Source organism: Pseudomonas sp. 2, assembly GCF_056627435.1.
The window spans coordinates 506,987-564,426 of the sequence record NZ_JBWXNG010000002.1 but is presented as its reverse complement, the minus strand read 5'-3'; the positions used below and the strand labels follow the sequence as shown (position 1 = coordinate 564,426).

Below are 57,440 nucleotides of genomic sequence, written 5' to 3'. Positions count from 1 at the left end.
ATTCTGGAAGAAGGCCCAGCCAAGACTCTGGCCATGGCGGTTGGAAGTGAAGGTTTGCAGATCAGTCGCTCCAATTTGCTCAGCCATCACAGGCATTTTGCGCTTGAGCGTGGGCACGCCGAGCACCTGCTTGAAGAGGTCGCAAGCTGGGAGGAGGAACTGAAGGACTACTACGGCCAGTGGCTCCAAGGTGAAGACCTGAAAATGGTGCGTGAAGCCACCAGCTCGGAGCGAATGCTCAAATAGACAGTGCAGTACCGAGATTTGATCGACGAGACCTCTATACAAACCGGCATCACAAAATCCCGACCTGCCTATATCCTCCAGCTATCACCGTATTTCCAGTTTTGATTAGACGGTTATCGCTCTCGCCTCGATAGTGGCTGCCAAGACCGGCGCGCTCAGCGATGCGCGTCGACAATAAGAACAACAAATCGAGGTACGCACCCATGGCTCGCAGCAGCGCCGATGTGCCCTTGTCCGCAACGGGCGAATCCTTTGCTCCCCCTGTTTCCAGCGTCGCCAGCATGGCCCGGGCCAGTACCGTGCGCTGGCGCATCTTCGCCATCATCTTCGTGCTGACCATGGTCAACCTGATCGACCGTGTTTCGCTGTCCATCGCCATGCCGACCATCGCCAAGGAATTCACCCTCTCGCCAGCCATGCAGGGCCTGATCCTCAGCAGCTTTTTCTGGGCCTATGCGCTGTTGCAGATTCCGGGCGGCTGGATGATCGATCGTTTCGGGCCGCGGCGGGTGATCACCTGGTCCACGGGCTTGTGGGGCACGTTTCAGGTGCTGGCCGGGTTTGCCACGGGCGGTGCTTCGTTGCTGTTCGCGCGGATGTTCCTGGGCGCCGCCGAAGCGCCGTTGTTTCCTTCGGGCGGCAAGCTGATTTCCCTGTGGCTGGCGCCGAGCGAGCGCAGCCGTGGCGCGGTGATGATGGACAGCGGCAGCCCACTGGGTGTGGCGCTGGGCGGGTTGATCATCGCTTATCTGATCGTGTCGCTGGACTCCTGGCGCATGGCGTTCGTGATCGCCGGTGTCGCGACCCTGCTGCTGGGCTGGGTGTCGTGGCGCTATCTGCGGGACGATCCTTCGGTGCACCCGCAGGTCAACGAGGCCGAGCTTGAGAAGATCAACGCCGGCCGCGAAACGCCGGCCGCAGAAGCGGCGCGGGCCAAGGTCAAGGGCCTGGGCATCGCTGCCCGTTCGCTGGTCGGCTTGCTGGTGGGGCGTTCGACTTGGGCGATGGTGTATTTCGGCCTGCTGACCTGGGGCCCGAGCTATCTGGCCCAGGCCCGGGGCTTCGACATCAAGGGCATCGGCTTTGCCACGTTCGTCATCTTTATCTGCGGTTCGCTGGGGTCGCTGACTGGCGGCTTCCTGTGCGACGGCCTGATTCGCAAGGGTGTGCGTCGTGGCCTGGCGGTCAAGGGGTTGCTGACCTTCTCCGGCGTCATCGCACTGGGCGCGCTGTTGCTGCTGCCGACCATGAACGATCCGATCGCCGCCGTCGCGCTGCTGGCCATGACCGCGTTCTTCCTGATGTGGGGCAGCCTGTACTGGAGCTTCCCGGCATTGCTGGCGGCACCTGCGCGGGTGGGCCTGATTGGTGGCGTGATGAACCTGGCGGGCAGCATCGGCGGCATCTTCGTGCCGATTCTGGTGGGGGTGATCCTGCAGTTCTTCGGTGGTTTCGGTGCCGTGCTGGGGTTCTTCGCCATCTGCGCCGCGCTGTTCGTGCTTGCCACGTTGCTGATCAGCCTGGACGGCAAGCGTGAGGTGAATCATGGCTGAGGCCCTGTACGACGGCCCGATTGTCGATGCCCATCATCACTTCTGGGACCCACAGGCCAATTACCATCCTTGGCTCGCCGAGGGCGCGAACATCCCGTTTCGCTACGGCGATTACTCGGCAATCAAGCGTCGCTACCTGCCACCGGAGTACTTCGCCGATGCCGGCAGGCACAACGTGGTGCAGACCGTTTACGTCGAGACCGAATGGGACCCGCGCGATCCGATCGGCGAAACCCGCTTCATCGAGCAGATCGCCGCGCGCTATGGCGTACCCAATGCCGTAGTGGCCCAGGCCTGGCTGGATCATCCTGACGCAGTGGCGTTGCTGGCCGAGCAGGCGAGGTTTCCCAGCGTGCGCAGTGTGCGGCACAAGCCCGGTGGCCCTGAATCGCCCGCGCAGGTGGGCGAGCAGCGCACCTTGATGAGCGATGAAAACTGGCGACGCAGCTATGCGGCGTTGCGCGATCTTGGGCTGCGCTTCGACCTGCAGACGCCCTGGTGGAACCTGCCTGAGGCCGAACTGCTGGCGCGGGACTTTCCGCAGACCACGCTGATTCTCAACCATGCAGGCCTGCCCTCGGATCGTAGCGTCGAAGGCCTGAGCGCTTGGCATCGCGCCATGGGAAGGCTCGCCGAGCAGCCCAATGTGATGGTGAAGATCTCCGGCCTTGGCCTGCGCGGCAAACGCTGGAATGCCGAGGACAACGCCTGGATCGTGCGCGAGATCATCGCCATGTTCGGCAGTGAGCGCGCGATGTTCGCCAGCAACTTCCCGGTCGACAGCCTGTGCGGCTCGTTCGACGACATCTACAACGGTTTCAAACACATCGTTCGTGATCTGCCGTCGGCAGAGCAGGAGCGTCTTTTCTACAGCAATGCGCAGCGCATCTACCGTTGCACGCCGCCTGCCGCGGCGCGCCCGCGTCAGGAACAGTTGAGGAGTCAGGCATGAACAAAACCCGAATCGCGATGGTGCTCGGTGACCCCGCCGGCATCGGCCCGGAACTGATCGCGCGGTTGCTCAGTGACGAGAAAGTGCGCAGCCAGGCCCAGGTGCTGCTGATCGCCGACGAAAGCGAAATGCGCCGCGGCATGGACATCGCCGGGAGGGCGTTCCCGTATCGGCAGATCGATTCGCTGGACGCTCTGGATTTCAGCGATGACACGCCGCTGTTCTACAACTTCCGCGGCGATGCCGTGGGCGAGTTCCCACGCAGCGAAGCCAGTGCCATTGGCGGGCGCTACAGCCTGGACACGCTGAAAGTCGCCCTGGAACTGACCGCCGCGAAAACCACCAACGCCGTGCTATTCGGGCCGCTCAACAAGACTTCGCTGCACATGGCCGGCATGGCCCACAACGACGAGCTGCACTGGTTTGCCGAGCTGCTGGGGTTCGATGGGCCGTTCTGTGAATTCAACGTGCTGGATCAGTTGTGGACCTCGCGCGTGACTTCCCATGTGGCGCTGTCGCAGGTGCCCGGCATGCTGAGCCAGGAACGGGTGATCGAGGCGATCCGCCTGATCGACACCGCGCTCAAGCGCAACGGCCTGAAATCGCCGCGCATCGGTGTGTGCGGATTGAACCCGCACAACGGCGACAACGGCTCGTTCGGCCGCGAGGAGCTGGACATCATCGGCCCTGCGGTCAAGGCCGCGCAGGCTCAGGGCATCAACGCCGACGGGCCGTATCCCGGCGACACCATTTTCCTGAAAGTGCAGGGCGATGCCAGCGCGTTCGACGCGGTGGTGACGATGTACCACGACCAGGGCCAGATCGCGATCAAGCTGATGGGCTTCTCCCGTGGCGTGACGGTGCAGGGCGGCCTGCCGATCCCGATCACCACACCGGCCCACGGCACCGCGTTCGACATCGCAGGGCAGGGCAAGGCCAACGTCGGCGCGATCCGCCAGGCGTTCGAGATTGCCTGCCGTATGGGGCAGAGCAACGTCTGAGGTATTAACCCGCTCATTGAAACAAGCCACGTTTGCCGCAAGCCGCTTTCGAGCGCCTTGCGGCTTTTTTGTGCCTGCACGTTTTTGATTCTGCCCGAAGGGCGTAGGAGCGCAGCTTGCTGGCGATCTGGCGCGCAGCGGCAGTAAAACCATCCATTTTGGCCGTGTCAGGCACACCGCGTGTACAGGATTTACTGACGCTTCGCGCCAGATCGCCAGCAAGCTGGGCTCCTACGGGCTTCGCCCAGAATCAAAAGCAATCCTGATTCGTCTCCTATAACTCCACGCGCAAATCTGCATTCCAAGCGATCACCTGTAGCTATCACTGGATACGCATAAGTGATTAGCCGACCCCCATCCGCGCTGGCTACATTCTCCCCATCGAAACGCGCCCCAGAGCCCCGGCTCGAACGTTGACGTTGCGAATAACAACTACAAAAAAACAGCCAGCCCGCCACCGGTGGTCACTGGCACGAGGATCCCTCAGATGACAGCTCCTGTTTCTGCTCAGGCTCTCGATCGGGCCATTTCCAAAAGCCGGCTTCGCCTGCTGCCTTTCCTGATTCTCATGTACATCCTGGCCTTCATCGATCGCTCCAACGTGGGCTTCGCCAAGGCGGCGCTGGCGGCCGACACGGGCCTGGGCGATGCTGCGTTCGCCTTCGGTGCGAGCATCTTCTTCATCGGTTATGCCTTCTTCGAAGTACCAAGCAACTACATGCTGCACAAGCTCGGCGCCAAGGTCTGGCTGTGCCGGATCATGGTCACCTGGGGGCTGGTGTCGGCGGCGATGATGTTCGCCCACAACGCCCAGACCTTCTACGTGCTGCGCTTCTTGCTGGGCGTGGCCGAGGCCGGTTTCTTCCCCGGCATCATTCTCTACCTCACCTACTGGTTCCCGTCGAAAAGCCGCGGCCAGGCGCTGGGCCTGTTCTACTTCGGCCTGCCGCTGGCGCTGGTGCTGGGCAGCCCGCTGTCGGGCTGGTTGCTGGACTTCCACGGCGTGTTCGGCCTGACCAACTGGCAATGGCTGTTCGTGGTCGAAGGGCTGATGGCGTCGGCGGTGGGGATCGTGGCGTACTTCTACCTGGTCAATCGTCCGGCCCAGGCGGGGTTTCTCAGCGATGAAGAAAAGCACGCCCTGACCACCGCCCTTGAGCAGGAAGACTCGAAAAAACAGGCCAGCCCGCACGGTTTTCTGAGTGCCCTGCGCAACGGCCGCGTGCTCAAGTTCTGCGTGGCGTATTTCACCATTCAGATGAGTGTGTACGGGGTGGTGTTCTACCTGCCGACCCGCATCGCCGGGCTGCTCGACGGTCATGTTGGCCTGAACGTCGGTCTGATCACCGCCATCCCGTGGATCTGCGCGCTGGTCGTCACCCGCCTGATCACCCGGTACGCCGACCGTACCGGCCAGCACCAGCGCCTGGCGGTGTGCATGTTGACCATGGCGGCACTGGGCATCGCCGCCTCGGCTCTGGGCACGAGCATGGTGCCGGTGGTGCTGGCGTTCTGTTTCGCGGCGGCGGGCTTCGTCTCGGTACAGCCGCTGTTCTGGACCATCCCCACCAATTACCTCAGTGGCGCGGCAGCCGCAGGCGGCATCGCGCTGATCAACTCCATCGGCAACCTGGGCGGCTTTGTCGCGCCGAACCTGAAAACCGTGATGGAAGCCACTTATGGCGACCCGCGCGCCGGCATGTTCGCCCTGGCAGCCGTGGGCATTCTCGGCGCCATTCTGATCTCGCGCCTCAAACAGCAAGACACCCCGACTTCCTCCACCCCGCTGACCCCTGCACAGGTCGGCTGAACCCAAATCCCGCAGCAGTGATCAAGGAACCGTACTCATGAAAATCAAGGCAATCCGTACCCGCGTATTCGAATGGAAAGGCAAGGTCGTGCCACCTCAGGCGCACTTCTGCACCAACGCCAGCGACATCCTCTTCGAGCGCGGCGATGCCATGGGCTCTTTCCGTTTCCACGGCTGGCTGGTGGTGGAGGTCGAGACCGACAACGGCATCGTCGGCATCGGCAACTGCGCGCTGGCGCCGCGTGTGGCCAAGGAAATCATCGACACCTACCTGGCGCCGATCGCCATCGGTGAAGACCCGTTCGACAACGAATACATCTGGCAGAAAATGTACCGTCAGAGCCACGCTTGGGGCCGCAAGGGCATCGGCATGGCGGCGATCTCGGCCATCGACATCGCCATCTGGGACATCATGGGCAAGGCCGTGAACAAGCCAGTGTTCAAGCTGCTGGGCGGGCGCACCAAGGAGAAGATCTGGACCTACGCCTCCAAGCTCTACGCCAACGACAACCTGGACCTGTTCCTCGAAGAAGCCCAGGGCTATCTGAGCCAGGGCTTCACTGCGATGAAAATGCGCTTCGGCTACGGCCCGAAAGATGGCCCGGCAGGCATGCGTCGCAACATCGAGCAAGTGCGTGCGCTGCGTGAACTGGCAGGCCCGGACGTGGACATCATGCTCGAGTGCTACATGGGCTGGACCCTGGAGTACGCCCGCCGCATGCTGCCGAAACTGGCCGAGTTCGAGCCGCGCTGGCTGGAAGAGCCGGTGATCGCCGATGACCTGGAAGGCTACATCGAGCTGAAGAAGATGGGCATCATGCCGATCTCCGGCGGCGAGCACGAATTCACCTCCTACGGCTTCAAGGACATGCTCGAACGCCGCGCCGTCGACGTGATCCAGTACGACACCAACCGCGTGGGCGGCATCACCGCCGCGCGCAAGATCAACGCCATGGCCGAAGCCTGGTCGGTGCCGGTCATCCCCCACGCCGGGCAGATGCACAACTACCACCTGACCATGTCCACCACCGCCTCGCCGATGTCCGAGTTCTTCCCGGTGTTCGACGTCGAGGTCGGCAACGAGCTGTTCTACTACGTGTTCAAGGGCGAGCCTGCGCCGGTCAACGGCTACATCCAGCTGGACGACAACAAGCCGGGCCTGGGGCTGGAGATCTCGGAAGAGTACCTGAGCGAGTTCAACATCATCGAGTGATGACGACGCGCGCTGTACTCGATGCGGCGCGCGCACTGCTTTTGATTCTGGCCGGAGGCCGTAGGAGCGCAGCTTGCTCGCGATCTGGCGCGAAGCGGCAGTAAACCATGCGTACGCGGTGTGTCTGACACGGCCAAGTTGTCAGGTTTTGCTGCCGCTGCGCGTCAGATCGCAGGCAAGCCAGCTCCTACGCCCTTCGGGCAGAAACGAGATCGCATTCCACCTTTCCGGAGATTCAGTCATGCGTCTGATTCAATTCGAAACCCGCCCCGGACAACGCCATGTCGGCGTTGTCGACGGTGCGCAGGTCAACGTTGTACGCACCACCCGCAGCACCCGCGAGCTGGCACTGGCGGCGATTCGCAACAAGAGCAGCCTGCAGGACGAGGTGCGCAGGCGCGGCACCGAGCCTGGCCCGGAATACGCAGCCTTGCTGCAAAACGGCCAGGTCCTGCCGCCGCTGGACCACGAAGACCCGGCCCACTGCCTGATCAGCGGCACTGGCCTGACTCACCTGGGCAGCGCTTCGGCCCGGGACAAGATGCACCAGCACGATGGTCAGGTCGAAGCCGGCATGACCGACACCATGAAGATCTTCAAATGGGGCATCGAAGGCGGCAAACCGGCGCAGGGTCAGGTCGGCGCGCAGCCGGAGTGGTTCTACAAGGGCGATGGCAGCATCGTCGTGCGGCCGGGCGGCGACTTTCCGGTGCCTGCATTCGCCGAAGATGCGGGTGAAGAGCCTGAGCTGACCGGGCTGTACGTGATCGGCGACGATGGCCAACCGTATCGCCTCGGTTACGCGCTGGGCAACGAGTTTTCCGACCACGTCATGGAGCGCCGCAACTACCTGTACCTGGCCCATTCCAAGCTGCGTTATTGCGCCTATGGCCCGGAGCTGCGAGTGGGTGAGTTACCGCGACATCTGTCCGGTATGAGCCGCATCGTGCGCAACGGCGAGGTGATCTGGGAGAAGGAGTTCCTGAGTGGCGAGGACAACATGTGCCACAGCTTGGCCAACCTCGAATACCACCACTTCAAGTACGCGCAGTTCCTGCGCCCCGGCGATGTCCACATCCACTACTTCGGCACCGCGACCCTATCGTTCGCCGATGGCGTGAAAACCCTGCCCGGCGACCGTTTCCAGATCAGCCTCGATGAATTCGGGGCGCTGCTGGAAAACGGCATCGGCGAGGGGCCACGCCCGCTGGGGATCGGTCAGATCACTGCTCTTTAGGTGAGGCTTCGGCGAAGTGGTTGACCTGGCGCAGCGGCTTGAACGCGACCATCCAGGCACCCACCACGCCGAGGGTGCACAGCCCGCCGATCACCGCGGCGGGCACTGCGCCGAACAGCGCTGCACTGCTGCCGGCGCGGAATTCGCCCAGCTCGTTGGACGAGCCGATGAACAGCATGTTCACGGCGTTGACCCGGCCGCGCATCTCATCAGGCGTCGAGAACTGCACCAGGGTCGAGCGAATGTAGACGCTGACCATGTCCGCCGCACCGGCGATCATCAGCGCCAGCAACGACAGCCAGAACAGCGTCGACAGGGCGAACACCAGATTCGCCAGGCCAAACACCGCCACCGCAATAAACATTACTAGCCCCACATGGCGGTCGAACGGCCGCGCCGCCAGGTACAGGCCGGTGCTGACCTCCCCCAGGCTCATCGCACTGCGCAGCGCGCCCAGGCCTTGCGGGCCCAGATGCAGCACTTCGTGGGCGTAAATGGGTAGCAGCGCCACCACGCCGCCCAGCAGCACTGCGAACAGGTCCAGCGAGATGGTGCCAAGGATGATCGGCCGCGAGCGGATGAACGCGATACCGGCGGTGAAGCGTTTCCAGGCCGTGGACTCCAGCACCTGTTTTTTTCCAGCGAACAGCACCGGCACGCGGGTCAGCAACAGCACGCCGGCGATGAAGCTGCACATGCACACGGTATAGGTCAGGCCACCGCCGCCCAGCGCGTACAGCCCGCCGCCGGCCAGGGGGCCAGCGATGGTCGCGATGCGCATGATCATGCTGTTGGTGGCAATGGCCGAGGCCAGTTTTTCCCGCGGCACCACTTGCGGCAGCAGGCTTTGCAGTGCCGGGCCGGTGAAGGCGCGGGCGCAACCGAACAGGGCCAGGGTGGCGTAGATCAGGCGGGTGTCCTGGTGATGGGTCACCGAGAACAGCATCAGCAGCAGGCTGCAAAAGCCTTGAACCATCCAGCTGATGGTCAGGATCAGCTTGCGGTCGTAGCGATCGATCAGATCGCCTGCGGGCATCAGCAACAGCAGCATCGGGATGAACTGCGCCAGGCCCACATACGCCAGCGCGATGGGCTCGCGCGTCATGTCATAGACCTGCCACGCCACCACCACAGCCTGGATTTGCATGGCGAAAACGGCAGCAAGGCGAGCGGTCAGAAAGGCAAAGAAGCCGGGCAGTTTGAGCGCGCTTTCAGAAGAAGACGCGGAGGCAGGCGATTCGGAACTCAAGGCAGGACATCCATCGAAGCGAAAGACGGCCGACTGTTATACACCGGTAAGCAGGCATATGCCGCTTACTGTCAGAAATTTAATGATCGATGGCGATAAATGTGCAGCGTTTGCATGGTATTCGCGCGACATGGCTTGAGCCTGCCAGCGATCTTGAGCCCGTCCCGCGAGCAAGCTCGGCTGCTACGCAAGCGAGTGTTACCTCGGCCTCGTAGCAGCGCGGCTTGCCGGCGGGGCGATTTTGAAGTCGCGCTAGCAGGCAAGACGGTCAGGATTATTTCTTCACCGGCACCAGATCGAAATTGTTTTCCTGGTATTGGAACAACAGGCAATCCTCCCCCGCGTTGCAACCACTCTCGTGAACCTGCTTCGCTGGCAGGTTGTAGTAAGAGCCGGCTGGATATTCTGTGCGTTTGCCATCGATGACTGCGTAGAACGTACCGGCCATCACCACTGTCGGCAGCGCGTGACTGTGGGTATGCCGGCCATTGTCAGTACCCGCCTTGAACTTGACGAATGCGGAGTAGAAGCCTGCGCCATTGCTCAGGAGGTCGCCTTCGGTGTTGGCGTAGCTGACCTTGCCAGCGCTGCCGGGGACGTCCTGCCACTTCAAGTCCCGGATGGGGAGCGAGATCAATGGATTGGCAGCGAAGACAGCGCTTGCACCCAGGACAAGGGCCAACGCGCATGCTGTCAGTTTCAACGGGTTTTTCATGGTGCAGTTCGCTCTTATAGAAAGGAAGCGTCAGCCTATGGAAACCCGAACACCGCAGATACGGCATAAGGTGGTCAGAACTTGTGCATTACTTGCACAAGTTGAGTCAGTCCAGCCACCTCGGGCTGGCGTAGTACGCCTGAGCAAACTCGACCAGCGCTCTGACCTTCGGCGCCAGATAGCAGCTCTGCGGCCAAGTGGCGTACAGGGTGCGCGAAGGCTGTCGCCAGTCTTCCAGTACTCGGACCAGGCGTCCGTCGCGTAACGCATCCTGCACGATGAAATGGTCGAAACTGGCAATGCCCAACCCGGCAATGGCGGCAGTGCGCAAGGCCATGGGCGAGTTGGCACTCAGACGGGCAGGCATGTTCACAGCAAATTGTTGTCCACTCGGACCCGTGAGTTGCAGCAGCGTCGGTTGCGCCAGACGGTTGTAGCGCAGCAACGCATGAGTACCGAGCGTCTCGGGTGTGATGGGAGTGGCTTGCCGACGCAGATAGCCGGGCGCTGCAACCAGAATGACTTCGCTGGTCGCCAGTGGGCGAGCAATGAGGCTGGAATCCGGAAGGTGATCGGTAATGCGCAGGCACAGATCAACGTCTTCTTCGAGCAGATCAACGAAGCGATCGGTACAGCTGAGCTCAATGCGTAGCCTGGGGTGACGCTCGACGAAATCGGCCAGCCAGTGGCCCAGTTCCATTTCGCCAAAGGCCGAACCCACGCTCAAGCGAAGAATGCCGCTGGGCTGGCCCTGATGTTCTGAAAGCTCCAGCGCCATGGCGTCCATCTGTTCAAGCACCTGCGTGCAATGACGATAGAAAACCTGACCTGCTTCAGTCAGTTGCACGCGTCGAGTCGTGCGATGAAGCAACTGGCTGCCCAATTGCTGCTCCAGATTCTTCACCTGACGTGACAACACGGTATGTGATTGCCCGGTCAGTTGAGCGGCGGCGCTGAAGCCACCGCAATCAACGACCCGGCGAAACGCCTGCATGGCGGTGAGGGTGTCCATTCCCTTGCATTCTTCCCTTGAAAGGAGGTGTCAGCGACGCACCAGCAACACACCCGATTCCATATGGTGGGTGTACGGGAACTGGTCGAACAACGCGCAGCGCTCGACCCGGTGGGTGTCGTGCAACTGGGCGATGTTGGCGGCCAGGGTTTCCGGGTTGCAGGAGATGTACAGAATGCGCTCGAAACGGCGGGTCAGCTCGCAGGTGTCCGGGTCCATGCCCGCGCGAGGCGGGTCGACGAACACGCTGCCGAAGTCGTAGCTTTTCAGATCGACACCGGCCAGGCGACGGAACGGGCGCACGTCGTTGAGCGCTTCGGTCAGCTCTTCGGCCGACAGACGCACCAGCGTGACGTTGTCCACGGCGTTGTCCGCCAGGTTGCTCAGCGCCGCATTGACCGAGGTCTTGCTGATCTCGGTCGCCAGCACCTTGCGCACGCGAGTCGCCAGCGGCAGGGTGAAGTTGCCGTTGCCGCAATACAGCTCCAGCAGGTCATCCTCGCGCTCGCCCAGGGCTTCGAAGGCCCAGCTGAGCATCTTCTGGTTCACCGTGCCGTTGGGCTGGGTGAACGCGCCTTCGGGCTGGCGGTAGCTGTAGGTGCGACCGGCGACGTCCAGCTGCTCGGTCACGTAATCGCGGCCGATGACCAGACGCTGGCCCTTGGAGCGGCCGATCACGCTGACATTCAGGTCCGCCGCCAGTTGCTCGGCCTCCTGTTGCCAGGCCTCGTCCAGTGGGCGGTGATAGCACAGGGTGACCATGCCGTCGCCGGCCAGGGTGGTCAGGAAATCCACCTGGAACAGCTTGTGATTGAGCGCCTTGCTGGCTTCCCAACGATCGCGCAGCACCGGCATCAGCGCGTTGATCTGCTGGCTTGCGATGGGGAACTCGTTGATCAGGATCGGCGTGTGCTTGTCGCCCGGGGCGAACATCGCGTAATGGCGCTGGCCCTCGTCGCGCCACAGGCGAAACTCGGCGCGCAGGCGGTAATGCTCGCGCGGCGAATCGAAAACCTGTGGCTCGGGCGCGTCGAACGGCTTGAGCAATTCGCGCAGCCGCTCGGCTTTTTCATCGAGCTGACGGCTGTAGCTCGCGGGGTCGAAAACAGAACTCATGCGTTGAACCAGCCCAACTTGATCACGAACAGGATCGACAGAATCACCAGTGCCGGATTCAGCTCGCGGCCACGGCCACTGAGCAGTTTGATCGCTGTCCAGGAAATGAAGCCAAAGGCGATGCCGTTGGCGATGGAGTAGGTGAACGGCATCGCCAGCGCGGTGATGACCACCGGTGCTGCTTCAGTGATGTCGTCCCAGTTGATTTCCGCCAGGCCCGAGGTCATCAGCACCGCCACGAACAGCAGGGCAGGGGCGGTGGCATAGGCCGGAACGCTGCCCGCCAGCGGGGCGAAGAACAGCGCCAGCAGGAACAGCACGGCGACCACGATGGCGGTCAGGCCCGTGCGGCCACCGGCGCTGACGCCCGCGGCCGATTCGATGTAACTGGTGGTGGTCGAGGTGCCCAGCAGGGAACCGGCCATCGCAGCGGTACTGTCAGCCACCAGCGCACGGCCCATTTTCGGCATGTGGCCGTCCTTGCCCATCAGGCCTGCGCGCTTGGCGACGCCGATCAGGGTCCCCGAGTTATCAAATAGATCAACAAAGAGAAACGCGAAGATCACGCTCACCAGACCGATGTTCAAGGCGCCCGGGATGTCCAGTTGCAGGAAGGTCGGTGCCAGCGACGGCGGCATCGAGACCACGCCACCGAACGCCGAGAAGCCGAACAGGATCGAGACGATGGTCACCGCCAGAATGCCGATCAGCACTGCGCCGCGCACTTTCATCGCTTCCAGCGCCACGATCAGCACGAAGCCCAGGGTGGCGAGGATCGGTGCCGGTGCTTTCAGGTCGCCCAGGCCGACCATGGTCGCCGGGTTGCTGACCACGATACCGGCGTTGTGCAGGGCGATCAGCGCCAGGAACAGGCCGATACCGGCGGCGATGGCCGAGCGCAGCGGCAGCGGGATGCTGTTGATGATCCATTCGCGGATGCGAAAGATCGACAGCAGGAAAAACATCACCGCCGAGATGAACACCGCACCCAGCGCCACTTGCCAGGTGTGGCCCATGTGCAGCACGACGGTGTAGGTGAAGAACGCGTTCAGGCCCATGCCCGGCGCTAGCGCGATCGGGTAGTTGGCGATCAGGCCCATGACCGTGGAGCCAATGGCGGCGGCCAGGCACGTTGCGACGAATACGGCGCCCTTGTCCATGCCGGTCTCGCCGAGGATGCTCGGGTTGACGAACAGGATGTAGGCCATGGCGAGGAAAGTTGTCACACCCGCCAGGATTTCGGTGCGCACATTGGTGTTATGTGCCCTGAGTTGAAACAGCCGCTCCAGCATTTATGGCTTCCTTTGGCGCACGGCGCCGTGAGTTGAATCGACTAATAGAGAAAAGCACAAGCTGTCGAAACAGCTTGCACAAATTCTGCCAGTCGGAAAAAGCCGCGCATCATACCAGCAGGTTCGGGTGATGGGGGCGGGTGCCGGTCGGCGGCTGAAATTTGTCGGGAATACGGCCATCGCCTATCCCGTAGCAGCCGGGCTTGCCCGCGGGAGCGATCTTGAGGGCAGGGCCAATGTCGCCCCAGTGCAAGCACAGGTCGCGCTGGTGCGTTTCAAGGGAAGGGCGCCTGCGTAATTTGCTCCAACGCGGCAGCATTCGGATTGCCGTGGGTCTTGAAGCCTTTAGAAAGAAACTGCCGAAAAGAGCTGATTAAAAATAACGAGCCGACCCGAGGAGCACGCATGAAGAAGTTTATTCGTCAGATCAGTTGCGGTGTGTTGATGCTGAGCAGCACGGCCCTGATGGCCGCCGAGCCCGCCAAATGCCAGAGCGTGCGCATGGGTGTGGTCAACTGGACCGACGTGATTGCCACCAGCGCCATCGCCGAAGTGCTGCTGCAGAACATGGGTTACGACGTCAAACAGACCAGCGCCGCCCAGCAGATCGTTTTCGGTGGCCTGCGCGACGATCGTCTGGACGTGTTCCTGGGTTACTGGAAACCGGCGATGGACAAGAACATCGCACCGTTCGTGGCCGCCAATCAGGTCAAGGTCTTCGACACCCCGAGCATGAATGACGCCCAGGCGACCCTGGCCGTACCGCAATACGTGGCCGACGGCGGCCTGAAAACCTTCGCCGACATCGCCAAGTTCAAGGACAAGCTGGGCGGCAAGATCTACGGCATCGAGCCCGGCACCGGCGCCAATGCCAACATCAAGGGCATGATCGAGAAGAACCAGTTCGGCCTCGGTGGCTTCCAGCTGGTGGAGTCGGGTGAGGCGGGCATGCTGGCCGCCGTGCAGCGCGCGACCAAGCGCAACGAGTGGGTGGTGTTCGTGGGCTGGACCCCGCACCCGATGAACATCAACATGAAAATCGCCTACCTGACCGGCAGCGAAGACGTGTTCGGCCCGGGTGAAGGCGCCGCCACCGTGTCGGTGGTGACCGCGCCGGACTACGCGACCCGTTGCCCGAACGTCAACAAACTAATGAGCAACCTCAAGTTCACGGCCGCTCAGGAAAGCCAGATGATGGTGCCGATCATGGACCGCAAGGCGCCCAACGACGTGGCCAAGGCGTGGATCAAGGATCATCCTGAAGACGTCAAGCGCTGGCTCGACGGCGTGACCACCTTCGACGGCAAGGACGCGACGGCGGCCGTGCAGGTGGCGGTCAACAAATAACCGAATGACCGGTGTGCCGGACTGACACACCCTCCCTGTAGGAGTGAGCTTGCTGTGGGAGTGAGCTTGCTCACGAAAGCGGTGTGGCAGGTCCCGCCGGGATGCCTGACCCGACGCATTCGCGAGCAAGCTCACTCCCACAGGTCTGTCACCGTACCCGAGAGCCGCAAATGCCCTATCCCCTCTCGCCGGAAATGGCGAACTTCGTCGAAAAGACCCTGAGTTTCAGCGTCGACTCACTGGACATCGGCGATCAGCGCCGTGCCTATTCGCGCATGTGCGAGGCCTTCACCCCGACCCGTCCCGCCGATCTCTCGGTCAAGGATTTCACCCTCGGCGGCGTTGCCGTGCGCAGTTACCGGCCTCATCAACTTTCTCTCGAACATCCATCACCCTGCGTGCTGTACCTGCACGGCGGCGGCTGGGTGGTGGGGGATCTGGATTCCCATGATTTTCTCACCGCAGCGTTGGCCACGGATCTGAATGCCGTGGTCATTGCCGTGGACTATCGATTGGCCCCCGAGCACCCGTTCCCGGCGGGTTTCGGCGATTGCCTGGTGGTCTGGCACGCGTTGCAGGTTCAGGCGCAACGCTTGGACATCGACCCGCGGCGGATCGCCATTGCCGGGGACAGCGCCGGTGGCAACCTGGCCGCCGCGGTGTGCCTGGCCCTGCGCGATGCCGGTGAGCCGCAACCGGCGGGGCAGGCGCTGATCTATCCCGGGCTCGGCGGCGCTGACGATCTGCCTTCGCGCAGCGAATGTTTCGATGCGCCGCTGCTCAGTACGGTCGATCTTGGCTTCTACCGCAAACTGTACCTGGCCCGAGACGAGGCTTCGCACTACGCGATGCCGCTCAATGCCAAGGATTTCCGGCGCTTGGCGCCAGCCTTCATCGCCGTCGCCCAGTTCGACCCGCTGCGTGACGACGGTGTGTGCTACGAACGCGCCCTGCGCGAAGCCGATGTGCCCACCGAATTCGACCCCGGCGTGGGGCTGGTCCACGGCAGCCTGCGCGGCAAGGGCCGGGTGCCGGAGGTCGATGCGCTGTATCGACGGCTTGTGGCGGCGTTGCTCGGGTTTCTGCGTCGCTCCCTCTGACTGCTACGGTTTTCTTTCATCTGATATGCATCGAAAGGTGAGACAACTCGCCACGCGGCAAAAGACCACGCAGGTCATGTGCCGAAATGGGACTACTCTTTCAACGTCGGTTGACCTGGATCAACAGCGCGATGCGCCTTGATTGACCGGTCGGCTTGACGCAGCTCCCGCGTACTGAACCTGAGCGCGAAATCAAAAAGAACAATTGCACACCGTCGTACTCAATAGTTCGTGGGGGCAGTCGCAAAGGGCCCCGGGTCTGATGCCGGTACCACCTGATTAGAGGAAGACCTATGTTCGGCTTAGAGGCGCTCGATCTCGCCCGAATCCAGTTTGCGTTCACCGTATCGTTCCACATTCTGTTCCCCGCCATCACCATTGGGCTCGCGAGCTTCCTTGCCGTGCTCGAGGGACTGTGGCTCAAGACCCACGACAACACCTATCGCGACCTCTACCACTTCTGGTCGAAGATCTTCGCCGTTAACTTCGGCATGGGTGTGGTTTCGGGGCTGGTCATGGCCTACGAGTTCGGCACCAACTGGAGCCGGTTCTCCGATTTTGCCGGTGCGATCACCGGTCCCCTGCTGACCTACGAAGTGCTCACCGCCTTCTTCCTCGAAGCGGGCTTTCTGGGCGTGATGCTGTTCGGCTGGAACCGCGTGGGCCGCGGCCTGCACTTCTTTTCCACGGTCATGGTGGCCGTGGGCACGCTGATTTCGACCTTCTGGATTCTCGCGTCCAACAGCTGGATGCAGACGCCCCAGGGCTTTGAAATCGTCGACGGCCGGGTGATCCCGGTGGACTGGCTGGCGGTGATTTTCAACCCCTCGTTCCCCTATCGCCTGGCGCACATGGCCATCGCCGCGTTCGTCGCCACGGCCTTCTTCGTCGGCGCCTCGGCGGCCTGGCACCTGCTGCGCGGCCGCGACAACCCGGCCATTCGCCGGATGCTGTCGATGGCCATGTGGATGGCGCTGATCGTCGCGCCGATCCAGGCCATGGTCGGCGATGCCCACGGTTTGAACACCCTGGAGCACCAACCGGCGAAGATCGCCGCCATCGAGGGCCACTGGGAAAACGTCGGTGACGAGCCGACCCCGCTGATCCTGTTCGGCTGGCCGGACATGAAAGAAGAAAAGACCAAGTACGCGCTGGAAGTGCCGTATCTGGGCAGCCTGATCCTGACCCACAGCCTGGACAAACAGATCCCGGCGCTCAAGTCGTTCCCGCCTGAAGACCGCCCGAATTCCACCATCGTGTTCTGGTCGTTCCGCATCATGGCGGGGCTGGGCATGCTGATGATTTTCGTCGGCCTGTGGAGCGCCTGGCTGCGCTGGCGCGGCGGGCTCTATCAGAACCGCGCATTCCTCACCCTGGTGATGTGCATGGGGCCGTCGGGGCTGATCGCCTTGCTCGCCGGCTGGTTCACCACCGAAATCGGCCGCCAGCCGTGGGTCGTCTATGGCCTGTTGCGCACTGCCGACGCTTCCTCCAACCACAGCGTCTCGCAGATGACCCTGACCCTGGTGCTGTTCGTTGTCGTTTATTTCTCGCTGTTCGGCGCAGGCTTCGGCTACATGATGCGCCTGGTGCGCAAGGGGCCGAAAACCCACGAAGGCGACGACACGCCGCACGGCGGTCCGGGCCAGAAACGCACACCTGCACGGCCTCTTTCCGCTGCCGACGAAGGCAGCGAAGAAGCCCACACCGCCAGCCAGACCGAGGGGAACTGAGCCATGGGTATCGATCTTCCGCTGATCTGGGCCGTGATCATCATCTTTGGGCTCATGATGTACGTCGTCATGGACGGTTTTGACCTGGGGATCGGCATTCTCTTTCCCTTCATCAAGGGCAAGACCGACCGTGACGTGATGATGAACACCGTCGCCCCCGTGTGGGACGGCAACGAAACCTGGCTGGTACTGGGCGGCGCGGCGTTGTTCGGCGCCTTTCCGCTGGCCTATTCGGTGATCCTCGAAGCGCTGTACCTGCCGCTGATCTTCATGCTGATCGGCCTGATTTTCCGCGGCGTGGCGTTCGAGTTCCGCTTCAAGGCCACCGACGCCAAACGGCATCTGTGGGACAAGGCGTTCATCGGCGGCTCGCTGGTGGCGACCTTCTTCCAGGGCGTGGCGCTGGGGGCGTTCATCGATGGCATCCCGGTGGTCAACCGGGCGTACGCCGGTGGCGGGCTGGACTGGCTGACGCCGTTCTCGCTGTTCTGCGGCGTGGCGCTGATCGCGGCCTACGCGCTGCTGGGCTGCACCTGGCTGATCATGAAAACCGAAGGCGACCTGCAAAAGGCCATGCATGACCTGGCCCGGCCGCTGGCCTTGGCCACCCTTGCGGTCATGGCGGCGGTCAGCCTGTGGACACCGCTGGCCCACGCGGACATCGCCGATCGCTGGTTCAGCATCCCCAACCTGTTCTGGTTCATGCCGGTGCCGGGGCTGGTGCTGGTGACGCTGTACTTCTTCTTCAAGGCGATCGAGCGCAACGCCAACTACACGCCGTTCCTGCTGACCCTGGTGCTGGTGTTCCTGGGCTACAGCGGGCTGGGCATCAGCCTGTGGCCGAACATCATCCCGCCGTCGATCTCGATCTGGGACGCCGCTTCGCCACCGCAGAGCCAGGGCTTCATTCTGGTGGGGACGCTGTTCATCATCCCGTTCATCCTGGGTTACACCTTCTGGAGCTACTACGTGTTCCGCGGGAAAGTCACCCACGAGCACGGCTACCACTAAGAGGGCGCGATGATGGCCGGAAAAGACCTGTACCGCGAAGAAGACTCAGCCGCGAAGAAGCCGTTGTGGCAACGCCTCGGCTGGCTGCTGATCATCTGGGCGGGGAGTGTGTTCGCGCTGTTCATCGTTGCTAGCCTGCTGAGGATGTTCATGACGGCGGCGGGGATGAAGACGCATTGATGGTGTTTCTGACACCGCTTGTCTCCTGTAGGAGCGAATTTATTCGCGAATAGGTAGAACATCCGACGCATGTGTGTCGGATGAACCAACGCTTCGCCAATAAATTCGCTCCTACAGTGGCGATCAGCGTTTTACTTACGGGCCTTGAGAATGACGAACTTCGGCGTTGCTGCCACTTGCTCGACCCCGCGAAACAGCCGCGCCAGTTTGGCGTGATAACCCAGGTGCCGGTTGCCGACGATGTACAGCGACCCGCCCGTCACCAGCGCCGCGCGCGCCTGCTGGAACATGCGCCACGCGAGAAAATCACCCACCACCTGCTGTTGGTGGAAGGGCGGATTGCACAGCACCACGTCCAGCGAATCCTCTTCCTGCCCGGCCAGGCCGTCGCCTGCGCGAATCACCGCTTCGCGATCGCCCAGCGCCAGGCACCAGTTTTCCTGGGCCGATTGCACCGCCATGAAGGACTCGTCCACCAGGGTGTACTGCGCGTCAGGGTTGGCCAGGGCGCTGGCAATCGCCAGTACGCCATTGCCGCAGCCCAGATCGGCGACGCGAGCGTTGCCCAGGTTCTTCGGCAGGTGGGGCAGAAAGGCGCGGGTGCCGATGTCCAGGCCGTCGCGGCAGAACACATTGGCGTGGTTGACCAGCTCGATCTTCGGCTCGTCCAGGGTGTAGCGGGTCGGGAAGGGCGAGGGCTGGAACGCCTTGGGTTCAGGCGTGCAGAACAGCAAGCGGGCCTTCTTGACCGCCAACGAGGCCTGAACCGGGCCGATGTAATCCTCCATCAGCTCACCTGCCGAGCGCGGCAGGTGTTTGATCATCCCCGCTGCAACCACGCGGGCGTTCGGCGCCAACTGGTCTTGCAGGCGAATCAGTTGTTCTTCCAGCAGCGCCAAGGTTTTCGGCACGCGGATCAGCACCCAGTCGAACGGCCCCACCAAGGGCTCGCTGGCGGGAATCACCGGCACCGCATCGAAGGCCTGGCCGTTGCGGGTCAGGTTCTTTTGCAGCGCCTGCACGCCCAGGAACGAATCGGTGCTGCTGAACACAGTGGCGTGCGGAGCGAGGCTTGCGGCCAGCGCGCCAAAGTTGTCGTTGAGGATCAGTACCCGCGTCTGCAGCGTCAGGCCGTGTTCGGCCACGTGATTGAGCAGGTATTCGTCGGCGGCGTCGAACGCCTGCAGCGGTTCATCCGACTGCTCGGGCTGGCGAATCAGGTCGAGCTGGGCGAAAGGCGTGGTAAGCAGGGGCATGTGCAGGAACGTTCCATTTGTTGACGACGTGATCAGCACTGCGCGGCTATACATGAAGCTGCGCTGGCAGTCTCGCTAAATCGGCGATTTTACGTCGTTTCAGCTCCATGCATCTGGGGTTTTTTCATCCGTTGTCGCTCTAATCAATCGGCTCGACGCAGAACATTCCATGTAGCGCCGCATGTACCACGGCGGAGATCTTGTTGTTGACGCCGATTTTGCGAACTGCGCTGGCGACATGGAAGTTAACCGTGCGACTCGTGAGATCCAGAATCAATCCAACTTCCACAGCGGTCTTGCCTTCGGCCGACCATTTCAGCACCTCCACCTCTCGCAGGGTCAGGCCTTTGTACGAGAGCGATTGAGCAGAGTTGTCCAGATTCAGCTGTTCCATTGCCTGCCTCCATGCTTGCTGTATCAAATGCCGTTTTGATTGAAGTCTAGGAAAAAACGCCTGTGGCGGAGGGCGGTCTGCAAGCCCCACGGATGAGCGGATCGACTGATCAGTTGCCTGGCGATGCGTAAATATTTCGCAGGATCAAGGGTTTAAAACGCTGCGAGGGCGGATGACGAGCGGCTTCGCGATAAGCGCTATCGCGAAATGCTCTAAGGCTCGGCGCAGCCTCTGACCGGATACCACTACAAACCTGCGGTGTTTATAACCGCCGGTTTGCGGGACACTGGGCGCATCAATCGGATTGCAGGAGCCTTGCGCGCCCATGACTGCCAGTGCAGAAAAATTCACCCGGCAAACATTGCTGGAGGTCACCCCGCTGACGCCCAGCCTGTTCACCTTGCGCACCACCCGCGATGCGGGCTTTCGCTTCACGGCGGGCCAGTTCGCGCGGCTGGGTGTGACCAAGGCCGACGGCAGCACGGTGTGGCGGGCGTACTCGGTGGTGTCTTCGCCGTTCGATGAATACCTGGATTTCTTCTCGATCGTGGTGCCGGGCGGTGAGTTCACCAGCGAGCTGAGCCGCCTGCGCGCGGGCGATACGCTGATGGTGGAAAAGCAGGCCACCGGCTACCTGACCCTGGATCGCTTTACCGATGGTCGCGATCTGTGGATGTTGTCCACAGGCACGGGCGTGGCGCCGTTTCTGTCGATCCTGCAGAACTTCGAGGTGTGGGAAAAGTTCGAGCGCATCATTCTGGTGTACAGCGTGCGCGAGGCGGCGGAGCTGGCGTATCAGGAGCTGATCGCCGAGCTGACCGAGCGCGATTACCTGGCCGAATACGCGCACAAGTTCCAGTTCATCGCCACGGTGACCCGCGAGGAACACCCGGGCGCCTTGCACGGGCGGATCACCGCGCTGATCGAGAACGGCGAACTGGAGCGTGTGGCGGGGGTAGAACTGACGCCTGAGCACTCACGGGTGATGATCTGCGGCAATCCGCAAATGATCGAAGACACCCGCGCCCTGCTCAAGACCCGCGACATGCGCCTGGCCCTGACCCGCAAGCCGGGGCAGATCGCTGTCGAAAATTATTGGTAATGGTTTCCCCAAACCTGTAGGAGCGAATTTATTCGCGAAGACCGAACAGGCAACACATTTCTGTCGTCTGAACGATCATTCGCGAATGAATTCGCTCCTACATTGGGATCGGCGTATGCGTGATTCTTTGGGTGAAAGCCTGAGCCTGTTGGCCCTTTGCTTCAAACCAACCTATCAGGATTCACCTGAATCGGCGCCGCCGGTTTGCCGTTCTGCTCTTTGAGCAGATCACGAATCTCGGTCAGCAGGGTTTCCTGCGGGGTGGGTACTGGTGGCACCGTCGGCGCCTTGGCTTCTTCGCGTTTGAGGCGGTTGATCGCTTTCACACCCATGAAGATGGCAAACGCCACGATCAGAAAGTCGATAACCGTCTGGATGAATTTGCCGTAGGCCAGCACCACCGCAGGCGCCGCGCCATCCGCTGCGCGCAGGGTAATTGCCAGATCACTGAAGTCCACGCCGCCAATCAGCAGCCCCAGGGGCGGCATGATTACATCGCCGACGAACGACGAAACGATCTTGCCGAATGCCGCGCCAATGATGATCCCGACGGCCATGTCGACCACGTTTCCTTTGACGGCAAAGGCTTTGAACTCGCTTAGTACGCTCATGGTGTATTCCTTTGTTACAGATGAGGGTGGTGGATGCAGTGTATGTCAGCTACACGCATCTCGCGTAATCCCTGCAATCGACCTGATCAGGGCGCGTTAGTTTTGCCGGAAATTGCCGTGAGATGGGAAACGCACGTAAGTTTCTGATTTTATTTGTGTTATCGATATCTGTTTCGGAAAGTTCCTGAACGTCAATGACCGCCAAAGTTTGTTTTAGGCTGGGCCTGCACATTCGAGTGCCCCTAATAAACAAATGGAATTGACGATATGCGAACCACGCTAGTCTCAACTTTAGTCTCCAAAAGCGGGTGCCTGACTCTTCTGGCCACTAGCCTGCTTTCGGTATCTGCCTCTGCTCAGATGCAGACCCAGTCCCAGGCACTGACCCGCGATAACGGCGCGGCGGTCGGTGACAATCAGAACTCCCAGACCGCAGGCCCCGATGGTCCTGTCTTGCTGCAGGATGTCCAGCTGATCCAGAAGCTTCAACGCTTTGACCGGGAACGGATTCCCGAGCGCGTTGTACACGCGCGTGGCACCGGCGCCCATGGCCAGTTCACGGTCACTGACAGCCTGAGTGACCTGAGCAAGGCGCAGGTGTTTCGCTCAGGAGAAGTCACGCCTGTGTTCGTGCGATTCTCCTCGGTCATACACGGCACTCACTCGCCCGAAACACTGCGAGACCCACGAGGTTTCGCAACGCGTTTCTACACCAGCGACGGCAACTGGGATCTGGTCGGCAATAACATCCCGACCTTTTTCATCCGTGATGCGATCAAGTTTCCCGACATGGTGCACGCCTTGAAGCCCGACCCCAGGAACAACCTGGATAACGACGCACGACGCTTCGATTTCCTGTCTCATGTTCCTGAGGCGACCCGTACCCTGACCGAGCTTTACTCCAATAACGGCACGCCTGCCAGCTACAGAGAGATGGACGGCAACAGCGTGCATGCCTACAAACTGGTCAACGCCAAGGGCCAGGTGCATTACGTGAAGTTTCAGTGGAAAAGCCTGCAGGGCATCAAGAACCTGAGGCCTGCGCAGGTCGCTCAGGTGCAGGGACGTGATTTCAGCCACATGACGCGGGATCTTGTCAGCCAGATCCGGCAGGGTAATTTCCCCAAGTGGGACCTCTACGTTCAAGTGCTCAAGCCTGAGGATCTGCCCCGGTTCGACTTCGACCCGCTGGATCCCACTAAAATCTGGCCCGGCGTTCCCTCGCGCAAGGTGGGGCAGATGGTCTTGAACCGGAATACGGATAACGTGTTCCAGGAAACCGAACAGGTTGCGCTGGCACCCTCCAATCTGGTGACCGGCATCGAGCCCTCCGAAGACCGGTTGCTGCAAGGGCGCATATTTTCTTACGCGGACACCCAGCTTCATCGGGTGGGCACCAACGCCAATCAGCTTCCCATCAACGCCCCACGGGCTCGGGTCAATAACGGCAATCAGGATGGCGCCTTGAATAGCGGCCGCACGCTTTCGAGCATCAATTATCAGCCAAGTCGCCTGCTGCCCCGTGACGAAAATCCACAGGCCCGGTATAGCCAGTTGCCCCTGCAAGGCACAACCCAACAGGCCAGGATCCAGCGCGAACAGAATTTCAGGCAGGCCGGTGATCTTTACCGATCGTTCAGCAAGACCGAGCGCATGGATCTGATCCAGAGCTTCGGGGCTTCGCTCGCATCGGCCGACGAGGTGAGCAAGCACATCATCCTTTCATTCCTCTACAAGGCCGACGCTGAGTACGGTGCAGGTGTTGCCAAAGTGGTCAGGGGTGACTTGGTGCAGGTGAAGCGTCTGGCAGCACGTCTTTCGGATTGAGAGGGGGCGCAACGCCGTGCCGGGCTGAACAGGTCGTTACCGGTGTTGCGCGCAGCCCTGTCCATTGCGTTCGAAGGCTCGCCAAACTGGGTTATGATTCCCCACTTTTTCATGATCGGAGTGCCCATGGCCAAGGCCAAACGCATGTATGGCTGCACCGAGTGCGGCGCGACCTTTCCCAAGTGGGCCGGGCAGTGCGGCGAATGCGGCGCTTGGAACACGCTGACCGAAACCATGATCGAAAGCGGCGGGGCGGCTGCCCCCAGCGGGCGTGCCGGCTGGAGTGGCCAGCAGGCGCAGATCAAGACCCTGGCTGAAGTCAGTGTCGAAGAAATCCCGCGCTTTTCTACCGCTTCAGCCGAACTGGATCGCGTGCTGGGCGGTGGCTTGGTGGACGGCTCGGTGGTGCTGATTGGCGGCGATCCGGGGATCGGCAAGTCGACCATCCTGCTACAGACCCTCTGCGCCATCGCCGAGCGCATGCCTGCGCTGTACGTGACCGGCGAAGAATCGCAGCAGCAGGTCGCCATGCGTGCCCGGCGTCTGGGCCTGCCCCAGGACAAGCTGCAGGTGATGACCGAGACCAGCATCGAAAGCATCATCGCCACGGCGCGGATCGAGAAGCCGAAAGTCATGGTCATCGACTCGATCCAGACCATTTTCACCGAGCAGCTGCAATCGGCGCCCGGCGGTGTCTCGCAGGTGCGCGAGAGCGCCGCGCTGCTGGTGCGTTATGCCAAGCAGAGCGGCACGGCGATCTTCCTGGTCGGCCACGTCACCAAGGAGGGCGCGCTGGCGGGGCCGCGTGTGCTGGAGCACATGGTCGACACCGTGCTGTATTTCGAAGGCGAGTCCGATGGCCGTCTGCGCCTGCTGCGCGCAGTGAAGAACCGCTTCGGTGCGGTCAACGAACTGGGCGTGTTCGGCATGACCGACAAGGGCCTGAAAGAGGTCTCCAACCCGTCGGCGATCTTTCTGACCCGCGCGCAGGAAGCAGTCGCCGGCAGCGTGGTTATGGCCACCTGGGAAGGCACCCGGCCGATGCTGGTGGAAGTGCAGGCGCTGGTGGATGACAGCCACCTGTCCAACCCGCGCCGCGTGACCCTGGGGCTGGATCAGAACCGTCTGTCCATGCTGCTGGCGGTATTGCATCGCCATGGCGGCATTCCGACCCACGATCAGGATGTGTTCCTCAACGTGGTGGGCGGCGTGAAGGTGCTGGAAACCGCATCGGACCTGGCGCTGATGGCCGCTGTCATGTCCAGCCTGCGCAACCGGGCATTGCCGGGTGACCTGCTGGTGTTCGGCGAAGTCGGCCTGTCAGGCGAAGTGCGCCCGGTGCCCAGCGGGCAGGAACGCCTGAAAGAAGCGGCCAAGCATGGCTTCAAACGCGCCATCGTGCCCAAGGGCAATGCGCCGAAAGAAGCACCGACGGGGCTGCGGGTGATCGCCGTGACCCGGCTCGACCAGGCGCTGGATGCGTTGTTCGAGGAATGACTCAGCCCGGGGCCAGCGTCTCGCTGGCCTTTACTGAAATATGGCTGAAAAATTGACGCCATTATGATGTCATATTAACATCGCGCCCCGCGATGCCGCGCTCACGACCCTGTCGTGTCGCCATGGCAATGCATTTCCCCTCCCGATATTGAATGTTCCCGCCTCGATGCCATGGGATCGACGCGCGTCTGTTCGCCCGAAATAAGGATGTTGGCTGTGAAACGGGTTTCTTACCTACTGCTGTTGAGCGCGATCCTCTCGCTGACGGGTTGCTTTTCCTTCAATACCTATGGACCGCTGGGCGAACCGGAAAAGGCTGCCTCCGTCAGCAGCGCTCGCGTTGCCCAGGTCGCGGATGTGGCCATTTCCGCTCCAGGGGTCAAGGACGACATGCGCAAGAACGCGAGCCGTCAGTTGACCGAGCAGATCAACCATTACCTGGAAAGCGCCGGCTACTTCAAAGACCTGTCGGTGTTTCCCGCCAAGCTGGGCGACCAGGACGTCATGTTGAAATTCAACCTGACCTCGCTGCATGGCAAGCGCACTCCGCATCCCGCCTACTTCCCGGGAGCCCTGCTGACGCTGACCATTTACATCTGGGTGAACGGCCCGATCTACGTCGACACCTACGATCTGGCGGGTGAGCTGACCATCGAGGACCGCTCCGGCAAAGCGTTGGCCAAGGCGATGGCCCGAGTGGATGAACCCCGCAACGTCGGGCTGTTCGATCCGGACTACGCCGCGCCAGGCTTGGGCAGCCCACAACTGCGCGCGCTGATCAGCAAGCTGACAGACGACGCTGTCAGCCAATTGAATGCCCACTGAAAGGACTCGGCAGACCATGAAACGCATTCTGAAAACACTGCTGTTGATCGCCGGCGTTTCCCTGACCGGCTGTGTCTCGTACTCGCAACATGATTTGCCGGCGGTGCAGAACTGGCCGTTGGCGAACAAGGAGGCGACCGCCAAACCTTCCGCGTATGTGCGCTTCACCACGATGCACACCATGAACGGTCAGCAGACTCCGGGCGGCACCCGGCCTGAAGCATGGGAAAAGGTCGTTGTCGATAACATCAAGCAGTCGGAACGCTTTCAGAGCGTAACCACTGACAAGAGCGAGTCGGATGTGTACGTGTACGCAACGCTGCGCAATCAGGAAACCGGCAGCTATGCCAGCGCGATCCTGACCGGTGCCACGCTGTATGTGATCCCGACGACATTCGACAACAAGCTGGTGCTGGAAACCGTCTACAAGGACCGTGAAGGCAAGACCCTGGGCCGCATCGAAAAGAGCGAAACCGTCACCACCTGGATGCAACTGCTGCTGGTGTTTGCGCTGCCGTTCAATCAGTCCGCCGATGGCATCATCGCGCACCTCACCCAGAGCTCGCTGGAAGAGGCGGTCAAGCAGAAGATCATCTGACCGGATCGACCGCAGGCACGGGCCATTGCCCGTGCCTCACACCTTGATCAACGCCGCCAGTTCGCGCTCCAGCTCCTCGGGATCGCCCAGATTCCACTCCACCAGCCTGCGCAAGTGGGTGACCGACTCCAGCCCGATGTGTTCGCACACGAACCCCAGATGATTGTGATCGTCGTGGGTCAGGCGCACCTGCATCTGCACGTCGATGTCGACGTTCAAATGGATGTCGACCATGAACGGCTCGTCAGGCTTGCCCAGCCACGGCGAGGGCTTTTCAATCAGCAGGCCTTTGAGCGAAAGATCCAGCAGGTGCACCGGCCAACTCAGGCTGCCTTGAGTCAGCTCGGTCTTGGCATCGAATGAAATACGTTTGAATTGGCGACGCTCTTTGTGGGAATCGGTCATGAGTCGACTTCTCCTGGCCTCGATCACCGAGGTTTTATTGGCCCTGGCCTGTTGAATTCCGATTCGATGACTATAGGCCAAAGCGGGCGCTAGACCATTGTGGGGGGTGGTCTTTCACTCCAGCAGCGCTAAACTCCGTGAGCGGGTTCAAATAAGTCCACTCTGCTGGAAACAATAAAATGAAAAACAATAATAGTCTGCTGCGCCACGTGCCCTGGCTGATTGTTGCGATTCTTGGGGCCTTTGCTCTGGGAGTGGTTGCATTGCGTCGGGGAGAGGCAATCAACGCACTCTGGATCGTCGTCGCCGCGGTTGCTATCTATCTGGTCGCTTATCGTTACTACAGCCTGTTCATCGCGTCACGCGTCATGCAGCTGGACCCGACCCGGGCCACGCCTGCTGTGCTCAACAACGATGGCCTGGATTACGTTCCGACCAACAAACACATTCTTTTCGGCCATCACTTCGCCGCCATCGCTGGCGCAGGTCCGCTGGTCGGCCCGGTGCTTGCCGCGCAAATGGGCTACCTCCCCGGCACGCTGTGGCTGATCGCCGGCGTGGTACTGGCGGGCGCGGTGCAGGACTTCATGATCCTGTTCCTCTCCACGCGCCGTAACGGCCGCTCGCTGGGCGACATGGTCCGCGAGGAAATGGGCCGCGTTCCCGGTACCATCGCCTTGTTCGGCTGCTTTTTGATCATGATCATCATCCTCGCGGTGCTGGCGCTGATCGTGGTCAAGGCCTTGGCCGAAAGCCCGTGGGGCATGTTTACCGTGATGGCGACCATTCCGATCGCGATGTTCATGGGCATCTACATGCGCTTCATCCGCCCGGGCCGCATCGGCGAGATTTCGGTGATTGGCGTGGTGCTGTTGCTGCTGTCGATCTGGATCGGCGGCCATGTCGCGGCCAGCCCTGAGTGGGCCCCGGTGTTCACCTTCACCGGCGTACAGATCACCTGGCTGCTGGTGGGGTACGGTTTTGTCGCTGCCATGCTGCCGGTCTGGCTGGTACTGGCACCGCGTGACTACCTGTCGACCTTCCTGAAAATCGGCACCATCGTCGCGCTGGCCATCGGTATCCTGATTCTGGCGCCTGAGCTGAAAATGCCGGCCCTGACCCAGTTCACCGACGGCTCCGGCCCGGTCTGGAAAGGCACCCTGTTCCCGTTCCTGTTCATCACCATCGCTTGTGGTGCGGTGTCGGGCTTCCACGCGCTGATCTCGTCGGGTACTACGCCAAAACTGCTGGATAACGAAGTCAACGCCCGTTATATCGGCTACGGCGGCATGCTGATGGAGTCTTTCGTGGCGATCATGGCCATGGTGGCCGCTTCGGTCATCGAGCCTGGCATCTACTTCGCGATGAACAGCCCGGCGGCGATCGTCGGCGGTGACGTCAACGCAGTTGCGCAAATGGTCAGCAGCTGGGGCTTCGTGATCACGCCGGATCAACTGGTCGCGACCGCCAAGGAAATCGGCGAGAACACCGTTCTGGCCCGCGCCGGTGGTGCGCCGACCCTGGCAGTGGGTATCGCGCAAATCCTGCATCAGGCGTTCCCCGGCCAGGACACCATGGCGTTCTGGTACCACTTCGCGATTCTGTTCGAAGCGCTGTTCATCCTCACCGCTGTCGACGCCGGTACCCGTGCCGGTCGTTTCATGCTGCAGGACCTTCTGGGCAGCTTCGTGCCTTCGCTCAAACGCACTGAATCCTGGACGGCCAACGCCATCGGCACCGGCGGTTGCGTGGCACTTTGGGGTTATCTGCTGTACCAGGGCGTGATCGACCCATTGGGCGGCATCAATACCTTGTGGCCGCTGTTCGGCATCTCCAACCAGATGCTGGCGGGTATCGCGCTGATGCTGGCGACGGTGGTGCTGATCAAGATGAAACGCCAGCAGTACGCGTGGGTGACCATCCTGCCAGCGTCGTGGCTGTTGATCTGCACCGTGACCGCAGGCTTCATCAAGCTGTTCGACCCAAGCCCTGCGGTGGGCTTCCTGGCCTTGGCCAAGAAATACAGCACCGCCGCTGAAGCCGGTCAGATCCTGGCCCCGGCCAAAACCGCCGAGCAGATGCAGCACGTGATCTTCAACGCCTACACCAACGCGGTGTTGACCGGTCTGTTCCTGTTCGTGGTGCTGAGTATTCTGTTCTACGCGATCAAGGTCGGCCGTGCTGCCTGGATCAAGAAAGAACGCAGCGACAAGGAAGCGCCTTTCCAGGCCTTCCCGAAAACCAACTGAGTACGCGATAAGGCGAGGAGCTGCATATGTTCAATGACCTGAGTCGCTTGGGTAAGTACCTGGGCCAGGCGGCACGCCTGATGGTGGGCATGCCGGACTACGACACCTACGTCGAACATATGCAGACCAAGCACCCTGACAAACCAGTGATGTCGTACGAGGCGTTCTTTCGGGAACGCCAGGACGCCCGCTACGGTGGCAAGGGTGGGCCGAAGTGTTGTTGATTGGCTGACCTTTGGATTAACACGGTCCGTAGCAGCACGGCTTGCCGGCGGGGCGGTGTGTCAGGCGACATATTCGTCACAGACATATCGCCACCGCTGGCAAGCCGTGCTGCTACGGACCTTTGACGTTCTGGAGATTCTGTTTTGTTCACACCCATTCCCGTCACTGTCCTGAGCGGTTTTCTCGGCGCCGGCAAGACCACCTTGCTGCGCCATCTGCTCAAGGCCGAGCACGGCCTGAAGATCGCCGTGATCGAAAACGAATTCAGCGACGCCGGGGTCGATACCCAATTGCTGGGCGATGAGCCCGTGCAGGTCATGACCCTGTCCAACGGTTGCGTGTGCTGCACCATCCACACCGACCTGACCAAGGCTTTGGTCCTGCTGCTGGAGCGGCTGGACAGCGGCGAGATCGCCTTCGACCGCCTGGTGATCGAATGCACCGGGCTCGCCGATCCGGCGCCGGTCGCCCAGACCTTTTTCATCGATGAAGAACTGCGCGAGCGCTACATCCTTGACGGCATCATCACCCTGGTCGACGCGGCCCACGCCGAAACGCATCTGGAGCAGACCATCGCCCAGGCCCAGATCGGCTTTGCCGACCGCCTGCTGGTGAGTAAGACCGATCTGGTGGACGAGGCGACGTTCAAAGCACTGAGCGAGCGACTGACCCGGATCAACCGCCGCGCGCCAATTCGCGTGGTCGAACACGGCAAGATCGATCTCGCCGAACTGCTGGACGTGCGCGGCTTCAACCTAAACGCTGATATCGGCGGCATGACCCTGCGCCCGGCGGCGCCTGCCGGGCGTTCGATCGACCGGATCAGCAGCCTGGTCCTGCGCAGCGACAAGGCGCTGGATATCGACAAACTCAGCGAGTTCATGAACGAACTGCTGGAAGATCACGGCAAACAACTGCTGCGCTACAAGGGTGTGCTGAACATCGCCGGCGAAGAGCGCAAGCTGGTGTTTCAGGGCGTGTTGAAACTCTACGGCTTCGACTTCGACGTGGAGTGGGGCGCAGACGAAACACGTGAAAGCGTGATCGTGTTTATCGCCGATGAACTGCCGGAAGAGAAGATTCGCGCGGGGTTTGCGAAGGTCGCTTCGGGAAGCGCAGGCTGAAGATCGTCACACCGTCGCGGCTGTCCACCTGGCAGTCGCCGCCGTGCAGTTTCATGATCGATGCCACGATCGACAGCCCCAGCCCACTGCGGTCCGATGACTGCTGTCGCGAGGCGTCGGCCCGATAAAAGCGGTCGAACAGCCGTTCCATCTGCCACGCCGGCAAGGTGTCTCCCAGATTGCGCACTTGCACGATGTCATGGGTGGCATCCTGGCTGGCCTGTATCTGAATTTCGCTGTCAGGGCGGGCATGCCTCACCGCATTGGAAACCAGATTGGCCAGCGCCCGGCGAAACAGCGTGACGTCGGCGCTCAGCGTGCCGCTGCCTTCCCAGCTCAGGACGATCCCGCGGTCCTCGGTCAGGTCTTCGAAGTAACTGCAGACTCGGCTCAATTCCTCAGCGATCTGCACATCTGTACGTTCGATGGCCTCTTCGGCGTGTTCGGTACGAGCCAGAAACAGCATGTTGTCGATCATTTTCGAAAGGCGTTGCAGCTCTTCGTAGTTGGAGCCCAGCAGGCGCTGGTAATAGTCCATTGCTCTGGCTTTGCCCAGGCCCACTTCAATCTGCCCCAGCATATTGCCGATGGGCGTGCGCAAGTCGTGGGCCATGTCGGCGCTGACCTGCCGCAGATCCGTGAAGCCGCGCTCAAGCCGGTCCAGCATCGCGTTGAACTGAAGGATCAGCGTGTCGAGTTCACGAGGCGCGTCGGGCTGATCGATGCGGCTGCCCAGGGTGCCCATGCCGATGCGCGCCGTCTGCTCGGCAAGCCGGTGCAGCGGTGCCATGCTGCGGCGGGCCAGCAGATAGGCCAGCAGCGCGACAACAATGGCGGTGAGGCTGGCCAGGGTCAGAATGTCGCTGCGATATCCCGCCAGAATGCGTGCACGTTCGGTCAGCAGACGCCCGGAAATCACTTTCAACGGCGGCTGGTTGTCAGCGCGCCGCACCAGCGCGGCCATGTAGATGAACGGTGTGCCGTCCGCAGCTTGCCCATGCTGGACCTGCTTGAGCGACAGTGCGGTGTCGGCATCGATCGGGTCGACCTGCGGCACCTGGCGCTGGCCGGGATTGACCGTGATCAGCGACGTACCGCTTTCGGTCTGCACGATCAGCAACGACTCGGAGTTGCCCAGCATGTTGCCGAACAGGCGGGGTTTGTCGCGCACCATTTCCTGCGCATCGCTGTCCTGCAGCAAGGTGCGAATCTGGTCGACCCGCGTGACCAGCGCCGCGTCGTCGCTGAAGGACAACTGCGCCTTGAGTCCGACATACAGCGCCGAGCCGAGTACGCCCATGGCACCGAAGGCGAAGCAGGCCAGGAGAAGGGCCAGACGCAGCGTCAGCGACAAGCGGCTCATGCTTCGTACTCGAAGCGATAGCCCACGCCATGCACAGTGTGGATCAGCTTGTTCGGGAAGGGATCATCGAGCTTCTGGCGCAAACGTCGCACGGCAACATCGACCACATTGGTGTCACTGTCGAAATTCATGTCCCACACCAGCGAGGCGAGCAGGCTGCGGGGCAGCACCTCATCACGGCGCTGGATGAAACACAGCAGCAAGCTGAATTCCTTGTTGGTCAGGGTCAGGCGTTGCCCGCCCCGTACCACTTTGCGCTTGGCGACATCGACCTGCAGATCACCGACTTCCAGGGTTTCCACAGGACGTTCGGCCTGGCCCCGGCGCAGGATGATGCGAATTCGGGCCAGCAGCTCCGCGAAGGAAAACGGTTTGACCAGATACTCGTCGGCACCCAGCCCCAATCCTTTGAGGCGATCTTCCAGCGTGCCGCGAGCACTGAGAAACAGGACCGGCGTCTGCTGGCGGCTACCGAGCTTTTCCATCACCGTCCAGCCGTCCATTTCCGGCAGCATCACATCCAGCAGAATCAGATCGTAGTGCGACTCGCGCGCCATGTGCAGACCGTCGATGCCATTGCTGGCGTGATCGACCACATAGCCCGCTTCGGTCAGACCGGCCTGCAGGTAGGACGCGGTCTTCAGCTCGTCTTCAATGATCAGGATGTTCATGACGGTGATGGGCCTACCGTGGCAGAGGGCTCAAGTGTAACGATTAATGAGCGTCCGCCCCATGGGTTGCCTGAATGATCAGGTCCGCGACCTTTTGCGGCTGCGAGATCAGCGAAACGTGGCTGGCATCGATCTCGACCGTGTGGGCTTTCATGCGCTGGGCCATGAAGCGTTGCAGGTCCGGGTTGATGGTGCGGTCTTCAGTGGACACGGCATACCAGGTCGGCTTGTCATGCCAGGCGGCGACGGTGGTCTTGCCCTGAGTCACGGCCTTGGCGACCGGTTGCTGCACAGCGTAGTAGGTTTCGGCTTCTTTCTGCGGCAAGTCTCCGGCGAAGTCATGTACGAAGGCTTGCTCGGAAAGCAGGCCGTAACCGTCTGCCGACCATTGCAAACCTGCTGAAGCAGGAGCAGGGGCGAACTTCTTGGTCAACGCCGGGTAGTCTTCACCGGCATCCGGTGCGCGGGCTGCGATGTACACCAGGCCTTTGACCTTCGGATCGTCGCCGGCCTGGCTGATCACCATGCCTGCGTAGGAGTGGCCGACCAGCAAGGTCGGGCCGTCCTGCATCGCCAGCGTGCGTTTGACCGCGTCGACGTCAGCCTCCAGCGAGGTGGTGGGGTTTTGCACGGCGGTGACGTGCAGGCCTTTGGCTTGCAGCATCGGGATGACCTTGGCCCAACTCGAGCCATCGGCGTACAGGCCGTGGACCAGCACGACGTTTTTGATGCCACCGGCATCCTGAGCCTGAGCGGCCGATACGCCAGCCAGGGACAGCGCAGCGACAGACAGGGCAAGGGCGAGGGAGGTGCGAATCTTCATGGTGACCACTCCAGCAAGTTGAGGTGCAGTCACTCTAGAAATTCCCCTCCCTCAAGAGGGTGACGCAAGGATTACAAAAAACTGACAAGCTTTGTGCGGACGTCAAAGGCACAAAAAAGCCCGCATCGCTGCGGGCTCCTTCACATCAGCAAACCGCTATCAAGCGCCGTAGACCGGCAGCTTGGCGCAGATGGCCTTGACCTTCTCGCGAACGGCGTCGATTACCGCTTCGTTGTTCAGATCCGCCAGGATGTCGCAGATCCAGCCCGCCAGTTCCTTGCATTCTGCTTCCTTGAAGCCGCGAGTGGTCACGGCCGGAGTGCCGAAGCGCAGGCCGGAGGTGACGAACGGGGAGCGTGGGTCGTTTGGCACCGAGTTCTTGTTCACGGTGATGAACGCCTTGCCCAGTGCGGCGTCGGCGTCTTTACCGGAGATGTCCTGCTTGATCAGCGACAGCAGGAACAGGTGGTTCTCGGTACCGCCGGAGACCACGTCGAAGCCGCGCTCGATGAACACCGCAGCCATGGCCTTTGCGTTCTTCACCACTTGTTGCTGGTAAGCCTTGAACTCAGGCTGCAGTGCTTCCTTGAAGCAGATCGCCTTGGCCGCGATGACGTGCTCCAGCGGGCCGCCCTGGCCGCCCGGGAATACGGCGGAGTTCAGCTTCTTCTCGATGTCGGCGTTGGCGCGCGCCAGGATCAGGCCGCCACGTGGACCGCGCAGGGTCTTGTGAGTGGTGGTGGTCACGACGTCAGCGAATGGAACCGGGTTCGGGTAGGCGCCAGCGGCGACCAGACCGGCCACGTGAGCCATGTCGACGAACAGGTAAGCGCCCACTTTGTCTGCGATAGCGCGGAAGCGGGCGAAGTCCAGCACCTGCGAGTAGGCAGAGAAACCGGCCACGATCATTTTCGGCTTGTGCTCGACTGCCAGACGCTCGACTTCGTCGTAGTCGATCAGGCCGTTGCCGTCGATGCCGTACTGAACAGCGTTGTACAGCTTGCCGGAGGAGGAAACGCTGGCACCGTGGGTCAGGTGACCACCGTGAGCCAGGCTCATGCCCAGGATGGTGTCGCCAGCGTTCAGCAGGGCCAGGTAGACGGCGCTGTTGGCTTGGGAACCTGCGTGTGGCTGGACGTTGGCGTAGTCGGCGCCGAACAGTTGCTTGGCGCGGTCGATCGCCAGTTGCTCGACGATGTCGACGTATTCGCAACCGCCGTAGTAGCGCTTGCCCGGGTAGCCTTCAGCGTACTTGTTGGTCAGTACCGAGCCCTGGGCTTCCATGACCGCAGGGCTGGTGTAGTTCTCCGAGGCGATCAGCTCGATGTGCTCTTCCTGGCGCTTGGCTTCTTGTTCCATAGCGGCAAACAGGTCGGAGTCGTACTTGGCGATAGTCAAATTACGGCTGAACATGGCGGTCCTCGGGGATCGTGCAGTAGAAAAGGGGGGCATTCTACCCCATCGGGTTTTATATGGCATATGAAAGGCGGTCATGTCGTGGACAAGCGGCTTTCATCAGGCTGAACGCCATACCTGCAGGAGCCGGCTTGCTGGCGAATGCGGTGGGTCATTCAACATCGTCGTCGAATGACTGCTCGGAATCGCCAGCAAGTCCGCTACGCCTTTGGCAGAAACCGTCTGTGATGTTTCAAGCTTTTCCAGAAATCCCGTACTTGCGCAGCCGGTGGGCGATGGCGGTGTGCGACGTTTGCAGGCGCGCGGCCAGTTGACGGGTCGACGGGTAGTCGTCGTAAAGCTTGGCCAGCAACGACTTCTCGAACGCTTCGACCGCGCCTTCCAGGCTTTCGACCTCACAATCGGCACCCGGCGCAACGGCGGTGCCGGCGATGTCCAGATCGCCGATGTCCACCAGCGAGCCCTCGCAGACCGCTGCCGCGCGGAAGATCACGTTCTGCAACTGGCGCACATTGCCCGGCCAGCGGTTGCCCAGCAACGCAGGATAGGTGGTCGGTGCCAGGCGGCACACCGGGCGCTGGATCTGGGTGCAGGCCTGCTCCATGAAGAAACGCGCCAGCAACAGAATGTCCTGGCCGCGTTCGCGCAGGGGCGGGACGTCCAGGTTCAGCACGTTGAGGCGGTAGAAAAGGTCCTCACGGAAGGTGCCTTCGGCCACCATCTTTTCCAGATCGCGGTGGGTGGCGCTGAGGATACGCACGTTGACCTGCACCTCCTTGTCGCCGCCAACGCGGCGGAAGCTGCCGTCGTTGAGAAAACGCAGCAGCTTGGCTTGCAGATAGGGCGACATCTCACCAATTTCATCGAGAAACACCGTGCCCTGGTTGGCCAGTTCCATCAGCCCCGGTTTACCGCCGCGCTGCGCGCCGGTAAAGGCGCCGGGGGCGTAGCCGAACAGCTCGCTTTCGGCGAGGTTCTCCGGCAATGCCGCGCAGTTGAGCGCCAGAAACGGCGCGCTGTGCCGGGCGCTGACCGCGTGGCAGGCCCGCGCCACCAGCTCTTTGCCGGTGCCGGTCTCGCCTTGAATCAGCAGCGGTGCATCGAGCGCCGCGACCCGCTGGGCGCGAGCCTTGAGGGTGCGGATCGGCGATGAATCGCCGAGCAATGCGTCGAAGCCTTCGGCGTGGTCATGGTGCAGGGCCGACAGACGCTCACCGATGCGGCTGGGCAGGTACAGCGTCAGCAGCGCACCGGCGTCGGTGATCGGCGTGGCGTCCAGCAGCAGCGCCTCGCCGTTGAGCGTCACCTCGCGCATGGGCAGGCGAAAGCCGTTTTCCAGCAGCGCGGTCTGCAGACTCGGGTCGGAGAAGATTTCCCCTAGCGACTGGCCAGCCGGTTCCTGGCCGTAAAGCGCCACCAGCGCCGGGTTGGCCAGCAGCACATGGCCCGCGCTGTCCAGCGCCAGCACCGGGTCGGTCATGGCGGCGAGCAGGGCGTCCAGTTGCAGATGACGGCGCTGGCCGGGAAGGATGTCCACAACCTTGATCGCCTCGACGCCGCGCACGCGGAACAGGCGATCCTTGAGCTCTTCGAGCAGCTCGTGGCTCAGGGTCGGCGCGTCGATATAGACGTTGGGCGGCACCATCTCGACAGCATCGAGGTTCAGGTTGCGCGCACCCAGGATGGCGAGCACCTCCTGAGTGATGCCGACGCGGTCGATGAAGGTGACGTGGATGCGCATGGGCCAGACGGTTCAGACGAGAGATGGGTGGCGATTATGCCAGCAATCGCAGATTAACGACCTGTAGGAGCGAATTCATTCGCGATCGGTTCGTATGGCCGATGCATCTCCAGCGTCCGGAATACCTTCGCGAATGAATTCGCTCCTACAGGTCATCCGTCTCATTCGAGATGCTCGGGCTTCACCGGATCGCCCGACTTCATGTCGAGTGTGTGGCGGATGTCCTCGAACATCAGGTCGTATTCATCGTGCAGGGTGCGGATGTCGACGCCCTTGGGCATGCCGTGCTTGACCGCCAGGTGAAAGGCTTCGCTGGCAAAGTTGTAGGCCTTGTCCTTGGTCAGCACGAATTCTTCCTTGAACGCCTTGCCGTTGATTTCGCCTTCCATGGAGAAGTGCATGCAGGCGCCCTCGGCAGGGTCCTGGTTGACCTCGTAGCGAACGTGGAAGTCGTAACCGAAATCCTTGTCCTGCAGCTTGGTGCGGGTGATATGCAAATGGCCAGGTTCGAACATGTGACTGCTCCCTCAAGAAACAATGATCGTAAGGAGCAGACCGTTCGCAGAGCCTGGGGTTCAGCGCTGGCTGGAAGACTCCGCGCACTCCTGCCCGGGCCTGGCAGGCTCGGGACGCGACCAGATCCACAGGTTGACCAGCAGCATGCCGGCCACGGCGAAGTAGATCCACCAGTTGTGCTTGAGCACCACCAGCATCAGCACCGCGCAGATGAGCATGGTGACCGTGGCGCTGATCTTGGCGCTGCGCGCGATCAGTTTGCCGTTGCGCCAGTTGCTCAGCATCGGACCGAACAGGCGATGGTTTTCCAGCCAGGCGCTCAGGCGCGGTGAGCTTTTGGTCGCGGCCCAGGCGGCCAGCAGGATGAATTCGGTGGTGGGCAGCCCCGGAATGAAGATCGCGATGATGCCGATGGCAAGGCTGACGTAGGCCAGGATGCCGAACAGGATGCGGGACAGTTTGCTGCCTGGGGGAGTGCTGGTCATGAGTCTCGGGTACGGCGGGTGAACGGTTGGCGCAAGGAGCGAGATGGCGCCTAGCTTAACAGTGCCGGGCGCCGAACGCTTCGATTCAGGCAGGTTCGGCCTGCGGGGCCGACGAGTAGGCGTGTTGCAGCAGCACATTGAAGCGCTCGAAGGCGGCGACCGCGCCCTTGTCGATCTGGCGTTCCTGCTCTTCGCTGAACGGCAGCTCGTCGAGAATGCGGATGAAACGCTTCCAGCCTTCGGCGCGACCGCCGGCCGGTTCGCCCAGATGGCGGGCGCCGAAGGTTTCGCTGAGGTTCAGGGCTACGGCGCGCTTGATCAGGAATGCCGCGCCCAGTTTCGAGCCTTCGGAGACGAACAGCCAGCCCAGCGCTTCGGCCTGGCTCGGCGCGTTGACGGCGCCTGCGACCGGGCTCGGGATCGGCGTGTCGAGGTCGTTCAGGTCAGCCTTGGCCTGTTCGGCGCGGCAGCGCTCGGGCAGATCTGCGATCAGTTCGACCAGTTGCGGGTCGGTGTACAGGGCTTTGAGTTCCTGCTGGAACAGGTACTGCGCGCTCAGAAAACGCGAGTAACTGGCCAGGGTCTCGAACGGCGCATTGGCCTTGACCGCCTTGTCCAGTTGCTCGTGGGGAGCGTGAGTGATCTGGTTCAGTCGCTGGGAGCGACGCGTCTGCTCTTGAGACATGGAGTCTTCCTTGTAAATGGGGGCGCTTGTAGACGAGACGTGTGAGCGCCTGCAGAGCGTAAAAAATGACAGATCCCGTAGCAGCACGGCTTGCCGGCGGGTGCGGTGTGTCTGTGACAAAGATGTCGACTGACACACCGCCCGCCGGCAAGCCGCGCTGCTACGGGGCGGTGGCTGGCTTAGATATCCCACACCAGGTTGATGGCGAAGTTGCGGCCCGGCTGGGTCAGGCGGTCCAGGCTGGCCGGCGCGGTCACGCCTGCTTCGCCGACGCCGTCGTAGCCGCGCACGTCATCCCACAGCCAGTATTTCTTGTCGGCCAGGTTGTAGATGCCGCCGCTGACGGTCACATCGTCGGTGACCTTGTAGAAACCGGTCAGGTCCACCAGCCCGAAGCCCGGGGTCTTGAACTGGGTCGAAGAGCCATCCGGCGCGTGGAAGTTGGAGTCGTCCACGCGGGTCTTGCGCTTGACCAGGGTCCAGCTCAGCAGGCCGCCATAGTTGTCCTGGTCGTAACCCAGGCCGAACACGCCGGTCAGCGGGTTGATGCTGTTGATCGGCTGGCCGGTGTCATCGTTGCGACCCTGGGACCAGGCAACCGAGCCCTGGGTGTAGAGGCCTTGCGGCGCGCCGAAGCTGTCCAGGTTCAGGCGGCCCTTGAGCTCCACGCCCTTGATGGTGGCGTGCTTGATGTTGTTGGACTGGAACACCGCTTCGGTCGAGGTGGCCGGCTGAATGGCGTCCTCGTTAATGAAGTCGCGGTATTTGTTGTAGAACACCGCCACGTCGAACGAGCCTTCGTCGAAGCGACCGCGCAGACCGGTCTCGTAACTTTTGCTGGTTTCCGGTTTCAGGTCCGGGTTGGGCTCGACGATGTAGCCGGTGTTGAGGTTTTCGAAGCGGCCGTACAGCGCCTTGGCGCTCGGCGTGCGGAAACCTTCGGCGTACTGGCCGTACCAGGTGTAGGCGTCGTCGATGGCATAAGTCACGCCCAGTTTGGGTGACAGGCGATGCCATTTCTTCTCTTTGTCGTTGAACTGGTCGGCGCTGGTCAGGCTGATCGCGCGCAGGAACTCAGGCGTGACGTGCGGGTTGAGCGTGGTGTAATCGTAACGTGCGCCCGGCATGAAGGTCCAGTCGCCCCACTTGATCTGATCCTGGGCGAACAGGGCGTAGGTGTTGATGGTCGGATCCGGGAAGTCGCTGTTCGGCGCCAGGCTGTCGGACGCGGTCGGGCTAGTGGCGCCGACGGTGCGGCAGGTGCCCAGGACCGAGGCGCAGGTCGCGGTGCCGCTGCGCTCACCGGTGACTTTCTGCTGCTTGAGCGTGGTGCCGTAGGTCAGCAGGTGCTCGGTGTCGGCAATGCTGAAGGCCTTGTCCAGCTGCGCGTCGAAGATCCACTGACGCTCTTTGTAGGTGGTATCGCGGGTACGCCACACGTCGCGGCTGCCGGGCACATAACGCTCGATGGTGTTCTGGTCGGTCTTGGCGATCTGGTAGTTCAGGCTCCACTTGACGTTGTCTACCAGCAGGCTGTCCAGCGCGAAGTTGTTCTCCAGGCCGAAGCGCTCGCGGGTGATCACGTCGTTGCCTTCGCGGCCACGGTAGAAACCAAAGCCCCGGCCGCCGGTGAACGGGCCGCCCACGGCGCTTTTTTGGTTGGTGTGGGTGTCGTCCTTGTACTTCTCGTAGGTGAAGGCCAGGCGGTCGTTGTCGCCGTAGTTCCAGCCCAGCTTGGCCAGAATGTTGGTGGCGCGCACGTCTTCAGGGTTGGCGGCGGTACGCGAAAGCCCTGTGCCGCCATGGTTGCCGTAGGATTCGGTTTCTTGGCCGTTGCGCTGGCTGACATGCAGCAAGCCGTCGAAATCACCTTCGCGGCCGGCGACGGTGGCCGAGTTCAGCCAGCTGTTGTCCGCCGAGCTGTAGCCGGTCTTCAGGCGCGCGCCGACGTCCTTGCCCGGCTTGATGATGTCTTCGGGGTCGAGGGTGTAGTAGCTCACCGCGCCGCCGATGGCGCTGCTGCCGTACAGCGCCGAGGCCGGGCCGCGCAGGATTTCGACGCGCTTGATGATTTCCGGGTCGACGTAGTTGCGGTGGGTGTTGGCGTAGGGGCCGGAGAAATAGTTGTCCGGCACTTCGACGCCGTCGACCTGAGTCAGAATGCGGTCGCCGTCGATCCCGCGAATGTTGTAGCCGCTGGTGCCGGCACGCTGGCCGGCGCCGCCTACCGAGACACCGGGCTCATAGCGCACCAGATCTCGAATGTTGTTGACGTTCTTGCGATCCAGTTCCTGACGGTCCTGCACAGTGACGGTGCTGGGTACCGAGTCCACCGACTGCGCCTGGCGAGTGGCACTGACCGTGACCTGGTCCAGTGCCAGGGTGCCGGCGTTGCTGCGCTTCTCCAGTACCACGTTGTTGTTGCCCAGGCTGCGGTAGCTCAGGTTGCTGCCCGCCAGCAGGCGATCCAGGGCCTTTTCGGCGGACATCGTGCCGTTGACGCCGGGGGAGGTGACGTTCTGCGCCAGATCCGAAGACATGCCCACTTGCCAGCCCGTCACCTTGCTGAACTCGTTCAACGCCGATACCAGCGGTTGTTGCTTGATCGAGAACTGATAGCTGCCCGCGACCCGTGCCGGTTGTTCGGCGGCACAGACCTGCGCGCTGTGCATTCCCGCGGCGAACACTGCGACGGTGAGCAGGGAGAGGGTGAAATTGCTGGTGCTGTTGCGTGGCGAATCGGATGAAGCGGGGGTGAACGTGGACGGCATCGATAGCGCTCCCTGTCGTACGGGTCGTTACAGTGTTGGCAAGTTGTTTAATAGGAATCACTTGCATTGGCTATAACGAGACGTACGACGAACGGCTATCGCGTAAAAATAATTATTCTCAATTGAGAATGACCAGCGCAGGCAGCTCATGCAGCCGCGCGGAGGTGATTTGCGCCAGCGAGCGGACCACGTCCACCGGGTTGTCCAGGCGGTAGTTGCCGGTGACGGCGACCTTGTCCAGACGGTCGTTGGCGTTGACGATCCAGCCCGGGTAATACCGCCGCAGCTCAGCCAGCACCTCGCTCAACGGGCAGTTGTCGAAAATCAGGCGGCCCTGAATCCACGCCAGATCCTTGTTGCGATCGATCTTTTCCCGATGGCCGAAACCATCTGGGCCAACGCGCAGGCTGTCGCCGGCATTGAGGCTGACCTGGGAATTGCCCTTGGTCGCCTGGACGTTCACCGCACCGCGTTCGACCTGAATCTGCGCCACGCCATCCAGATACCGCACGGCAAACGCCGTGCTGCTGGCGCTCATGCGCACGGGACCTGCCTCGATCTCAAGGGGCAGGCCCTTGGCGCCGGGCACTTCGAAGAAGGCTTCGCCCTGATACAGGCGGGCCACGCGCTGGTGTTCATCCAGGTCGCTGGAGAACGCGGATCTGGTATTGAGTAGCACCTTCGAACCGTCCGCAAGCTCAAGGCGCTGGCGCTCTCCGGCCACGGTGAGGTGGTCGGCCTTGAGCCGCAGCGGCAGGTCGCTGAAGTTGAACAGGCCCAGAATCAGCAAGGCGGCGGTGGCCAACGGCATCCAGTGCGGGCGCAGGCGTTTGAGCACCGACGGCTTCTTCGGCATGGCCAGGGTCACGGCCGCATCGAGCACCGGCTGCGAATTCCAGACAGCCTCGGCCCTGGCGAAGGCTTCGCCATGGGCCGGGTCGGCGGCCAGCCATTCGTGAAAGCGCGCCTGCTGCCCGGCGTCGGCGTCTTCCAGTTCGATCAGCCACATCAGGGCCTGATCCATCACGTGATCGTTCACGGGGCCAGGTGAGTGAGAGTCCGTCAAGGGGCGTCCTCGGGTTACACGGTTCGGGGCGGGATTCTAGCGCCAGAAGCGCAGGCGGTCCGCCGGATTTCTTATGGAGTATGGATCAGGCTGCTCTCATCAGCGTTCGAGCCGGGCGGCAACCCCGACGCAAATCGCCATGATCAGCTTGAGTTCCTTTTGTACGGTGCTGGCCGAAACGCCCAGTTGTTCGGCGATCTCCAGGTAACTGCAGCCGTTGAGACGGCTCAGGGTAAAGATTTTCTGCTGGCGTGGCGTGAGCTTTTCCAGGCTCGCGTTCAGGCTCTGCAGCAGACGATTGGCGTGGGCGGCGTCCTCCAGCGCGGCGTCCGGGGCGACGACGTTGTAGACATCGGCAATCGGCGCGTCTTCGACGATGGTCCGCGCATGAATGCGCCGGGCACGCAGATGATCCAGCGCCAGGTTGCGCGCGGTCTGGAACACGAAGGGTTCGAGGTGATCGATGGGTCGTTCGCCCAGGGCGCGGGTCACCCGCAGGTAGGTTTCCTGCAGCAGGTCCTCGGCGGTGCTGGGGTTGCGAACCATGCGTTGCAGGGTGCGCAGCAGGATCGTTCGCCGGGCGAGGAAAACGTCATTGAAGTGTGACTGACTCACGAAAGATACCCGACCAGAAAAAAACGCGGATGATAATGATTGTCATCTACTGTTCGGGTCAAGGGTCAAAATTGCAAAGAATGTGTAAACGCGGGACGGAAAACTGCCACGGTGCGCATCTATGGCGATGGGTGAAATCCTTGTGGGAGCCGGCTTGCTGGCGAATGCGGTGTGACATTCAACACTTGTGTGTCTGAATAATCGCATTCGCCAGCAAGCCGGCTCCCACAGTTTTGAGGGGCGGCTTACCGCGCGTTCATCAACGCCAGGCAGTTATCCAGCATGCGGTTAGAGAAACCCCATTCGTTGTCGTACCAGGCCAGCACTTTCAGCAGGCGGCCGCTGACCTTGGTGTGGTTGGCGTCGAAGATCGACGACAGCGGATTGTGGTTGAAGTCGTGGGACACCAGCGGCAGGTTGTTGTAGCCGAGAATCTTCGAATGTTTGGCCGCTTCTTTCATGATCGCGTTGACATCTTCGGCGGTCGCGTCGCGTTTTAGCTGCACGGTCAGGTCCACCAGCGAGACGTTGATCACCGGCACCCGCACGGCCATGCCGGTCAGTTTGCCGGCCAGTTCCGGCAGCACCAGGCCCACGGCTTCAGCCGCGCCGGTCTTGCTCGGGATCATCGATTGCGTGGCCGAACGGGCTCGGTACGGGTCGGTGTGGTAGACGTCGATCAGGTTCTGGTCGTTGGTGTAGGCGTGAACGGTGGTCATCAGGCCGCTTTCGATGCCCAGTTCGCGGTTCAGCACCTGGGCCACCGGCGCCAGGCAGTTGGTGGTGCACGATGCGTTGGAAATGATCTGGTGCGACTGGCGCAGCACGTCATGGTTGACGCCATACACCACGGTCGCGTCCGCGCCTTTGGCAGGGGCGGAAATGATGACTTTCTTCGCACCGGCAGTGATGTGCGCGGCCGCCTTGGCGCGGTCGGTGAACAGGCCGGTGCACTCGAACACCACGTCGATCTTCTCGGACTTCCACGGCAGCTCGGCCGGGTTGCGGATGGCGCTGACCGAAATACGGTCACCATTGACCGTCAGGCTTTCCTTGTCGTGCTCGACGGTGGCGTCGAACGGGCCGTGAACGGTGTCGTATTTGAGGAGGTGGGCGTTGATCTCGCTGTCACCCAGATCGTTGATGGCGACGACTTGCAGGTCCTGACGATAGCCTTGGGTATAGAGTGCTCGTAGGACGTTGCGGCCGATGCGGCCAAAGCCATTGATTGCGATGCGGAGAGTCATACACCCGTCCTCAGTGAATTTGTTGTTGGAATTACAAGATTATTCTCAAAAAAATAGAAAACAAGCCCTGTTAGTGGCAGTATTTTGGTTTATCTACAAATAGAAACCCGTAAAACGGTCACAACTCGCTGAAAAATCAGGCCTTTGCTGAAGCGTTTCTCCAGCGGTCTGAAAAGTTGTCAGGTTTTGTAAGCGTTTGAGAGGGTGACCACATCCGTTAGCCTGGAGTTCATCACATGCATCCCCGCGTCCTTGAGGTAACCGAGCGGCTGATCGCTCGCAGCCGTGAAACCCGTCAGCGCTACCTGCAACTGATCCGGGGCGCGGCAAGCGACGGGCCGATGCGCGGCAAGCTGCAATGCGCCAACTTCGCCCATGGCGTCGCGGCCTGCGGCAGCGAAGACAAGCACAGCCTGCGGATGATGAACGCGGCCAACGTCGCCATCGTTTCGGCCTACAACGACATGCTCTCGGCGCATCAGCCGTACGAGCATTACCCCGAACAGATCAAGAAGGCCCTGCGTGAAGTGGGTTCGGTCGGCCAGTTCGCGGGCGGCGTGCCCGCCATGTGCGATGGCGTGACCCAGGGCGAGCCGGGCATGGAGCTGAGCATTGCCAGCCGCGAAGTGATCGCGATGGCCACCGCTGTGGCGCTGTCGCACAACATGTTCGATGCCGCGCTGATGCTCGGCATCTGCGACAAGATCGTGCCGGGCCTGATGATGGGCGCGCTGCGCTTTGGCCATCTGCCGATGATTTTCGTCCCGGGCGGGCCGATGGTGTCGGGCATTTCCAATAAGGAAAAAGCCGACGTGCGCCAGCGCTACGCCGAAGGCAAGGCCACCCGCGAAGAGCTGCTGGACTCGGAGATGAAGTCCTATCACGGGCCGGGCACCTGCACCTTCTACGGCACGGCGAACACCAACCAACTGCTGATGGAAGTCATGGGGCTGCACTTGCCAGGCGCCTCCTTCGTCAATCCCTACACGCCGCTGCGCGATGCCCTGACTCACGAAGCCGCGATCCAGGTAACGCGTCTGACCAAACAGAACGGCGATTTCATCCCTCTGGGAGAGATTGTGGACGAACGTTCGCTGGTCAACTCGATTGTTGCGCTCCATGCGACGGGTGGTTCGACCAACCACACCCTGCACATGCCGGCCATCGCCCAGTGCGCCGGGATCCAGCTGACCTGGCAGGACATGGCCGATCTCTCCGAAGTCGTGCCGACGCTGACCCACGTCTATCCAAACGGCAAGGCCGATATCAACCACTTCCAGGCCGCTGGCGGCATGTCGTTCCTGATTCGCGAGCTGCTCGATGCGGGCTTGCTGCACGAGGACGTCAACACCGTGGCTGGCCGTGGCCTGCGTCGCTACACCCAGGAGCCGTTCCTCGACAACGGCAAGCTGGTCTGGCGCGACGGCCCGATCGAAAGCCTGGACGAAAACATCCTGCGTCCGGTGGCGCGTCCGTTCTCGCCGGAAGGCGGCCTGCGGGTCATGGAAGGCAATCTGGGCCGTGGCGTAATGAAGGTTTCGGCAGTGGCGCTGGAACATCAGATCGTCGAAGCGCCTGCGCGGGTGTTCGAAGATCAGCAGGATCTGGCCGACGCCTTCAAGGCCGGTGAACTGGAACGCGATTTCGTCGCGGTCATGCGTTTTCAGGGGCCGCGCTCCAATGGCATGCCCGAGCTACACAAAATGACACCGTTTCTTGGCGTGCTTCAGGACCGCGGTTTCAAGGTCGCTCTGATCACCGATGGACGCATGTCCGGGGCCTCTGGAAAGATCCCCGCCGCCATCCACGTCTGCCCCGAAGCCTCCGATGGTGGCCCTTTGGCACTTGTGCGGGATGGGGACCTCATTCGGGTCGACGGTGTAAAAGGAACGTTGCAAGTTCTGATCGAACCGGCAGAATTGGCGGCCAGAGAACCGGCAATCGGACGTTTGTCCCACAACGTGGGCACCGGCCGTGAACTGTTCGGTTTCATGCGCATGGCCTTCAGCTCGGCAGAGAAGGGCGCCAGCGCCTTCACGACGAATCTGGAGACGCTCAAGTGACATTGGCGATGGTGGGTGATATCGGCGGCACCAATGCTCGTTTTGCCATCTGGGAAGACGATCAGCTGCATTCGATCCGGGTGTTCCCGACGATCGATTACGCCAGTCCCGAAAAAGCCCTGCAGGTTTATCTGCAGGATCTGGAACTGCACCTGGGCGATGTCGGTTCGATCTGCCTGGCCGTGGCGGGGCCGGTCACCGGCGATGACTTTCACTTCACCAACAGCCACTGGACGATCAACCGCCAGGCGTTCTGCGCGGCGATGAAGATCGACAACCTGATCATGGTCAACGACTTCACTGCCATGGCGCTGGGCATGACCCGCCTGCGCGACGATGAATACCTGACCGTGCGGCACGGCAAGGGCGACCCGAAGGCCGCACGCGTGGTCATCGGGCCGGGCACCGGCCTTGGCGTCGGCACCCTGATCCGCACCGGTGAAAGCCACTGGACCGCCGTGCCGGGTGAGGGCGGACATGTCGATCTGCCCATTGGCACGGCGCGCGAGGCGCTGCTGTGGACACGGCTGATGGCCGAGCACGAACATGTCAGCGCCGAAACCGTGCTCAGCGGCGCGGGCCTGTTGCTGCTGTATCAGGTCAGCTGCGCGCTGGACGGCATCGAGCCGGAACTGAAATCGCCTGCGGCCATTACTGCAGCCGCCCTGAAGGGCGATCCTGTAGCCTGCGCGGTGCTGGAGCAGTTCTGTGTGTTCCTCGGCCGCGTGGCCGGCAACAACGTACTGACCGTTGGCGGGCGTGGCGGGGTGTACATCGCCGGTGGCGTGATTCCGCGCTTCGTCGACTTCTTCATGCAAAGCGGTTTCAATGCCGCCCTCGCCCAGAAAGGCCTGATGAAGGATTACTTCAAGGATGTGCCGGTGTGGGTGGTGACGGCTGAGTACCCGGGCCTGATGGGCGCGGGTGTGGCGCTGGATCAGGCGCTGGCCGCGCAGGCGTAATAGCGCAGATGCGCTTGTCGTAGCAGCACGGCTTGCCGGCGGGGCGATCTTGAGGACGATCCCGCCGGCAAGCCGTGCTGCCACGGGGCGGTAACCTAACAACAATAATCTCAGTGCTTACAAGGACGACCAAAGTGAACGCTGTCAGTAAATCGATTCTGGTGGTCGATGACGACCAGGAGATTCGCGAGTTGCTGCAAGCCTACCTGAGCCGCTCGGGCTTCCAGGTGCGCACGGTGGGTGACGGGGCCGAGTTTCGTCAGGCGTTCAATGACGAGCCCAGTGACCTGCTGATTCTCGATGTCATGCTGCCCGACGAAGACGGCTTCAGCCTGTGCCGTTGGGTCCGCCAGCATCCGCGCCAGCCCCATGTGCCGATCATCATGCTCACCGCCAGTTCCGACGAGGCCGACCGCGTCATTGGCCTGGAGCTGGGGGCCGACGACTACATGGCCAAGCCCTTCAGCCCGCGTGAGTTGCAGGCGCGGATCAAGGCGCTGCTGCGCCGGGCGCAATTCGGCCAGGAGCGCGCGGCGGGCGAGGTGCTGGTGTTCGACGAGTGGCGGCTGGACATGGTCAGCCACAGGCTGTTCCACAACGATGGCGAAGAGGTGATTCTCTCTGGCGCCGACTTCGCCCTGCTCAAACTGTTTCTCGACAACCCGCAGCAGATCCTCGACCGCGACACCATCGGCAACGCCACCCGCGGCCGCGAGCTGATGCCGCTGGAGCGCATCGTCGACATGGCGGTGAGCCGCCTGCGCCAGCGTCTGCGTGACACCGGCAAGGCGCCACGGCTGATTCGCACGGTGCGCGGCAGCGGCTATCTGCTGGCGGCCAACGTGCTGCCGCAAGCGGGCAATGGTTACTGATCGTTGATGGCGCCCGAGAAAAAACGCCGCCTGCCGGTGCCGCGCTCGCTGCTGGGGCGCATGCTGTTGCTGACGCTGTTGGCGGTATTGCTGGCCCAGACGCTGTCCAGCCTGATCTGGCTGTCGCAGTTGCGCGCCACGCAGATGGAAGGGCTGATTACCAGCGCCCGCAGCCTGGGTTTTTCCATGGCGGCCAGCGTCAGTTACTTCCGCTCGCTGCCGGTGGCGTTTCGCCCGATGGTTCTCGACCAGTTGCGCAGCATGGGCGGGACGCGGTTCTTCGTCTCGCTCAATGATCGCCCATTGGACATGCAGGTGCTTGAGCCCACGGTGCGCAAGTCGGCGGTGATCAACGTAGTGGGCCAGGTGCTGCGGCAGAACCTGGGGGCCGACCCCGACATCCTCGTGCGCTTCGTGCGCCCGGAAGATCTGCGCATCTTCAACAGCGGCCTGAAGCTCGATGAGCTGCCGCGCTCCTGGGCGCACTACGCGCTGACGCTGGAGCCGGTGAACCCGCCGGTGCTGGTCACTCAGATCGAGCTGTCGCCGGGCGAATGGCTGTACATCGCCTCGCTGTTGCCCGAGCCCTACACCATGCTCGAAGAAGAAGGCCTGCCATCGCAGCAGGTCTGGTTCATCGCCCTGACGAGTATCTTTCTGCTGGTGTTCATCGGCCTGTTGGTGCACTGGCAGAGCGGCCCGCTCAAGCGCCTGGCCCACGCCGCGCGGGACCTTTCTCTGGGCGCTGACGTGGAACCGGTGGTGGAGGGCGGCGGCAGCGAGGTGGTCGAAGTGACCCGCGCGTTCAACACCATGCGCGAGCGCATCAGTCGTTACCTCACCGAACGCGGGCAGCTGTTCAGCGCCATTTCCCACGATTTGCGCACGCCGATCACGCGCCTGAGATTGCGCGTCGAACTGCTCGAAGACGAGGCGATGCAGACCAAGTTCACCCGCGATCTGGATGAGCTCGAACTGCTGGTCAAGGGCGCGCTGCAATGCGTGAAGGACACCGACATTCACGAGAACATCGAGCCGGTGGATCTGAACCACGCGCTGGACTGCCTGATCGAACCGTACCTGGCGCCAGCCGGCGGTGGCCGGGTCACGTTGCAGGGCAAGGCGATGTCGATGTTCTACGGCAAGCCGCTGGCGTTGCGGCGCTGCATGGGCAACCTGATCGACAACGCCATCAAGTACGGCGACAAGGCGCACCTGTTCGTCGAGGACGATGCCGAGGCCTTCATCCTGCATGTCGACGACGAGGGGCCGGGGGTTCCGGAGCAGCGTCTGGAGCAGGTCTTCGAGCCGCATTTTCGTCTGGCGGGCAAGCAGCAACAGGGCTACGGCCTGGGGCTGGGCATCGCGCGCAACATCGCCCACAGCCATGGCGGCGAAGTGACGTTGCAGAACCTGCGCGAGGGCGGGTTGCGCGTAACGCTGTTCCTGCCCCGCGTAGCGGATTGAAATCAAATCACTGACTGGCCTAAACCTCTGTGGGAGTGAGCTTGCTCACGAAGAGACCGCTGCATTCCTGCATCATCAGCGGCCGGCAGTCCGGATTCGTGAGCAAGCTCACTCCCACAGCGATTAAAGGCCGTAACAGGTGCGTGAAAGTTGGAATTCGAATGTCACAAACCTGTGACACTCGCGCATCCCTTCGTTACCGACGGCTCTATCCCGTTGTTTATCATCCATGCAGCGCAAGCACCAAGACTTGCTCATGCATAACAACAATAAAGGTCAAATTGATGAATTCGATTACTCGTCTCGCCGCACTCGTTTCTCTCGCCTCGTTGTTCCCTCTGAGCGCTATTGCCGCTGATTCCAAAGGCACTGTCGAAGTGGTCCACTGGTGGACGTCCGGTGGCGAAAAGGCTGCTGTCGATGTGCTCAAGGCCCAGGTCGAAAAAGACGGTTTCACCTGGAAGGACGGCGCCGTAGCCGGTGGCGGCGGTTCGACCGCCATGACCGTGCTGAAATCCCGCGCCGTGGCCGGCAACCCGCCTGGCGTCGCCCAGATCAAGGGCCCGGACATTCAGGAGTGGGCATCCACTGGCCTGCTCGACACCGAGGTGCTCGAGGGCACTGCCAAGGAAGAGAAGTGGGACAGCGTCCTGGACAAGAAAGTCTCCGATACCGTGAAGTACGACGGTAATTACGTAGCCGTACCGGTGAACATCCACCGCGTGAACTGGCTGTGGATCAACCCGGAAGTCTTCAAGAAAGCCGGTATCGAAAAAGCCCCGACTACCCTCGAAGAATTCTACGCCGCTGGCGACAAGCTGAAGAAAGCCGGTTTCATCCCGCTGGCCCACGGCGGTCAGCCTTGGCAGGACAGCACCGTTTTCGAAGCGGTGGTGCTCTCTGTGATGGGCGCCGACGGCTACAAGAAAGCGCTGGTTGACCTGGACAACGGCGCGCTGACCGGTCCTGACATGGTCAAGACGCTGACTGAACTGAAGAAAGTCGCCACCTACATGGACCCGGACGGCAAGGGCCAAGACTGGAACCTGGAAGCGGCCAAGGTCATCAACGGCAAGGCCGGCATGCAGATCATGGGTGACTGGGCCAAGTCCGAATGGACCGCGGCCAAGAAAGTCGCCGGCAAGGACTACGAGTGCGTGGCCTTCCCGGGCACCGACAAGGCCTTCACCTACAACATCGACTCCCTGGCCGTGTTCAAGCAGAAAGACAAAGGCACCGCGGCTGGTCAGCAGGACATCGCCAAGGTCGTGCTGGGCGAGAACTTCCAGAAAGTCTTCAGCATCAACAAGGGTTCGATCCCGGTGCGCAACGACATGCTGGCTGACATGGGCAAGTACGGTTTCGACTCCTGCGCCCAGACCGCCGCCAAGGACTTCCTGGCAGACGCCAAGACCGGCGGCCTGCAACCGAGCATGGCTCACAACATGGCCACCACCCTGGCCGTGCAGGGCGCGTTCTTTGACGTCGTGACCAACTACATCAACGACCCGAAAGCCGATCCGGCCGACGCGGCGAAGAAGCTGGGCGCTGCGATCAAGGCTGCCAAGTAAGTTATAGCACCGCAATTCCCTGTGGGAGGGAGCTTGCTCACGAAAGCGGAATGTCAGCCCCTGATGTTCCATCAGGCAAACCGCCTTAGTGAGCAAGCTCACTCCCACAGGATGCACGCTCGTAATCGTCACTTTCTGTACTGGATTTCACCATGAGTTCTGTTGCTGTCTTCAGCAAAGCCTCGCCGTTCGATGCCTTGCAGCGCTGGCTACCCAAACTGGTGCTGGCCCCGAGCATGTTCATCGTTCTGGTGGGCTTCTACGGCTATATCCTGTGGACGTTCGTGCTGTCGTTCACCAACTCGACTTTCCTGCCGTCCTACAAGTTCGTGGGGCTGGCGCAATATGCCCGTCTGTTCGACAACGATCGCTGGTGGGTGGCGAGCAAGAACCTGGCGGTCTTCGGTGGCATGTTCATCGCCATCAGCCTGGTGGTCGGCGTGTTGCTGGCGGTGTTTCTCGACCAGCGTATCCGCCGAGAAGGTTTTATCCGCACCATTTACCTGTACCCGATGGCGCTGTCGATGATCGTCACCGGTACCGCCTGGAAATGGCTACTCAACCCGGGTATGGGCCTGGACAAACTGCTGCGTGACTGGGGCTGGGAAGGCTTCCGCCTGGACTGGCTGATCGATCCGGATCGCGTGGTCTATTGCCTGGTCATCGCGGCTGTGTGGCAAGCCTCGGGCTTTATCATGGCGATGTTCCTGGCGGGCCTGCGCGGCGTCGATCAGTCGATCATCCGTGCCGCGCAGATCGATGGCGCGAGCATGCCCAAGATCTACTGGAAAGTGGTGCTGCCCAGCCTGCGTCCGGTGTTCTTCAGTGCGGTGATGATTCTGGCGCACATCGCGATCAAGAGCTTCGACCTGGTGGCGGCGATGACCGCCGGTGGTCCGGGTTACTCCTCTGACCTGCCAGCGATGTTCATGTACTCGTTCACCTTCAGCCGCGGCCAGATGGGTATGGGCTCGGCCAGTGCGATCCTGATGCTCGGTGCGATTCTCGCGATCCTCGTGCCTTACCTGTATTCCGAGCTGAGGACCAAGCGTCATGACTAGTCTCGCCGACAAACCTTCACTGAGCCTGAGCCGTATCGCGATCTACGCGGTGCTGATCGGCGCCGTGCTGATCTACCTGGTGCCGCTGGTGGTGATGCTGCTCACCAGCTTCAAGTCGCCTGAAGACATCGGCACCGGCAACCTGCTGAGCTGGCCCACCGAAATCACCGCCATCGGCTGGATCAAGGCCTGGGCGACGGTCAAGGGCTACTTCCTGAACTCGATCCTGATCACCGTTCCGGCAGTGCTGATCTCCACCGCTATCGGCGCGTTGAACGGCTACGTGTTGTCGATGTGGCGTTTCCGTGGCTCGCAGCTGTTCTTCGGCCTGTTGCTGTTCGGCTGCTTCCTGCCGTTCCAGACCGTCCTGCTGCCAGCCTCGTTCACCCTCGGCAAGATGGGCCTGGCCAGCACCACCACAGGCCTGGTGTTTGTCCACGTGGTCTACGGCCTGGCCTTCACCACGCTGTTCTTTCGCAACTACTACGTGAGCATTCCCGATGCGCTGGTCAAGGCTGCGCGCCTGGACGGTGCCGGTTTCTTCACCATTTTCCGGCGGATCATTCTGCCGATGTCGACCCCGATCATCATGGTCTGCCTGATCTGGCAGTTCACTCAGATCTGGAACGACTTCCTGTTCGGTGTGGTGTTCTCCAGCGGTGATTCGCAGCCCATCACGGTGGCGCTGAACAACCTGGTCAACACCAGTACCGGGGTCAAGGAATACAACGTTGATATGGCGGCCGCGATGATCGCGGGTCTGCCGACCCTGCTGGTCTACGTGGTCGCAGGCAAGTATTTCGTGCGCGGGCTGACGGCCGGCGCAGTCAAGGGGTAATCATGGCAACGCTCGAACTTCGCAATGTAAACAAGACTTACGGGACCGGCCTGCCGGACACCCTGAAGAACATCGAACTGTCGATCAAGGATGGCGAATTCCTGATTCTGGTCGGGCCTTCAGGCTGCGGTAAGTCGACCCTGATGAACTGCATCGCGGGCCTGGAGAACATCACCGGCGGCGCGATCATGATCGGCGACCAGGACGTCAGCGGCATGAGCCCCAAGGATCGCGACATCGCCATGGTGTTCCAGTCCTACGCGCTGTACCCGACCATGAGCGTGCGCGAGAACATCGAGTTCGGCCTGAAGATCCGCAAGATGAGCCAGGCCGACATCGACGCTGAAGTGGCGCGCGTGGCCAAGCTGCTGCAGATCGAACACCTGCTCAATCGCAAGCCGGGCCAGCTCTCCGGTGGCCAGCAACAGCGGGTGGCCATGGGCCGGGCGCTGGCCCGCCGGCCGAAGATCTACCTGTTCGACGAACCGCTGTCCAACCTCGACGCCAAGCTGCGGGTCGAGATGCGCACCGAAATGAAACTGATGCACCAGCGCCTGAAGACCACCACGGTCTACGTGACCCACGACCAGATCGAAGCGATGACCCTGGGCGACAAGGTGGCGGTCATGAAGGACGGCATCATTCAGCAGTTCGGTACGCCCAAGGACATCTACAACGATCCGGCCAATCTGTTCGTCGCCAGCTTCATCGGCTCGCCGCCCATGAACTTCATTCCGCTGCGCCTGCAACGCAAGGACGGGCGGCTGGTGGCGCTGCTCGACAGCGGCCAGGCGCGTTGCGAACTACCGATGAACATGAGCGATGCGGGGCTGGAAGACCGTGAGGTGATTCTGGGCCTTCGCCCCGAACAGATCGTGTTAGCGTCCGGTGAGTCTTCCGGGATGCCGACCATCCGCGCTGAAGTCCAGGTCACCGAGCCGACGGGGCCTGACACGCTGGTTTTCGTCACGCTCAACGACAGCAAGGTCTGCTGCCGCCTGGCCCCGGATGTGGCGCCGGCGGTGGGCGAAACCCTGACCCTGCAATTCGATCCGGCCAAGGTGTTGCTGTTCGATGCCAAGACCGGGGAGCGTCTGGGCAGGCTGGGAAAGTCTGAGCCCGGACAGGGCATGAGCAATGTCACTCGTATCAATCGCAACTGAGCGCAACCCGGCGCGCAGGAGCACTGCGTGAAAGAGCACCTGTGAAGGGCGGTTTTCTGCCGTAAGAACGGCCCTTCAGGCACACGAGGCAAGTGGTTACAACGCTGTTCTAGAGCTAATAACAATAAAACGAGGATTAAGGGATGAAGAAGGTAAAAGGCAAATCGCTTGGCCAGTTCCGCCTGGTCGGTGGACTCTCTGTCTTGGGGGCCTTGACGATGTCGGGTTCGGCGTTCGCGCTCGAGCCGTTCAATGCCAACGAGCACATGACCGGCGACTGGGGCGGTCTGCGCAAAGAGCTGCACGACAAGGGTTATGACTTCAACCTGGAGTACGTTGGCGAGATGGGTGCCAACGTCAAGGGCGGCTATAACCACGACAAGACGGCGCGTTACAGTGACCAGTTCGCCATCGGCACCCAGATCGACCTGGACAAGGCCTTCGGGATCAAGGACGCCGAGTTCAAGCTGACCATCACCGAGCGTAGCGGTAACAACATCTCCAACGATCGTCTGGGCGACCCGCGCATCGGCACCTTGAGCTCCTCGCAGGAAGTCTGGGGCCGTGGCCAGACCTGGCGCCTGACCCAGATGTGGTACAAGCAGAAGTACTTCGACGGCGCGCTGGACGTCAAACTCGGCCGTATGGGCGAGGGCGAAGACTTCGGCAGCTTCCCTTGCGACTTCCAGAACCTGACCTTCTGCGGCACCCAGGCGGCGAACTACGTGAACACCTGGTACAACTGGCCAGTGAGCCAGTGGGCCGTTCGCGTGAAATACAACATCACCCCAGAGTTCTTCGCGCAGGTCGGTGTGTACGAGCAGAACCCGTCCTACCTGGAAACCGGCAACGGCTTCAAGCTCAGCGGCAGCGGTGCCAAGGGCACGCTGGTTCCGGTGGAAGTGGTGTGGTCGCCAACCGTCAACTCGCTGCCAGGCGAATACCGCCTGGGCTGGTACTACAGCAGCCCGAGCGCCGATGACCTGAAAGACGACGTCAACGGTCAGCCTCAGGCGATCACCGGCAACGACTTCAAGTCCCATGGCAGCAAGCATGGCTGGTGGTTCGTGGCTCAGCAGCAACTGACCACCGTCGGCGGCGATGCCTCGCGCGGCATGAGCGTGTTCTTCAACGCCACCGTGCATGACAAGGCCACCAACTTCGTCGACAACTTCCAGAACGTCGGTCTGGTCTTCAAGGGCCCGTTCGATGCACGTCCGAAAGACGACATCGGTGTGGGTGTGTCGCGTATCCACGTCAACGACAACGTGCGTGACCGCGCTCGCCTGATCAACCAGCTGAACGGCATCGACGACTTCGACAACCCGAACTACCTGCCGATCCAGACCACCGAGTACAACTCGGAGATCTACTACGGCGTACACGTCACCGACTGGCTGACCGTGCGTCCTAACCTGCAATACGTGGTGCATCCAGGTGGTACCGACCACGTGGACAACGCCTTGGTTGCCGGCATCAAGCTGCAGACCAAGTTCTAAGGTGTCACCTGCGGCGCGTACCGCTCCTGCGCGCCGCACTCTCTCTGATGTGCTTCACAAACGATCAAGGGTCGTGTGTGCTTTGCGGGCAGCCTGGCTGCCCGTTTTTTTATGGGGTTGGTTTGTTTTTTTGAGGGTGATTGGGGAGGGGGGCTGGGGATTGCTACATGGATGCCCTGTCGGGCCATTCGCGAGCAAGCTCGCTCCCACATTTGTTGCAACGTGCCACATTCTGACAGATCACCTTGACCGCCTTTGGTGACCGACTCGAGCCTCCAGGCTAAGCACCAGTCTAAATAGGGAATCCATCAGGCCATGGCACGTTGCAAAAAATGTGGGAGCGAGCTTGCTCGCGAATGGCCCGACAGGGCATCCAGTAGCAATTTCAAGCCAGGCCCAACTCAACTCAACTCAACTCAACTCATCATCCACCGGATACCGGCTCGCGTTCAGGCTTTCCTTGATCTTGCGCAGGTGCGGCTGGAAATCCACGCCGCGGCGCAGGGTCATGCCGGTGGCCAGGACGTCGAGCACGGTCAGCTGGACGATGCGCGAGGTCATCGGCATATAGATGTCGGTGTCTTCGGGCAACGGGATGTTCAGGCTCAGGGTGCTGGCCTTGGCCAGTGGCGAATTGGCAGCGGTGAGGCCCAGCACCGATGCGCCGTTTTCCCGGGCCAGGCGCGCGACTTCCACCAGCTCGCGGGTGCGGCCGGTGTAGGAAATGATCACGAACAGCTCGCCGGTGTGAGCCACCGACGCCAGCATGCGCTGCATCAGCACGTCGGCGTGGGCCGTCACCGCGAGGTTGAAACGGAAGAACTTGTGCTGCGCGTCGATGGCGACAGGCGCAGAAGCGCCAAGGCCGAAGAAGTGGATCTGCCGCGCCTGGATCAGCAGGTCCACGGCCTTGCTGACCAGCACCGGATCGAGCACCTGGCAGACGCTGTCCAGCGAGGCGATGGCGCTGGCGAAGATTTTGCGGGTGTAGGCCTCGGGATTGTCGTCGGCCTCCACTGCACGGCTGACGTAGGCCGCGCCGCTGGCCAGGCTCTGCGCCAGTTGCAGCTTGAGTTCGGGGTAGCCGCTGACATCGAACGAGCGGCAGAAGCGATTGACGGTCGGCTCGCTGACCTTGGCGGCCTGGGCGAGGGCGGCAATGCTGAAGCGGGTCGCCTGCTGGGGATTGCTCAGAATCACCTCGGCAACTTTGCGCTCGGCCTTGTTCAACTCCTCAAGACGACTCTGGATCTGCTCCAGAAGATTGCGTACGCGTTCCATTCAAAATCCTTCTCAGAAGCGGCAAACAGGCGAATCACAAGGCCGTAAGTGTAAAGGTAACGACATGGGCCTTTAGCCTGTAGCAAAGGTGGCCTATCGTACTGAGGGCCTTGAGTGATCACCACTGTAATGTGCTTTTCGAAGAAATGTTGTGGTTATTACTACATTTGGCCTTGAGTAACGCCTTTAAAAAAGGTATTTGTAGTCTAACTTGATAAAAGAACAAACATTATGCTCTCGATTACGGTTGAACCGTGCACTTTCGCCTTGTTCGGCGCCCTGGGCGATCTGGCAGTGCGCAAGCTGTTCCCTGCGTTGTACCAGCTCGATCGTGCTGGACTGCTGCATGCCGAGACCCGAATTCTTGCCCTGGCCCGTGAAGCG

52 protein-coding genes (2 of these 52 running past the window's edge) are annotated in these 57,440 nt (G+C 61.6%); 30 read left to right on the top strand and 22 right to left on the bottom strand.

Features of this window, described 5'->3' with window-relative positions:
* The 7 genes from AC1MEK_RS05525 to araD1 all read left to right on the top strand — a co-directional run.
* On the top strand, positions 1-246 hold the end of the coding sequence (locus AC1MEK_RS05525) for a type II toxin-antitoxin system HipA family toxin (RefSeq protein WP_480395243.1). Its footprint begins 969 nt before the window's first position; the window shows 246 of its 1,215 coding nt (coding positions 970-1,215); its start codon lies off the left edge, out of view; the stop codon is at positions 244-246.
* Positions 247-527: 281 nt separating this feature from the next.
* Positions 528-1,799 carry an MFS transporter gene (locus AC1MEK_RS05520; protein ID WP_480395278.1) on the top strand — a complete coding sequence of 424 codons (1,272 nt, stop codon included), beginning with the start codon at positions 528-530 and terminating at the stop codon, positions 1,797-1,799.
* The gene (locus tag AC1MEK_RS05515) at positions 1,792-2,751 is read left to right on the top strand and encodes an amidohydrolase family protein (protein ID WP_480395242.1); all 960 of its coding nucleotides are present in this window, start codon (positions 1,792-1,794) and stop codon (positions 2,749-2,751) included. Before AC1MEK_RS05520 ends, AC1MEK_RS05515 begins: the two co-directional genes overlap by 8 nt.
* A complete protein-coding gene (locus AC1MEK_RS05510; RefSeq protein ID WP_480395241.1) occupies positions 2,748-3,752 on the top strand; it encodes a 4-hydroxythreonine-4-phosphate dehydrogenase PdxA in 1,005 nt (334 codons plus the stop codon). The genes AC1MEK_RS05515 and AC1MEK_RS05510 overlap by 4 nt, the downstream gene beginning before the upstream one ends.
* A 487-nt stretch (positions 3,753-4,239) precedes the next feature.
* The gene (locus AC1MEK_RS05505; protein WP_480395240.1) at positions 4,240-5,562 is read left to right on the top strand and encodes an MFS transporter; all 1,323 of its coding nucleotides are present in this window, start codon (positions 4,240-4,242) and stop codon (positions 5,560-5,562) included.
* 37 nt (positions 5,563-5,599) lie between these two features.
* Complete coding sequence (locus tag AC1MEK_RS05500; protein WP_404639276.1) at positions 5,600-6,775, top strand: L-rhamnonate dehydratase; 1,176 nt, start codon at positions 5,600-5,602, stop codon at positions 6,773-6,775.
* A 241-nt stretch (positions 6,776-7,016) separates the two neighbouring features.
* The gene (gene araD1, locus AC1MEK_RS05495) at positions 7,017-8,012 is read left to right on the top strand and encodes an AraD1 family protein (protein ID WP_480395239.1); all 996 of its coding nucleotides are present in this window, start codon (positions 7,017-7,019) and stop codon (positions 8,010-8,012) included.
* Here araD1 and AC1MEK_RS05490 read toward each other — a convergent pair.
* From AC1MEK_RS05490 to AC1MEK_RS05470, 5 genes are all read right to left on the bottom strand, one after another.
* Positions 7,999-9,261: an MFS transporter gene (locus tag AC1MEK_RS05490; protein ID WP_480395238.1), complete on the bottom strand. Its 1,263-nt coding sequence runs from the start codon at positions 9,259-9,261 to the stop codon at positions 7,999-8,001. The two genes, araD1 and AC1MEK_RS05490, sit on opposite strands and share 14 nt — an antisense overlap.
* Positions 9,262-9,535: 274 nt before the next feature.
* Complete coding sequence (locus tag AC1MEK_RS05485) at positions 9,536-9,976, bottom strand: cupin domain-containing protein (protein WP_480395237.1); 441 nt, start codon at positions 9,974-9,976, stop codon at positions 9,536-9,538.
* Between the two features lie 106 nt (positions 9,977-10,082).
* Positions 10,083-10,988, bottom strand: coding sequence for a LysR family transcriptional regulator (locus AC1MEK_RS05480; protein ID WP_480395236.1), 906 nt, complete (start codon positions 10,986-10,988; stop codon positions 10,083-10,085).
* Positions 10,989-11,018: 30 nt separating this feature from the next.
* Positions 11,019-12,104, bottom strand: a complete 1,086-nt coding sequence (gene trmA / locus AC1MEK_RS05475) for a tRNA (uridine(54)-C5)-methyltransferase TrmA (protein WP_480395235.1) — start codon at positions 12,102-12,104, stop codon at positions 11,019-11,021.
* Positions 12,101-13,396: an NCS2 family permease gene (locus tag AC1MEK_RS05470; protein ID WP_480395234.1), complete on the bottom strand. Its 1,296-nt coding sequence runs from the start codon at positions 13,394-13,396 to the stop codon at positions 12,101-12,103. The genes trmA and AC1MEK_RS05470 overlap by 4 nt, the downstream gene beginning before the upstream one ends.
* A 405-nt stretch (positions 13,397-13,801) precedes the next feature.
* On the opposite strand from AC1MEK_RS05470, the gene choX reads away from it, so the two are divergent.
* From choX to AC1MEK_RS05445, 5 genes are all read left to right on the top strand, one after another.
* The gene (gene choX, locus AC1MEK_RS05465) at positions 13,802-14,743 is read left to right on the top strand and encodes a choline ABC transporter substrate-binding protein (protein ID WP_480395233.1); all 942 of its coding nucleotides are present in this window, start codon (positions 13,802-13,804) and stop codon (positions 14,741-14,743) included.
* 170 nt (positions 14,744-14,913) lie between these two features.
* Positions 14,914-15,843, top strand: coding sequence for an alpha/beta hydrolase (locus AC1MEK_RS05460; protein WP_480395232.1), 930 nt, complete (start codon positions 14,914-14,916; stop codon positions 15,841-15,843).
* Between the two features lie 293 nt (positions 15,844-16,136).
* Positions 16,137-17,576, top strand: coding sequence for a cytochrome ubiquinol oxidase subunit I (locus tag AC1MEK_RS05455; RefSeq protein WP_480395231.1), 1,440 nt, complete (start codon positions 16,137-16,139; stop codon positions 17,574-17,576).
* A 3-nt stretch (positions 17,577-17,579) separates the two neighbouring features.
* Positions 17,580-18,587 carry a cytochrome d ubiquinol oxidase subunit II gene (gene cydB, locus AC1MEK_RS05450; protein WP_480395230.1) on the top strand — a complete coding sequence of 336 codons (1,008 nt, stop codon included), beginning with the start codon at positions 17,580-17,582 and terminating at the stop codon, positions 18,585-18,587.
* 9 nt (positions 18,588-18,596) lie between these two features.
* Entirely contained in the window at positions 18,597-18,767 is a 171-nt protein-coding gene (locus tag AC1MEK_RS05445; RefSeq protein ID WP_480395229.1) for a DUF2474 domain-containing protein, read from the top strand.
* A 131-nt stretch (positions 18,768-18,898) separates the two neighbouring features.
* Here the strand turns inward: AC1MEK_RS05445 and AC1MEK_RS05440 are convergent, their stop codons facing one another.
* A complete protein-coding gene (locus tag AC1MEK_RS05440; protein ID WP_480395228.1) occupies positions 18,899-20,023 on the bottom strand; it encodes a methyltransferase in 1,125 nt (374 codons plus the stop codon).
* Between the two features lie 139 nt (positions 20,024-20,162).
* Complete coding sequence (locus AC1MEK_RS05435) at positions 20,163-20,417, bottom strand: helix-turn-helix domain-containing protein (RefSeq protein ID WP_480395227.1); 255 nt, start codon at positions 20,415-20,417, stop codon at positions 20,163-20,165.
* A gap of 325 nt (positions 20,418-20,742) precedes the next feature.
* Between AC1MEK_RS05435 and AC1MEK_RS05430 the strand changes: the two genes are divergently transcribed.
* Positions 20,743-21,519: a ferredoxin--NADP reductase gene (locus AC1MEK_RS05430; RefSeq protein WP_480395226.1), complete on the top strand. Its 777-nt coding sequence runs from the start codon at positions 20,743-20,745 to the stop codon at positions 21,517-21,519.
* A 161-nt stretch (positions 21,520-21,680) separates the two neighbouring features.
* Here the strand turns inward: AC1MEK_RS05430 and mscL are convergent, their stop codons facing one another.
* The gene (gene mscL / locus AC1MEK_RS05425) at positions 21,681-22,130 is read right to left on the bottom strand and encodes a large-conductance mechanosensitive channel protein MscL (RefSeq protein ID WP_480395225.1); all 450 of its coding nucleotides are present in this window, start codon (positions 22,128-22,130) and stop codon (positions 21,681-21,683) included.
* 267 nt (positions 22,131-22,397) lie between these two features.
* Here mscL and AC1MEK_RS05420 point away from each other — a divergent pair, with 267 nt between their 5' ends.
* The 4 genes from AC1MEK_RS05420 (at position 22,398) to AC1MEK_RS05405 (ending at position 26,877) form a co-directional block, all read left to right on the top strand.
* Entirely contained in the window at positions 22,398-23,957 is a 1,560-nt protein-coding gene (locus AC1MEK_RS05420) for a catalase (RefSeq protein WP_480395224.1), read from the top strand.
* Between the two features lie 126 nt (positions 23,958-24,083).
* Complete coding sequence (radA, locus tag AC1MEK_RS05415) at positions 24,084-25,454, top strand: DNA repair protein RadA (RefSeq protein ID WP_480395223.1); 1,371 nt, start codon at positions 24,084-24,086, stop codon at positions 25,452-25,454.
* A 216-nt stretch (positions 25,455-25,670) separates the two neighbouring features.
* Complete coding sequence (locus AC1MEK_RS05410; protein ID WP_480395222.1) at positions 25,671-26,279, top strand: hypothetical protein; 609 nt, start codon at positions 25,671-25,673, stop codon at positions 26,277-26,279.
* A gap of 16 nt (positions 26,280-26,295) precedes the next feature.
* Positions 26,296-26,877, top strand: a complete 582-nt coding sequence (locus AC1MEK_RS05405; RefSeq protein WP_480395221.1) for a hypothetical protein — start codon at positions 26,296-26,298, stop codon at positions 26,875-26,877.
* Positions 26,878-26,913: 36 nt separating this feature from the next.
* Here AC1MEK_RS05405 and AC1MEK_RS05400 read toward each other — a convergent pair whose 3' ends face one another.
* Positions 26,914-27,282: a PilZ domain-containing protein gene (locus AC1MEK_RS05400; RefSeq protein ID WP_480395220.1), complete on the bottom strand. Its 369-nt coding sequence runs from the start codon at positions 27,280-27,282 to the stop codon at positions 26,914-26,916.
* Between the two features lie 179 nt (positions 27,283-27,461).
* On the opposite strand from AC1MEK_RS05400, the gene AC1MEK_RS05395 reads away from it, so the two are divergent.
* The 3 genes from AC1MEK_RS05395 to yjiA all read left to right on the top strand — a co-directional run bounded on the left by AC1MEK_RS05395 (position 27,462) and on the right by yjiA (position 30,880).
* Positions 27,462-29,531 carry a carbon starvation CstA family protein gene (locus tag AC1MEK_RS05395; RefSeq protein WP_480395219.1) on the top strand — a complete coding sequence of 690 codons (2,070 nt, stop codon included), beginning with the start codon at positions 27,462-27,464 and terminating at the stop codon, positions 29,529-29,531.
* Between the two features lie 26 nt (positions 29,532-29,557).
* The gene (locus tag AC1MEK_RS05390) at positions 29,558-29,755 is read left to right on the top strand and encodes a YbdD/YjiX family protein (protein WP_274135730.1); all 198 of its coding nucleotides are present in this window, start codon (positions 29,558-29,560) and stop codon (positions 29,753-29,755) included.
* Positions 29,756-29,899: 144 nt separating this feature from the next.
* Entirely contained in the window at positions 29,900-30,880 is a 981-nt protein-coding gene (gene yjiA, locus AC1MEK_RS05385) for a GTPase (RefSeq protein ID WP_480395218.1), read from the top strand.
* Here the strand turns inward: yjiA and AC1MEK_RS05380 are convergent.
* The 12 genes from AC1MEK_RS05380 to gap form a co-directional block, all read right to left on the bottom strand.
* Positions 30,807-32,243, bottom strand: coding sequence for a heavy metal sensor histidine kinase (locus AC1MEK_RS05380; RefSeq protein WP_480395217.1), 1,437 nt, complete (start codon positions 32,241-32,243; stop codon positions 30,807-30,809). The two genes, yjiA and AC1MEK_RS05380, sit on opposite strands and share 74 nt — an antisense overlap.
* Entirely contained in the window at positions 32,240-32,914 is a 675-nt protein-coding gene (locus AC1MEK_RS05375; RefSeq protein ID WP_480395216.1) for a heavy metal response regulator transcription factor, read from the bottom strand. Before AC1MEK_RS05375 ends, AC1MEK_RS05380 begins: the two co-directional genes overlap by 4 nt.
* A gap of 43 nt (positions 32,915-32,957) precedes the next feature.
* Positions 32,958-33,644, bottom strand: a complete 687-nt coding sequence (locus AC1MEK_RS05370) for an alpha/beta hydrolase (RefSeq protein WP_480395277.1) — start codon at positions 33,642-33,644, stop codon at positions 32,958-32,960.
* A 252-nt stretch (positions 33,645-33,896) separates the two neighbouring features.
* Positions 33,897-35,150: a serine hydroxymethyltransferase gene (gene glyA / locus AC1MEK_RS05365; RefSeq protein WP_480395215.1), complete on the bottom strand. Its 1,254-nt coding sequence runs from the start codon at positions 35,148-35,150 to the stop codon at positions 33,897-33,899.
* 235 nt (positions 35,151-35,385) lie between these two features.
* Positions 35,386-36,894, bottom strand: coding sequence for a sigma-54-dependent transcriptional regulator (locus AC1MEK_RS05360; protein ID WP_480395214.1), 1,509 nt, complete (start codon positions 36,892-36,894; stop codon positions 35,386-35,388).
* Positions 36,895-37,055: 161 nt separating this feature from the next.
* Entirely contained in the window at positions 37,056-37,409 is a 354-nt protein-coding gene (locus AC1MEK_RS05355; protein ID WP_480395213.1) for a DUF5064 family protein, read from the bottom strand.
* A gap of 60 nt (positions 37,410-37,469) precedes the next feature.
* Positions 37,470-37,895 (bottom strand): YbaN family protein, encoded by a 426-nt coding sequence (locus AC1MEK_RS05350; RefSeq protein ID WP_480395212.1) that lies wholly within the window; start codon positions 37,893-37,895, stop codon positions 37,470-37,472.
* An 85-nt stretch (positions 37,896-37,980) separates the two neighbouring features.
* On the bottom strand, positions 37,981-38,580 hold the full coding sequence (locus tag AC1MEK_RS05345) for a biliverdin-producing heme oxygenase (protein ID WP_480395211.1): 600 nt from the start codon (positions 38,578-38,580) through the stop codon (positions 37,981-37,983).
* A gap of 179 nt (positions 38,581-38,759) precedes the next feature.
* The gene (locus AC1MEK_RS05340) at positions 38,760-41,351 is read right to left on the bottom strand and encodes a TonB-dependent receptor (RefSeq protein WP_480395210.1); all 2,592 of its coding nucleotides are present in this window, start codon (positions 41,349-41,351) and stop codon (positions 38,760-38,762) included.
* Positions 41,352-41,469: 118 nt separating this feature from the next.
* A complete protein-coding gene (locus tag AC1MEK_RS05335) occupies positions 41,470-42,375 on the bottom strand; it encodes a FecR family protein (protein WP_480395209.1) in 906 nt (301 codons plus the stop codon).
* A gap of 141 nt (positions 42,376-42,516) precedes the next feature.
* Positions 42,517-43,032 carry an RNA polymerase sigma factor gene (locus AC1MEK_RS05330; RefSeq protein ID WP_480395208.1) on the bottom strand — a complete coding sequence of 172 codons (516 nt, stop codon included), beginning with the start codon at positions 43,030-43,032 and terminating at the stop codon, positions 42,517-42,519.
* Positions 43,033-43,277: 245 nt separating this feature from the next.
* A complete protein-coding gene (gap, locus tag AC1MEK_RS05325; protein ID WP_480395207.1) occupies positions 43,278-44,279 on the bottom strand; it encodes a type I glyceraldehyde-3-phosphate dehydrogenase in 1,002 nt (333 codons plus the stop codon).
* Positions 44,280-44,515: 236 nt separating this feature from the next.
* Between gap and edd the strand changes: the two genes are divergently transcribed.
* The 9 genes from edd to AC1MEK_RS05280 all read left to right on the top strand — a co-directional run bounded on the left by edd (position 44,516) and on the right by AC1MEK_RS05280 (position 55,775).
* On the top strand, positions 44,516-46,342 hold the full coding sequence (gene edd / locus AC1MEK_RS05320) for a phosphogluconate dehydratase (protein WP_480395206.1): 1,827 nt from the start codon (positions 44,516-44,518) through the stop codon (positions 46,340-46,342).
* The gene (locus AC1MEK_RS05315; RefSeq protein ID WP_480395205.1) at positions 46,339-47,304 is read left to right on the top strand and encodes a glucokinase; all 966 of its coding nucleotides are present in this window, start codon (positions 46,339-46,341) and stop codon (positions 47,302-47,304) included. Before edd ends, AC1MEK_RS05315 begins: the two co-directional genes overlap by 4 nt.
* A 134-nt stretch (positions 47,305-47,438) precedes the next feature.
* A complete protein-coding gene (locus AC1MEK_RS05310; protein ID WP_480395204.1) occupies positions 47,439-48,176 on the top strand; it encodes a response regulator in 738 nt (245 codons plus the stop codon).
* Positions 48,177-48,182: 6 nt separating this feature from the next.
* A complete protein-coding gene (locus AC1MEK_RS05305) occupies positions 48,183-49,643 on the top strand; it encodes an ATP-binding protein (RefSeq protein WP_480395203.1) in 1,461 nt (486 codons plus the stop codon).
* A 284-nt stretch (positions 49,644-49,927) separates the two neighbouring features.
* Positions 49,928-51,214: an ABC transporter substrate-binding protein gene (locus AC1MEK_RS05300; RefSeq protein WP_480395202.1), complete on the top strand. Its 1,287-nt coding sequence runs from the start codon at positions 49,928-49,930 to the stop codon at positions 51,212-51,214.
* A gap of 152 nt (positions 51,215-51,366) precedes the next feature.
* Positions 51,367-52,275 (top strand): carbohydrate ABC transporter permease, encoded by a 909-nt coding sequence (locus tag AC1MEK_RS05295; protein WP_480395201.1) that lies wholly within the window; start codon positions 51,367-51,369, stop codon positions 52,273-52,275.
* Positions 52,268-53,113, top strand: a complete 846-nt coding sequence (locus AC1MEK_RS05290; RefSeq protein ID WP_480395200.1) for a carbohydrate ABC transporter permease — start codon at positions 52,268-52,270, stop codon at positions 53,111-53,113. Before AC1MEK_RS05295 ends, AC1MEK_RS05290 begins: the two co-directional genes overlap by 8 nt.
* A gap of 2 nt (positions 53,114-53,115) precedes the next feature.
* Entirely contained in the window at positions 53,116-54,276 is a 1,161-nt protein-coding gene (locus AC1MEK_RS05285) for an ABC transporter ATP-binding protein (RefSeq protein ID WP_480395199.1), read from the top strand.
* Between the two features lie 143 nt (positions 54,277-54,419).
* Positions 54,420-55,775 (top strand): carbohydrate porin, encoded by a 1,356-nt coding sequence (locus tag AC1MEK_RS05280; protein WP_480395198.1) that lies wholly within the window; start codon positions 54,420-54,422, stop codon positions 55,773-55,775.
* A gap of 411 nt (positions 55,776-56,186) precedes the next feature.
* Here the strand turns inward: AC1MEK_RS05280 and AC1MEK_RS05275 are convergent, their stop codons facing one another.
* Complete coding sequence (locus AC1MEK_RS05275) at positions 56,187-57,056, bottom strand: MurR/RpiR family transcriptional regulator (protein WP_480395197.1); 870 nt, start codon at positions 57,054-57,056, stop codon at positions 56,187-56,189.
* A 231-nt stretch (positions 57,057-57,287) separates the two neighbouring features.
* Here AC1MEK_RS05275 and zwf point away from each other — a divergent pair, with 231 nt between their 5' ends.
* Positions 57,288-57,440: the beginning of a glucose-6-phosphate dehydrogenase gene (gene zwf / locus AC1MEK_RS05270; protein WP_480395196.1), read on the top strand. Its footprint extends 1,317 nt past the window's final position; the window shows 153 of its 1,470 coding nt (coding positions 1-153); it begins with the start codon at positions 57,288-57,290; the stop codon falls past the right edge of the window.

Bases quoted from the DNA above. Each gene is read 5' to 3' on its own strand.
- AC1MEK_RS05335 (WP_480395209.1), bottom strand. From the start codon at position 42,375: ATGGATCAGGCCCTGATGTGGCTGATCGAACTGGAAGACGCCGACGCC.
- trmA (WP_480395235.1), bottom strand. From the start codon at position 12,104: ATGAGTTCTGTTTTCGACCCCGCGAGCTACAGCCGTCAGCTCGATGAA.
- AC1MEK_RS05340 (WP_480395210.1), bottom strand. From the start codon at position 41,351: ATGCCGTCCACGTTCACCCCCGCTTCATCCGATTCGCCACGCAACAGC.
- AC1MEK_RS05435 (WP_480395227.1), bottom strand. From the start codon at position 20,417: ATGGAACAGCTGAATCTGGACAACTCTGCTCAATCGCTCTCGTACAAA.
- AC1MEK_RS05300 (WP_480395202.1), top strand. From the start codon at position 49,928: ATGAATTCGATTACTCGTCTCGCCGCACTCGTTTCTCTCGCCTCGTTG.
- AC1MEK_RS05355 (WP_480395213.1), bottom strand. From the start codon at position 37,409: ATGTTCGAACCTGGCCATTTGCATATCACCCGCACCAAGCTGCAGGAC.
- mscL (WP_480395225.1), bottom strand. From the start codon at position 22,130: ATGAGCGTACTAAGCGAGTTCAAAGCCTTTGCCGTCAAAGGAAACGTG.
- AC1MEK_RS05280 (WP_480395198.1), top strand. From the start codon at position 54,420: ATGAAGAAGGTAAAAGGCAAATCGCTTGGCCAGTTCCGCCTGGTCGGT.
- AC1MEK_RS05515 (WP_480395242.1), top strand. From the start codon at position 1,792: ATGGCTGAGGCCCTGTACGACGGCCCGATTGTCGATGCCCATCATCAC.
- edd (WP_480395206.1), top strand. From the start codon at position 44,516: ATGCATCCCCGCGTCCTTGAGGTAACCGAGCGGCTGATCGCTCGCAGC.
- araD1 (WP_480395239.1), top strand. From the start codon at position 7,017: ATGCGTCTGATTCAATTCGAAACCCGCCCCGGACAACGCCATGTCGGC.
- AC1MEK_RS05375 (WP_480395216.1), bottom strand. From the start codon at position 32,914: ATGAACATCCTGATCATTGAAGACGAGCTGAAGACCGCGTCCTACCTG.
- AC1MEK_RS05360 (WP_480395214.1), bottom strand. From the start codon at position 36,894: ATGCGCATCCACGTCACCTTCATCGACCGCGTCGGCATCACTCAGGAG.
- AC1MEK_RS05430 (WP_480395226.1), top strand. From the start codon at position 20,743: ATGACTGCCAGTGCAGAAAAATTCACCCGGCAAACATTGCTGGAGGTC.
- AC1MEK_RS05380 (WP_480395217.1), bottom strand. From the start codon at position 32,243: ATGAGCCGCTTGTCGCTGACGCTGCGTCTGGCCCTTCTCCTGGCCTGC.
- AC1MEK_RS05390 (WP_274135730.1), top strand. From the start codon at position 29,558: ATGTTCAATGACCTGAGTCGCTTGGGTAAGTACCTGGGCCAGGCGGCA.
- AC1MEK_RS05295 (WP_480395201.1), top strand. From the start codon at position 51,367: ATGAGTTCTGTTGCTGTCTTCAGCAAAGCCTCGCCGTTCGATGCCTTG.
- AC1MEK_RS05500 (WP_404639276.1), top strand. From the start codon at position 5,600: ATGAAAATCAAGGCAATCCGTACCCGCGTATTCGAATGGAAAGGCAAG.
- AC1MEK_RS05510 (WP_480395241.1), top strand. From the start codon at position 2,748: ATGAACAAAACCCGAATCGCGATGGTGCTCGGTGACCCCGCCGGCATC.
- AC1MEK_RS05460 (WP_480395232.1), top strand. From the start codon at position 14,914: ATGCCCTATCCCCTCTCGCCGGAAATGGCGAACTTCGTCGAAAAGACC.
- AC1MEK_RS05275 (WP_480395197.1), bottom strand. From the start codon at position 57,056: ATGGAACGCGTACGCAATCTTCTGGAGCAGATCCAGAGTCGTCTTGAG.
- AC1MEK_RS05445 (WP_480395229.1), top strand. From the start codon at position 18,597: ATGATGGCCGGAAAAGACCTGTACCGCGAAGAAGACTCAGCCGCGAAG.
- AC1MEK_RS05350 (WP_480395212.1), bottom strand. From the start codon at position 37,895: ATGACCAGCACTCCCCCAGGCAGCAAACTGTCCCGCATCCTGTTCGGC.
- AC1MEK_RS05520 (WP_480395278.1), top strand. From the start codon at position 528: ATGGCCCGGGCCAGTACCGTGCGCTGGCGCATCTTCGCCATCATCTTC.
- AC1MEK_RS05440 (WP_480395228.1), bottom strand. From the start codon at position 20,023: ATGCCCCTGCTTACCACGCCTTTCGCCCAGCTCGACCTGATTCGCCAG.
- AC1MEK_RS05485 (WP_480395237.1), bottom strand. From the start codon at position 9,976: ATGAAAAACCCGTTGAAACTGACAGCATGCGCGTTGGCCCTTGTCCTG.
- AC1MEK_RS05480 (WP_480395236.1), bottom strand. From the start codon at position 10,988: ATGGACACCCTCACCGCCATGCAGGCGTTTCGCCGGGTCGTTGATTGC.
- AC1MEK_RS05420 (WP_480395224.1), top strand. From the start codon at position 22,398: ATGCGAACCACGCTAGTCTCAACTTTAGTCTCCAAAAGCGGGTGCCTG.
- AC1MEK_RS05455 (WP_480395231.1), top strand. From the start codon at position 16,137: ATGTTCGGCTTAGAGGCGCTCGATCTCGCCCGAATCCAGTTTGCGTTC.
- AC1MEK_RS05470 (WP_480395234.1), bottom strand. From the start codon at position 13,396: ATGCTGGAGCGGCTGTTTCAACTCAGGGCACATAACACCAATGTGCGC.
- gap (WP_480395207.1), bottom strand. From the start codon at position 44,279: ATGACTCTCCGCATCGCAATCAATGGCTTTGGCCGCATCGGCCGCAAC.
- AC1MEK_RS05505 (WP_480395240.1), top strand. From the start codon at position 4,240: ATGACAGCTCCTGTTTCTGCTCAGGCTCTCGATCGGGCCATTTCCAAA.
- AC1MEK_RS05405 (WP_480395221.1), top strand. From the start codon at position 26,296: ATGAAACGCATTCTGAAAACACTGCTGTTGATCGCCGGCGTTTCCCTG.
- AC1MEK_RS05395 (WP_480395219.1), top strand. From the start codon at position 27,462: ATGAAAAACAATAATAGTCTGCTGCGCCACGTGCCCTGGCTGATTGTT.
- choX (WP_480395233.1), top strand. From the start codon at position 13,802: ATGAAGAAGTTTATTCGTCAGATCAGTTGCGGTGTGTTGATGCTGAGC.
- glyA (WP_480395215.1), bottom strand. From the start codon at position 35,150: ATGTTCAGCCGTAATTTGACTATCGCCAAGTACGACTCCGACCTGTTT.
- AC1MEK_RS05285 (WP_480395199.1), top strand. From the start codon at position 53,116: ATGGCAACGCTCGAACTTCGCAATGTAAACAAGACTTACGGGACCGGC.
- cydB (WP_480395230.1), top strand. From the start codon at position 17,580: ATGGGTATCGATCTTCCGCTGATCTGGGCCGTGATCATCATCTTTGGG.
- AC1MEK_RS05345 (WP_480395211.1), bottom strand. From the start codon at position 38,580: ATGTCTCAAGAGCAGACGCGTCGCTCCCAGCGACTGAACCAGATCACT.
- AC1MEK_RS05400 (WP_480395220.1), bottom strand. From the start codon at position 27,282: ATGACCGATTCCCACAAAGAGCGTCGCCAATTCAAACGTATTTCATTC.
- radA (WP_480395223.1), top strand. From the start codon at position 24,084: ATGGCCAAGGCCAAACGCATGTATGGCTGCACCGAGTGCGGCGCGACC.
- AC1MEK_RS05290 (WP_480395200.1), top strand. From the start codon at position 52,268: ATGACTAGTCTCGCCGACAAACCTTCACTGAGCCTGAGCCGTATCGCG.
- AC1MEK_RS05305 (WP_480395203.1), top strand. From the start codon at position 48,183: ATGGCGCCCGAGAAAAAACGCCGCCTGCCGGTGCCGCGCTCGCTGCTG.